Origin of the sequence: Deinococcus actinosclerus (assembly GCF_001507665.1) — a bacterium.
GTDB lineage: Bacteria > Deinococcota > Deinococci > Deinococcales > Deinococcaceae > Deinococcus > Deinococcus actinosclerus.
Genome location: NZ_CP013910.1, coordinates 1,778,124 through 1,833,326 on the forward strand (window position 1 = coordinate 1,778,124; position 55,203 = coordinate 1,833,326).

Annotated in this window: 55 protein-coding genes and 1 tRNA gene (2 of these 56 running past the window's edge); 29 read left to right on the forward strand and 27 right to left on the reverse strand. The window is 70.7% G+C overall.

The window, feature by feature from the left end; translation table 11 throughout:
* Both AUC44_RS08675 and rpsP read left to right on the forward strand, forming a co-directional pair.
* A protein-coding gene (locus AUC44_RS08675) for a murein hydrolase activator EnvC family protein (protein WP_062158265.1) crosses the window boundary here: on the forward strand, positions 1-600 show its 3' portion. 864 nt of this gene lie to the left of the window's left edge; the window shows 600 of its 1,464 coding nt (coding positions 865-1,464); the start codon falls outside the window, past its left edge; it ends in the stop codon at positions 598-600.
* A 151-nt stretch (positions 601-751) separates the two neighbouring features.
* A complete protein-coding gene (rpsP, locus tag AUC44_RS08680) occupies positions 752-1,000 on the forward strand; it encodes a 30S ribosomal protein S16 (protein WP_046842495.1) in 249 nt (82 codons plus the stop codon).
* Positions 1,001-1,248: 248 nt separating this feature from the next.
* Here rpsP and AUC44_RS08685 read toward each other — a convergent pair whose 3' ends face one another.
* From AUC44_RS08685 to ligA, 5 genes are all read right to left on the reverse strand, one after another.
* Positions 1,249-1,704 carry a divergent PAP2 family protein gene (locus AUC44_RS08685; RefSeq protein ID WP_062158266.1) on the reverse strand — a complete coding sequence of 152 codons (456 nt, stop codon included), beginning with the start codon at positions 1,702-1,704 and terminating at the stop codon, positions 1,249-1,251.
* Positions 1,688-2,470 carry a bifunctional 5,10-methylenetetrahydrofolate dehydrogenase/5,10-methenyltetrahydrofolate cyclohydrolase gene (locus AUC44_RS08690; protein ID WP_335338660.1) on the reverse strand — a complete coding sequence of 261 codons (783 nt, stop codon included), beginning with the start codon at positions 2,468-2,470 and terminating at the stop codon, positions 1,688-1,690. Before AUC44_RS08690 ends, AUC44_RS08685 begins: the two co-directional genes overlap by 17 nt.
* 109 nt (positions 2,471-2,579) lie before the next feature.
* Positions 2,580-3,080 carry a transcription antitermination factor NusB gene (gene nusB / locus AUC44_RS08695; RefSeq protein WP_062158267.1) on the reverse strand — a complete coding sequence of 167 codons (501 nt, stop codon included), beginning with the start codon at positions 3,078-3,080 and terminating at the stop codon, positions 2,580-2,582.
* The gene (locus AUC44_RS08700; protein WP_062159761.1) at positions 3,077-3,427 is read right to left on the reverse strand and encodes an Asp23/Gls24 family envelope stress response protein; all 351 of its coding nucleotides are present in this window, start codon (positions 3,425-3,427) and stop codon (positions 3,077-3,079) included. Before AUC44_RS08700 ends, nusB begins: the two co-directional genes overlap by 4 nt.
* A 68-nt stretch (positions 3,428-3,495) precedes the next feature.
* On the reverse strand, positions 3,496-5,517 hold the full coding sequence (gene ligA, locus AUC44_RS08705) for an NAD-dependent DNA ligase LigA (RefSeq protein WP_062158268.1): 2,022 nt from the start codon (positions 5,515-5,517) through the stop codon (positions 3,496-3,498).
* Positions 5,518-5,768: 251 nt separating this feature from the next.
* Between ligA and AUC44_RS08710 the strand changes: the two genes are divergently transcribed.
* The gene (locus tag AUC44_RS08710) at positions 5,769-6,866 is read left to right on the forward strand and encodes a BMP family lipoprotein (protein ID WP_062158269.1); all 1,098 of its coding nucleotides are present in this window, start codon (positions 5,769-5,771) and stop codon (positions 6,864-6,866) included.
* Between the two features lie 208 nt (positions 6,867-7,074).
* Here the strand turns inward: AUC44_RS08710 and AUC44_RS08715 are convergent, their stop codons facing one another.
* Both AUC44_RS08715 and AUC44_RS08720 read right to left on the reverse strand, forming a co-directional pair.
* Positions 7,075-8,175, reverse strand: a complete 1,101-nt coding sequence (locus tag AUC44_RS08715; RefSeq protein ID WP_062158270.1) for a protease complex subunit PrcB family protein — start codon at positions 8,173-8,175, stop codon at positions 7,075-7,077.
* A 74-nt stretch (positions 8,176-8,249) separates the two neighbouring features.
* Entirely contained in the window at positions 8,250-9,944 is a 1,695-nt protein-coding gene (locus tag AUC44_RS08720) for a DNA repair protein RecN (protein ID WP_062158271.1), read from the reverse strand.
* A 210-nt stretch (positions 9,945-10,154) separates the two neighbouring features.
* On the opposite strand from AUC44_RS08720, the gene AUC44_RS08725 reads away from it, so the two are divergent.
* Both AUC44_RS08725 and pckA read left to right on the forward strand, forming a co-directional pair.
* The gene (locus tag AUC44_RS08725; RefSeq protein ID WP_157445251.1) at positions 10,155-11,315 is read left to right on the forward strand and encodes an alginate biosynthesis protein AlgP; all 1,161 of its coding nucleotides are present in this window, start codon (positions 10,155-10,157) and stop codon (positions 11,313-11,315) included.
* A 364-nt stretch (positions 11,316-11,679) separates the two neighbouring features.
* Positions 11,680-13,269 (forward strand): phosphoenolpyruvate carboxykinase (ATP), encoded by a 1,590-nt coding sequence (pckA, locus tag AUC44_RS08730; protein WP_062158273.1) that lies wholly within the window; start codon positions 11,680-11,682, stop codon positions 13,267-13,269.
* Between the two features lie 61 nt (positions 13,270-13,330).
* On the opposite strand, the gene AUC44_RS08735 is transcribed toward pckA, so the two are convergent.
* The 3 genes from AUC44_RS08735 to lepB form a co-directional block, all read right to left on the reverse strand.
* Positions 13,331-13,684: a hypothetical protein gene (locus tag AUC44_RS08735; RefSeq protein ID WP_231724395.1), complete on the reverse strand. Its 354-nt coding sequence runs from the start codon at positions 13,682-13,684 to the stop codon at positions 13,331-13,333.
* 33 nt (positions 13,685-13,717) lie between these two features.
* Positions 13,718-13,855 (reverse strand): hypothetical protein, encoded by a 138-nt coding sequence (locus AUC44_RS17065; protein ID WP_231724396.1) that lies wholly within the window; start codon positions 13,853-13,855, stop codon positions 13,718-13,720.
* A gap of 83 nt (positions 13,856-13,938) precedes the next feature.
* Complete coding sequence (gene lepB, locus AUC44_RS08740; RefSeq protein WP_062158274.1) at positions 13,939-14,523, reverse strand: signal peptidase I; 585 nt, start codon at positions 14,521-14,523, stop codon at positions 13,939-13,941.
* Between the two features lie 195 nt (positions 14,524-14,718).
* Here lepB and AUC44_RS08745 point away from each other — a divergent pair, with 195 nt between their 5' ends.
* The 7 genes from AUC44_RS08745 (at position 14,719) to AUC44_RS08775 (ending at position 22,232) form a co-directional block, all read left to right on the forward strand.
* Positions 14,719-15,063, forward strand: a complete 345-nt coding sequence (locus tag AUC44_RS08745) for an FKBP-type peptidyl-prolyl cis-trans isomerase (RefSeq protein ID WP_062158275.1) — start codon at positions 14,719-14,721, stop codon at positions 15,061-15,063.
* A gap of 127 nt (positions 15,064-15,190) precedes the next feature.
* Positions 15,191-15,949 (forward strand): DeoR/GlpR family DNA-binding transcription regulator, encoded by a 759-nt coding sequence (locus AUC44_RS08750; RefSeq protein ID WP_062158276.1) that lies wholly within the window; start codon positions 15,191-15,193, stop codon positions 15,947-15,949.
* 72 nt (positions 15,950-16,021) lie between these two features.
* The gene (locus AUC44_RS08755) at positions 16,022-18,076 is read left to right on the forward strand and encodes a beta-galactosidase (RefSeq protein ID WP_062158277.1); all 2,055 of its coding nucleotides are present in this window, start codon (positions 16,022-16,024) and stop codon (positions 18,074-18,076) included.
* Positions 18,054-19,565 (forward strand): glycoside hydrolase family 36 protein, encoded by a 1,512-nt coding sequence (locus AUC44_RS08760; RefSeq protein WP_062158278.1) that lies wholly within the window; start codon positions 18,054-18,056, stop codon positions 19,563-19,565. The genes AUC44_RS08755 and AUC44_RS08760 overlap by 23 nt, the downstream gene beginning before the upstream one ends.
* A complete protein-coding gene (gene galT, locus AUC44_RS08765; protein WP_062158279.1) occupies positions 19,562-20,710 on the forward strand; it encodes a galactose-1-phosphate uridylyltransferase in 1,149 nt (382 codons plus the stop codon). Before AUC44_RS08760 ends, galT begins: the two co-directional genes overlap by 4 nt.
* Entirely contained in the window at positions 20,707-21,750 is a 1,044-nt protein-coding gene (gene galK / locus AUC44_RS08770) for a galactokinase (protein ID WP_062158280.1), read from the forward strand. The genes galT and galK overlap by 4 nt, the downstream gene beginning before the upstream one ends.
* A 59-nt stretch (positions 21,751-21,809) precedes the next feature.
* Complete coding sequence (locus AUC44_RS08775; protein ID WP_062158281.1) at positions 21,810-22,232, forward strand: GNAT family N-acetyltransferase; 423 nt, start codon at positions 21,810-21,812, stop codon at positions 22,230-22,232.
* 3 nt (positions 22,233-22,235) lie between these two features.
* Here the strand turns inward: AUC44_RS08775 and AUC44_RS08780 are convergent, their stop codons facing one another.
* The 4 genes from AUC44_RS08780 to AUC44_RS08795 form a co-directional block, all read right to left on the reverse strand.
* On the reverse strand, positions 22,236-22,460 hold the full coding sequence (locus AUC44_RS08780; RefSeq protein ID WP_062158282.1) for a hypothetical protein: 225 nt from the start codon (positions 22,458-22,460) through the stop codon (positions 22,236-22,238).
* Positions 22,461-22,700: 240 nt separating this feature from the next.
* Positions 22,701-23,102, reverse strand: coding sequence for a DUF4259 domain-containing protein (locus AUC44_RS08785; RefSeq protein WP_062158283.1), 402 nt, complete (start codon positions 23,100-23,102; stop codon positions 22,701-22,703).
* Positions 23,099-24,322 carry a flavodoxin-dependent (E)-4-hydroxy-3-methylbut-2-enyl-diphosphate synthase gene (ispG, locus tag AUC44_RS08790; protein ID WP_062158284.1) on the reverse strand — a complete coding sequence of 408 codons (1,224 nt, stop codon included), beginning with the start codon at positions 24,320-24,322 and terminating at the stop codon, positions 23,099-23,101. The genes AUC44_RS08785 and ispG overlap by 4 nt, the downstream gene beginning before the upstream one ends.
* 46 nt (positions 24,323-24,368) lie before the next feature.
* Positions 24,369-24,938 (reverse strand): TetR/AcrR family transcriptional regulator, encoded by a 570-nt coding sequence (locus AUC44_RS08795; protein ID WP_231724397.1) that lies wholly within the window; start codon positions 24,936-24,938, stop codon positions 24,369-24,371.
* Between the two features lie 124 nt (positions 24,939-25,062).
* On the opposite strand from AUC44_RS08795, the gene AUC44_RS08800 reads away from it, so the two are divergent.
* Positions 25,063-25,806, forward strand: a complete 744-nt coding sequence (locus tag AUC44_RS08800; protein WP_062158286.1) for an MBL fold metallo-hydrolase — start codon at positions 25,063-25,065, stop codon at positions 25,804-25,806.
* Positions 25,807-25,919: 113 nt separating this feature from the next.
* Positions 25,920-26,252, forward strand: coding sequence for a hypothetical protein (locus AUC44_RS08805; RefSeq protein WP_062158287.1), 333 nt, complete (start codon positions 25,920-25,922; stop codon positions 26,250-26,252).
* Between the two features lie 260 nt (positions 26,253-26,512).
* Here the strand turns inward: AUC44_RS08805 and AUC44_RS08810 are convergent.
* Positions 26,513-26,587: transfer RNA gene (locus tag AUC44_RS08810), tRNA-Val, on the reverse strand.
* Positions 26,588-26,799: 212 nt separating this feature from the next.
* Here AUC44_RS08810 and rimP point away from each other — a divergent pair.
* The 4 genes from rimP (at position 26,800) to infB (ending at position 30,667) form a co-directional block, all read left to right on the forward strand.
* On the forward strand, positions 26,800-27,258 hold the full coding sequence (gene rimP, locus AUC44_RS08815) for a ribosome maturation factor RimP (RefSeq protein WP_062158288.1): 459 nt from the start codon (positions 26,800-26,802) through the stop codon (positions 27,256-27,258).
* A gap of 56 nt (positions 27,259-27,314) precedes the next feature.
* Complete coding sequence (gene nusA, locus AUC44_RS08820) at positions 27,315-28,499, forward strand: transcription termination factor NusA (RefSeq protein ID WP_062158289.1); 1,185 nt, start codon at positions 27,315-27,317, stop codon at positions 28,497-28,499.
* Between the two features lie 65 nt (positions 28,500-28,564).
* Positions 28,565-28,792, forward strand: coding sequence for a DUF448 domain-containing protein (locus AUC44_RS08825; RefSeq protein ID WP_231724584.1), 228 nt, complete (start codon positions 28,565-28,567; stop codon positions 28,790-28,792).
* Between the two features lie 30 nt (positions 28,793-28,822).
* Complete coding sequence (gene infB, locus AUC44_RS08830; RefSeq protein ID WP_062159762.1) at positions 28,823-30,667, forward strand: translation initiation factor IF-2; 1,845 nt, start codon at positions 28,823-28,825, stop codon at positions 30,665-30,667.
* 108 nt (positions 30,668-30,775) lie between these two features.
* Here the strand turns inward: infB and AUC44_RS08835 are convergent, their stop codons facing one another.
* Positions 30,776-31,363 carry a hypothetical protein gene (locus tag AUC44_RS08835; RefSeq protein ID WP_062158291.1) on the reverse strand — a complete coding sequence of 196 codons (588 nt, stop codon included), beginning with the start codon at positions 31,361-31,363 and terminating at the stop codon, positions 30,776-30,778.
* A gap of 139 nt (positions 31,364-31,502) precedes the next feature.
* Here AUC44_RS08835 and AUC44_RS08840 point away from each other — a divergent pair, with 139 nt between their 5' ends.
* From AUC44_RS08840 to argC, 3 genes are all read left to right on the forward strand, one after another.
* Entirely contained in the window at positions 31,503-31,844 is a 342-nt protein-coding gene (locus tag AUC44_RS08840; RefSeq protein WP_062158292.1) for a hypothetical protein, read from the forward strand.
* 55 nt (positions 31,845-31,899) lie between these two features.
* Positions 31,900-34,188, forward strand: coding sequence for a protein translocase subunit SecD (gene secD, locus AUC44_RS08845; protein ID WP_062158293.1), 2,289 nt, complete (start codon positions 31,900-31,902; stop codon positions 34,186-34,188).
* Between the two features lie 126 nt (positions 34,189-34,314).
* Positions 34,315-35,358 (forward strand): N-acetyl-gamma-glutamyl-phosphate reductase, encoded by a 1,044-nt coding sequence (gene argC, locus AUC44_RS08850; protein WP_417926372.1) that lies wholly within the window; start codon positions 34,315-34,317, stop codon positions 35,356-35,358.
* A 57-nt stretch (positions 35,359-35,415) separates the two neighbouring features.
* Here argC and AUC44_RS08855 read toward each other — a convergent pair whose 3' ends face one another.
* The 8 genes from AUC44_RS08855 to AUC44_RS08890 all read right to left on the reverse strand — a co-directional run bounded on the left by AUC44_RS08855 (position 35,416) and on the right by AUC44_RS08890 (position 44,171).
* The gene (locus AUC44_RS08855; protein ID WP_062158294.1) at positions 35,416-36,258 is read right to left on the reverse strand and encodes a DegV family protein; all 843 of its coding nucleotides are present in this window, start codon (positions 36,256-36,258) and stop codon (positions 35,416-35,418) included.
* A 131-nt stretch (positions 36,259-36,389) separates the two neighbouring features.
* Positions 36,390-38,618: a DNA helicase RecQ gene (gene recQ / locus AUC44_RS08860; RefSeq protein WP_062158295.1), complete on the reverse strand. Its 2,229-nt coding sequence runs from the start codon at positions 38,616-38,618 to the stop codon at positions 36,390-36,392.
* A 48-nt stretch (positions 38,619-38,666) separates the two neighbouring features.
* Positions 38,667-39,557, reverse strand: coding sequence for a hypothetical protein (locus AUC44_RS08865; RefSeq protein WP_062158296.1), 891 nt, complete (start codon positions 39,555-39,557; stop codon positions 38,667-38,669).
* Positions 39,558-39,604: 47 nt separating this feature from the next.
* Positions 39,605-40,114: a GNAT family N-acetyltransferase gene (locus tag AUC44_RS08870; RefSeq protein WP_062158297.1), complete on the reverse strand. Its 510-nt coding sequence runs from the start codon at positions 40,112-40,114 to the stop codon at positions 39,605-39,607.
* An 83-nt stretch (positions 40,115-40,197) separates the two neighbouring features.
* Positions 40,198-41,322, reverse strand: a complete 1,125-nt coding sequence (locus tag AUC44_RS08875; protein WP_062158298.1) for a polyamine ABC transporter substrate-binding protein — start codon at positions 41,320-41,322, stop codon at positions 40,198-40,200.
* Entirely contained in the window at positions 41,319-42,128 is an 810-nt protein-coding gene (locus tag AUC44_RS08880; RefSeq protein ID WP_062158299.1) for an ABC transporter permease, read from the reverse strand. Before AUC44_RS08880 ends, AUC44_RS08875 begins: the two co-directional genes overlap by 4 nt.
* A complete protein-coding gene (locus tag AUC44_RS08885) occupies positions 42,125-42,952 on the reverse strand; it encodes an ABC transporter permease (protein WP_062158300.1) in 828 nt (275 codons plus the stop codon). Before AUC44_RS08885 ends, AUC44_RS08880 begins: the two co-directional genes overlap by 4 nt.
* 88 nt (positions 42,953-43,040) lie before the next feature.
* Positions 43,041-44,171 (reverse strand): ABC transporter ATP-binding protein, encoded by a 1,131-nt coding sequence (locus AUC44_RS08890; protein WP_231724398.1) that lies wholly within the window; start codon positions 44,169-44,171, stop codon positions 43,041-43,043.
* A gap of 143 nt (positions 44,172-44,314) precedes the next feature.
* On the opposite strand from AUC44_RS08890, the gene AUC44_RS08895 reads away from it, so the two are divergent.
* From AUC44_RS08895 to AUC44_RS08905, 3 genes are all read left to right on the forward strand, one after another.
* Positions 44,315-44,878 (forward strand): hypothetical protein, encoded by a 564-nt coding sequence (locus AUC44_RS08895; RefSeq protein WP_062158301.1) that lies wholly within the window; start codon positions 44,315-44,317, stop codon positions 44,876-44,878.
* Positions 44,879-45,067: 189 nt separating this feature from the next.
* A complete protein-coding gene (locus AUC44_RS08900) occupies positions 45,068-46,054 on the forward strand; it encodes a peptidoglycan-binding domain-containing protein (protein WP_082689008.1) in 987 nt (328 codons plus the stop codon).
* Between the two features lie 208 nt (positions 46,055-46,262).
* A complete protein-coding gene (locus tag AUC44_RS08905; RefSeq protein ID WP_062158302.1) occupies positions 46,263-47,333 on the forward strand; it encodes a peptidoglycan recognition protein family protein in 1,071 nt (356 codons plus the stop codon).
* Positions 47,334-47,354: 21 nt separating this feature from the next.
* Here the strand turns inward: AUC44_RS08905 and AUC44_RS08910 are convergent, their stop codons facing one another.
* Both AUC44_RS08910 and map read right to left on the reverse strand, forming a co-directional pair.
* Positions 47,355-47,870, reverse strand: coding sequence for a pentapeptide repeat-containing protein (locus AUC44_RS08910; protein ID WP_082689009.1), 516 nt, complete (start codon positions 47,868-47,870; stop codon positions 47,355-47,357).
* Between the two features lie 142 nt (positions 47,871-48,012).
* Positions 48,013-48,774 carry a type I methionyl aminopeptidase gene (map, locus tag AUC44_RS08915; protein WP_062158304.1) on the reverse strand — a complete coding sequence of 254 codons (762 nt, stop codon included), beginning with the start codon at positions 48,772-48,774 and terminating at the stop codon, positions 48,013-48,015.
* A 130-nt stretch (positions 48,775-48,904) separates the two neighbouring features.
* On the opposite strand from map, the gene AUC44_RS08920 reads away from it, so the two are divergent.
* The 3 genes from AUC44_RS08920 to AUC44_RS08930 all read left to right on the forward strand — a co-directional run bounded on the left by AUC44_RS08920 (position 48,905) and on the right by AUC44_RS08930 (position 50,858).
* Entirely contained in the window at positions 48,905-49,765 is an 861-nt protein-coding gene (locus AUC44_RS08920; protein WP_062158305.1) for a M55 family metallopeptidase, read from the forward strand.
* A gap of 77 nt (positions 49,766-49,842) precedes the next feature.
* Positions 49,843-50,352, forward strand: a complete 510-nt coding sequence (locus AUC44_RS08925) for a DUF3592 domain-containing protein (protein ID WP_062158306.1) — start codon at positions 49,843-49,845, stop codon at positions 50,350-50,352.
* Positions 50,353-50,414: 62 nt separating this feature from the next.
* Positions 50,415-50,858 carry a hypothetical protein gene (locus AUC44_RS08930; protein WP_062158307.1) on the forward strand — a complete coding sequence of 148 codons (444 nt, stop codon included), beginning with the start codon at positions 50,415-50,417 and terminating at the stop codon, positions 50,856-50,858.
* A gap of 60 nt (positions 50,859-50,918) precedes the next feature.
* Here the strand turns inward: AUC44_RS08930 and AUC44_RS08935 are convergent, their stop codons facing one another.
* Complete coding sequence (locus tag AUC44_RS08935) at positions 50,919-51,125, reverse strand: hypothetical protein (RefSeq protein ID WP_062158308.1); 207 nt, start codon at positions 51,123-51,125, stop codon at positions 50,919-50,921.
* Positions 51,126-51,343: 218 nt separating this feature from the next.
* Here AUC44_RS08935 and pulA point away from each other — a divergent pair, with 218 nt between their 5' ends.
* Both pulA and AUC44_RS08945 read left to right on the forward strand, forming a co-directional pair.
* Positions 51,344-55,048, forward strand: coding sequence for a pullulanase-type alpha-1,6-glucosidase (gene pulA / locus AUC44_RS08940; RefSeq protein ID WP_062158309.1), 3,705 nt, complete (start codon positions 51,344-51,346; stop codon positions 55,046-55,048).
* 84 nt (positions 55,049-55,132) lie between these two features.
* Positions 55,133-55,203, forward strand: partial view of a hypothetical protein gene (locus tag AUC44_RS08945; protein WP_062158310.1) — the beginning only. 235 nt of this gene lie beyond the right edge of the window; 71 of the gene's 306 nt are visible here — the first part of the coding sequence; its start codon is at positions 55,133-55,135; its stop codon lies beyond the right edge, outside the window.

Sequence of the window (55,203 nt, forward strand, 5' to 3'; positions counted from 1 at the left end):
CGGGCCCGGCAGGAGGCGCTGCGGCTGGCGCGCCTGCGGGAAGCCCAGGCCGCCGCTGCCGCCCGGCAGGCGCAGCAGGCCCGCGCCGCCCAGCTCCGGCAGGCGCAGCAGGCGCGGGCCGCGCAGCTCCAGCGCGATCAGCAGGCCCGCGCCGCGCAGCTGGAGCGTGAGCAGCAGGCCCTGCGCGACCGGCAGGTGCAGGTGCAGGCCGCGCAGGTGCAGGTCGAGCAGCAGCTCGCGCCCCTGCCGGCCGTGACCGGCCCGGTGGGATTCCCGCTGCCCGGCGGGCGCGTGGCGGCGCCGTTCGGGGCCAACGGTACGCCCTGGGTGGTCCTGACCGGCGCCGACCGGGCCGTCGCCGCCGCCGAGGGCAATGTCCTGGCCGTGTCGTACTACGCCTCACTGGGCTGGGTCGTCCTGATCGACCACGGCAGCAGCGTCAGCGCGTACCTGGGCCTGCGTGATCCCCTCGTCAGTGTCGGGAGCCGCGTCGGGCGGGGCACGCCGGTCGGGGCGGTGGGCGGCAGCTCGATCATCGGGCCCGGCAACATGGCCTTCCAGCTGCGCCAGGGCGGGCAGCCGGTCGCGCCGGGCTTCTGAGAGGGAGAAGAGCGGCCCCGCGCCCCTTGATGCGCGGCTGGCCGGTCTGATACTCTTCTTCGGTGCGCTTACCGGTTGGCTGCTGACGGGCGCATTTCCCCGTGATCCTAGCGGGAGCTTTACCCTCAAATACCTCAGTTGGAGAACTACCATGGTCAAGATTCGCCTGTCCCGCTTCGGTTCCACCCACAACCCCCACTACCGCATCGTCGTTGCCGACGCGCGCCGTCCCCGTGACGGTGGGTACATCGAGAACCTGGGCCACTACGACCCCCGCAAGACCACCGAGAACTACCTCAAGGTGAACGTGGAGCGCGCCCAGTACTGGCTCGCCAACGGCGCCCAGCCCACCCAGACCGCCCGCCGCCTGCTCAAGAGCCAGGGCGTCAAGGTTTCCTGAGTTCCACGCCACGGCACGTGAAGCCCCCCACACGGGGGCTTTTTCGTTGTCACACCGGGCAGGAGAGACGCGCGCCGCCCGCAGTGGATGCCGGGCGGCGCGGTCTGATACGGATTCCGGCTGCTTCGCTGACAATCCGGAACTTCACCGGAGTGCCAGCTCCTCGTCGGGAACCCGTTTCTCTCCTCCTCGCATCTGCCCGGATTGAACGGCCCTGTCAGCCGTTCAACCGAAGTCCATATGAACTCTCAGCGGCTGAAGGCGATGAACCCGGCGGCGACGCCCAGCAGGGTCCCGACGAGCACCTCCAGGTAGGTGTGGCCCAGCAGCACGCGCAGGGGCAGGGGCGCGAAGCCCTCGCGGACGACCGCGCGGAGTTCCTCGACGAGGTCGTTCAGCAGCCGGGCCTGCTGGCCGCTGCTGTGGCGCACGCCGGTCGCGTCGTACATGACGATCAGGGCGAACACGGCGCTCGCCGCGAACAGCGGGCTCCCCAGCCCCTCGGTGATGCCGACCCCGGTGGTCAGCGCGGCGACCATCGCGGAGTGGCTGCTGGGCATGCCGCCCGTTTCCATGAACGCCCCGGGCCGCCAGCGGCGTTCGATCAGCAGGATCAGGAACACCTTCAGCAGCTGCGCGGAGGTGCTGCTCAGCACGGCCACCCACAGCCAGCGGTTGCTCAGCAGGTCAGCGAACGTGTTCACCGGGCCCCTCTGGCATGAGCGCGTGCTGGCGTTCGGCGGCGATGACGGTGTTCATCAGGAGCTGCGCGACCGTCATGGGCCCCACGCCGCCGGGCACGGGCGTCAGGGCGCCCGCCACCTGCGCCACGTCGGGGTGGACGTCGCCGGTCAGTCGCCCCCTGCCGTCCGCGGTGGGGACGCGGTTGATGCCGACGTCCACGACGGTCGCGCCGGGCCGGACCATGTCCGGCGTGATCAGGTGCGCCTGCCCGGCAGCGACGATCAGCACGTCCGCCTCTCGGGTCACGGCGCCCAGGTCGGGCGTGGCGCGGTGGGCCAGGGTGACGGTGGCGTCGGCGTTCAGCAGCAGCCCCGCGACCGGGCGGCCCACCAGGGCGCTGCGGCCCACCACGACCGCCCGCTGGCCGCGCACGGACACGCCGTGGTGCGCCAGCAGCGCCATGATCCCGGCCGGCGTGCAGGGCCGCAGGCCCTCGTGGCCGTTCCACAGCGCGCCGGTGTTCGCGGGGTGCAGGCCGTCCACGTCCTTGGCGGGGTCCACGGCCCGCAGCACTGGCTCAGGGTCCAGGTGCGCGGGCAGGGGCAACTGCACCAGGACGCCGTCCACGTCCGGGTCGGCGCTCAGCGCCGCGACCAGGGCCAGCAGCTCGGCCTGCGGGGTCGCTTCTGGCAGGGCGTGGACGTGGCTGCTCAGGCCGACCTCGGCGGCCTTCTTCGCCTTCCCGCGCACGTACGAGACGCTGGCGGGGTCCTCCCCCACCCGCACCAGGGCCAGGTGGGGGGGCGCGGCAGGCGCGCGGCGCGGCGGCGGGCCTCGTCGAGCAGCGCGGCGGCAGCGGGCGGCCCGCTGAGCACCTGCGCGGCAGGCCGCTCGGTCACTCCTGCGGCTCCTCGCGGGCGGGCGTGGGGGCGGCCTGCTCGTTCAGGCTGCGGCTCAGGCCGGCCAGCACGCCGTTCACGAAGCGGCCGGAGTCGTCCCCACCGAACTTGCGGGCGATGCGCACGGCGCTCTCGATCACGGGCGGGTGGGGTTCGGGGGTGTACATCATCTCGAAGGTCGCCAGGCGCAGGACGTTCAGGTCGGTCTGGGCCATCTGGTCGAAGCTCCAGCCGCGGATGGTGCGGCGCAGCGTGGCGTCCACGTCGGGGCGGGCCGAGCCGATGCCCTGCACGAGTTCCTGCGCGAAGGCCAGCGCCTCGTCGCTCAGCGCGGGGTAGGTGTCGTCGCCGCTGCGCATGCTGCCCTCGGCGCGGGTGAAGACGCTCTGCATGGGGAGGTTGCCCCGGTCGGCCTCGAACAGCACGCGGAACGCGAATTCGCGCGCGGCGCGGCGGGTACCGACGGGCGCGGCGGCCTTCTCACGGCGGCGGGTCACGCCTGACCGCCCTTGGGCACGCACACGTTCTGCACGGTGACGTTCACGGCGCGCACGCGCAGCCCGGTCATGAGTTCGATGTTCTCGCGCACGGCCTGCTGGACCTTCTCGGCGGTGCCGGTCAGGCTGCGGCCGAACTCGATGTTCAGGCCGACGTCCACGGTGACGTCCTGGCCCTCGCGGGTGACCTTCAGCGCGCGGGGCTTGCGGCCGGGCGTCTGGGTGCGCAGCACCTCGCCGACCTTCAGGGGCGTGGCGGCGACCTCGGTGCCCTCGATGCCGTCCAGGGTGGTGGCGGCGATGTCCATCAGGACGTTCTTGCTGATCTCGACTTCGGGTGTTGCCATGCTGGTCTTGCCTCCGGGTCGCGCGGGATGGACGCGCGACAATACCGCCCAGTGTACCTGCTGGGCCTTCAGTTGGTCACGCCGCGCGCGGCGAGCAGCTCGTCCAGGGCCGCCTCGTCCAGCACGGTCACGCCGAGTTCCTGCGCGCGGGCCAGTTTGCTGCCCGCCTCCTCGCCCGCGATCAGGTAGCTGGTCTTCTTCGTGACGCTGCCCGTGACGCGCCCTCCGGCCTGTTCGAGCTGCGCCTTGATGGCCTCCCTCGGGCGGCCCAGCGTGCCGGTGATCACGAAGTTCAGGCCCTGGAGCTGTTCGCCGCGCGTGACCTGTTCCTCCTGCGGGTTCACGCCGTGGTCGCGCAGGCGGGCGATCAGGCCCCGCATGCTGGGGTCGGCCAGGGACGCGGTGACGCTCTGGGCGATCACGCCGCCCAGGCCGGGGACGTGCTCGATCTGCTCGGGCGTGGCCGAGAGCAGCGCGTCCAGCGTGCCGAAGGCGCGGGCGAGCGCCTGGGCGTTGCGTTCCCCGACGTGGTTCATGCCCAGCGCGTTCACGAGGCGCCACAGCGGCCTGCTCCGGCTGGCGTCGAGCTGCGCCAGGATGTTCTGCGCCTTCTTCTCGCCGCCGCGTTCCAGCGCGGCGAGCTGCTCGGCGTTCAGGCCGTACAGGTCGGCGGCGTCGCGCACGAGTCCGGTCTCGATGAGCTGCGCGACCAGTTTCTCGCCGATGCCGCGCACGTCCATCGCGCCGCGCGACACGAAGTACCGGATGCGCTCGAAGGCCTGCGAGGGGCAGGCGGGGTTCGGGCAGTAGGTGTTCGCGTCGCCCTCGGCGCGCGTGACTTCGTGCCCGCACTCGGGGCAGTGGGTGGGGAACTCGAAGGGCAGAGCGCCGTCCGGGCGCCTCTCGGTCAGGACGCGCATGATCTGTGGGATCACGCCGCCGGACTTGCGCACCACGACCGTGTCCCCGATCCGCAGGTCGAGGTCGCGGATGAAGTCCTCGTTGTGCAGGGTGGCGCGGCTGACGGTGCTGCCCTCGATCAGGCGCGGCGCGAGGTGCGCCAGCGGCGCGAGCTTCCCGGTGCGGCCCACGTTCACGGTGATCGCCTCCAGGGTCGTCTCGACCTCCTCGACCGGGAACTTGTACGCGATGGCCCACCGCGGCGCGCGGCTGGTGAAGCCCGCCTCCTCCTGGGCGCGCAGGTCGTCCAGTTTCAGGACGGTGCCGTCCGCGTCGAACTTGAAGGCGCTGCGCGCGGCGGTCATGCGGGCGTGGTAGTCGGCGGCGGCGGCCAGCCCGCGCAGGGTCTCGCTGTGGGCGCTGGTGGGAAAACCCTGGCCCGCCAGCCACGCCAGCACCTCGCTCTGCGTGCGGGCGGGCACGCCGTCGCGTTTGCCCAGCGCGTACAGGATGGCCTTCAGGTTGCGGCTGCGCGTCACCTCCGGGTCCTTCTGCCGCAGCGCGCCGGCCGCGCCGTTGCGGGGATTCTTCAGCAGCGGCGTGCCGAGTTCCTCGGCCTGCGCGTTGAACGCCGCGAAGTCCGCGCGGCTCATGTACACCTCGCCGCGCACCTCCAGTTCCCCGCTCAGGCCGGGCAGCGTGGTGGGAATGCCCGGAACGGTGAGCACCTGCGCGGTGACGATCTCGCCGGTCACGCCGTTGCCGCGCGTGGCCGCCCACTGCAACTCGCCGTCCAGGTAGTAGAGGTTCACGCTCAGGCCGTCGATCTTCAGTTCGCCCGTGAACGTGAAGTCGTCGCTGTCGGCCGGGAGGCCCAGCGCGCGCGCCAGCTTCTCCTGCCAGTCGCGCAGTTCCGCGTCGTCGAAGGCGTTGTCCAGGCTGGTCATGGGCGTGGGGTGGTTCACCGGCTGGAAGGCGGCGGCGGGCGCGCCCCCCACCGTCTGCGCCGGGCTGTCGGCCCCGGCCTGCGCCGCCCAGTCGGGGTGCGCCGCTTCCAGGTCCCGCAGCTCACGGGCCAGGGCGTCGTAGGCGTCGTCGGGGATGCTGGGCGCGTCCTGCTCGTAGTAGGCGCGGTTGTGGGCGGCCACCTCGGCCCGCAGGGCCAGGTAACGGTCAAACTCGGGCGTCATGGCCGGTAGCGTACCATTCAGCTTCAATTCAGCCTGGAACAGTACGCTGGCAGCGACCCGAACCGACACCGCACCGGACCCTGGACCGGCCGGCTGCTCAGCGAAAGGCTAAAGGTTCACCCAAACCCGCTTTCATCCGCTCGCTGCATCCGATCTGTCCCCCACCGTGCGCCGGGGGTCTAGACACCCACCAAAATCCGTATACTCTATTCAAGCAATCCACGCACCATATTCCTCTGGAGGAACATCACATGAAGAAGATCCTGACCCTGGCCCTCGCCATGACCGCCACTGCCGCCTCCGCCCAGGCCCTGCGCGTCGGCATCGCCTACGACGCCGGCGGCAAGTTCGACAAGAGCTTCAACCAGAGCGCCTACGAAGGCACCCAGCGCGCCGTGAAGAACCTGGGCGTGCAGTCCAAGGACTTCGAACCCAGCGACCCCAGCCAGACCGTGCAGGGCATCCGCCAGTTCGCCAACGACGGCTTCGACCTGACCATCGGCGTGGGTTTCGCCAACAACGCCAGCATCAGCCAGGTCGCCAAGGAGAACCCTGACCTGTTCTTCGGCCTGATCGACGACGTCTCTGCCGAGAAGAACGTCGCCAGCCTGGTCTTCCAGGAAGAGCAGGGCAGCTACCTCGTCGGCTACCTGGCCGCGATGAACAGCGCCACCGGTGTCGTCGGCTTCGTCGGCGGCATGGACATCCCCCTGATCCACAAGTTCGAGGCGGGCTTCGCGGCCGGCGCCAAGGCCGCCAACGCCAAGGTCAAGGTCATCGCGCAGTACGTCGGCACCACCCCTGACGCCTGGAACAACCCCGGCAAGGCCAAGGAAATCGCGGGCAGCATGCGCGCCAAGGGTGCGGACATCATCTTCGCCGCCGCTGGTGCGTCCGGCAACGGCGTGATCGACTACATCAAGCAGACCCAGTGCATCAAGGCCGCCAACCTCCCCAGCGGCGTGAAGTTCAACTCCAACAACTTCGCCAACGTGAAGAAGAGCGCCGCCTACACCAAGGCCTGCGCCGGCAACACCCGCCCCATGTTCTTCATCGGCGTGGACAGCAACCAGAACTACCTCGGCGACTTCGACAAGAACCCCGCCACCATGAACCACGGCCTGACCAGCATGCTCAAGCGTGTGGACAACGCCGTGTACGCCCTGATCCAGGACGTCAAGAACAACAAGTTCAAGGGTGGCGAGCGCCGCTTCGGTCTGAAGGACGCGGGCGTCGGCTACGCCGTCGACCAGTACAACAAGGCCCTGATCAGCAGCGCCCAGGTCGCCAAGGTCGAGGCCGTCAAGGCCAAGATCATCAGCGGCGCCATCAAGGTGCCCACCAAGTAATCCTCACCTCTCACCGAAACGGCCTCCCTGTGGGGCCGTTTCTGCATTTGCCGCAGGCCCCGCTGCGTCTGTGCGGGGCGGCCTTCCGGGCGACGCTCCCCCGGAGGGCCGAGCTGCCTTGCCAGGCCATCGGCCTCCTGACCCGCACGGAACAGGAGCGGTCCCGCCTGATCGGCTGACCGCTCCCCGCTGAAGGCTGAGGTGAGACTCAGCGCACCTGGCCGCCACCGGTGACGGTGGGCAGCGGCTGACCGTCCTCGTCCACGACGTTGACGGTCGTGAAGGTGCCGGGGACACTCACGATGGCCCAGGGGCTGGTGATGACCTGCGCGAGGATCGCGCCGGGTGCTGGCGCCGTCAGGCGCACGCGGAGGGTCAGCTGGGTCCCGCTGCTGCTGGCGCCGATGACCTGCACGCCGTACCCGCCGGTGGGCCGCTGCCCCAGGAACACGCCGATCAGGCTGCGGCCGGTGACGCTGGGCGGCGTGGGCACACTGCTCTGGCGCCCGTAGGCGCGGGCGTAGAGGCTACTGGCCGCGCTGGCGGTGGTGGCGACCTGCACGCCCGCTTCGGTGGTGGTGGCGTTGGTGCCGGTGGCGATCTGGGTGACGGTCACGTTGCCTCCCGGGGCCGGAGTGGTGGGGGTCGGGGTGGTGGGGGTGCCGGGCAGGGGGCGGGGCGGCTGCACCTGCGCGCTGGGCACGTTGCTCAGGATGTACAGGTCGCTGCGCAGGTGCTCCTGCGGGGCGGGTTCCACACTCAGGGTGGGGGCCGGCTGGTTCGCCAGGACCGCCACGGCCAGCGGGCCCTGGGGCCGCAGGGTGTCGGCCAGGACGCGGGCCTCGTCGTCCGTGAGCTGTCCGGCTCCCTTCAGGCCGTCCACGCGCGTCCCGGTGACCTGACCGCTCGTGCCGCTCAGCCGCGTCCAGCTCTGGCCGTCGGTGTAGTAGATGGCGCTGAGCTGCGCGCCGCTGCCGGGCGTGACGGTGAAGCCCGCGCCCTGGCGGGTGACGGTCAGCTGCGCGGGGATGCCGGCGGTGGGCTCGCGGTACGTGGCCTTGCCGTTCACGCTGAGGCTGCCGGGCGTGGCGATGGGATCGCTGACCTGGGCGCGCAGGTCGGCGCTCTGGCTGCCCAGCTTCACGCTGCTTGCGCTGCCCTGGAGGGTGCCGTACACCCACACGACCCGTTCCTGCGCGCCGCCGTACAGGACGGCCTCGTGAACTTTGAGGTTGCCGGGGCCGGTCATGGAGCAGCCGCTGAGGAGGCCCGCGCCGAGCAGGGCGGCGGCCAGGAGGGTTCTGTTCATGGGCCTCAGCTTATGAGGAGTGGCTGACGGTGGACTGAAAATCGCCTTTCAGAAACCCTGACGCTTGACGGCGTTCAGGCGCTCCCGGCGAGCAGTTCGCGGGCGTGGGTCAGGGCGGCGTCGCTGGTGTTCCCGCTGAGCATCCGGGCGATCTCCTCCAGCCGCTCGTCGGGGGTGAGGAGACGCACGCGGCTGACCGTGCGGCCGTCCTCGACACTCTTCTCGACCTTGTAGTGGTGGTCGGCGCGCGCGGCGATCTGCGCGAGGTGGGTCACGACGAGCACCTGCCGCGCAGCGGCCAGGGCGCGCAGCTGATCCGCCACGGCGTGCGCGGCGCTGCCGCCGATCCCGGCGTCCACCTCGTCGAAGACCACGGCGGGCGTGTCGGCGCCCAGCACGGTGCTGATCGCCAGCATCACGCGGCTGAGTTCCCCACCCGACGCGACGTCGGCCAGGGGCGCCAGATCCTCGCCGGGGTTGGCGTTGAAGTGCAGCGTCACGTCACTCAGGCCGTGCGGGCCGGGTTCGCTCAGCGCACCCAGGTGGAACGCGAGCCGGGCGTGCGGCATGCCCAGCTGCCGGATGACGGCCAGCAGCTCGTCCGCGAGGGGCGCGGCGCGCTCACGCCGGGCCGCGTCGAGCCGCTCCCCGGCAGCCTGCACCCGCGCGCGCAGGGCCTCCACCTCGGCGTCCAGGGTACCGGCGTCCTGCTCGTCACGGGTGAGGTCCGCCAGTTCCACCTCGACCTGCGCGTGGAACTCCAGCACGTCCTCCAGCGACGGGCCGTACTTGGCGCGCAGCTTGCCCAGCGCGCCCAGGCGGGCCTCGACCCGCGCGAGTTCCTCGGGGTCCGGCGCCTGATCCTCCGCGACGCCGCGCAGCTCTCCCACGACCGCCTGGATGCTCGCGACCGCCTCGCGCAGTTCTCCCTGCAGCTGGGCGGAGGTGTCGTCGAAGCGCACCCCGGCGTTCAGGGCGCGGACGGCCTCGTTCAGGAAGCCCAGGGCGTTCTCGTCCCCGTCGCTCAGGAGGTGCAGCGCCCCGGCGGCACTCTGGGCGATGGTGTCGAGGTTCGCCAGCCGGGTCAGGTCGGTCTGGAGGGGCTCCTCCTCGCCGAGCTGCGGGCCGACCTCCGCGATCTCGCGCGCCTGGAACTGCAGCAGGTCGAGCTGCCGGGCGCGTTCGCGTTCGGTGGCGCGCAACCGCTCCAGACGGGAGCGGGCCTCCTGCCAGTCGCGGTAGGCCAGGCCGTACTCGGCGTGCTGCGCGTCCACCTGCCGGTCGAGCAGGGCGCGCTGGTTGGCGGGCGTGAGCAGGCTGACCGCCGAGTGCTGCCAGTGGATGGTCAGGCGGCGCTGCGCCCACTCCTGCAACTCGCGCAGGCTGACCACCTCGCCGTCCAGGCGGGCGGTGCTGCGGCCGTGAGCGGTCACGCGGCGGCTGGCGATCTCGTCGCCCCAGTGGCCGGTGACGAGCAGGTCGTCCTCGCCGCTGCGGATCAGGTCGGTGTTGGCGCGGCTGCCCAGCAGCAGGCCCAGGGCGTCCACGATGATGCTCTTGCCCGCGCCGGTCTCGCCGGTGAACACGCTCAGCCCCGCCTGGAAGGTCAGGTCCAGCGTGCGGATGGTGGCGAGACTGCGCACTTCCAGTCGGCCCAGGGGCAGCCCGCCGGTCACGGGGGCGGGCGCGGCGGCCGCTGAAGCGGACGCCGCCGGGCGGGGCTTCGGAGCGGACGGCCGGGAGTCGGGGCGCGGGGCCTTGCGGGTCACGTCCCGGAGTGTAGCGCGCCCCCCCGCCGCCCAAGGGTGCAGCGGACGCCAGTTGCCAGGGCGACCTGCTGGCAGGCGGAACATGAATGAGGCGTTACGTTCCCCCCATGCAGGGGGCGTGGGTTGCCTTCCAGAATAGGCCGCATGACCCCGCCGCGCCCACCGACACCCTGCGACGCAGGGGCGTGACGCGGGGAAAAAGGAGTTCTCATGACGAATGAAGCCAATGGCGGCGTGAGCAAACGCAGCCTGCTGATGCTGGGCGCCCTGGCGGCCCTGGCCACCAACCGCGACGCCCGCCGCGCCCTGGTGGACGGCACCCGCAACGCCTGGACCGGCACCCAGGACACCCTGAGCGGCACCGTGAAGCCCGCCCTGCTGACCGCCGCCTCCCAGGCGAGCCACCTGGCCCAGGACGCGGCGCGCACCGGCGTGCAGACAGTGGCCCACACGGCCTCGACCCTGAAGGAGGAGGCGGCGCCGCGCGCCAGTGCCCTTCTTGAGGGCGTACTGAGTGCCGCCAGTGGACTGGCCGGTCAGGCCCAGGAGGTCGCCACCCGCGCCGCCCACGCCGGGGGCGAGCAGGCGCGCGTGCTCGGTCATGAGGCCTCAAAGCTGGCCGCCGATGCCGGGCAGACCCTGCAGTCGCAGGCGGCGCGTGGCGTCCAGCGGGCCGAGAAGGCCACCCGGCCGGCCCGCCGCGCGGCGGCGCTGACCCTGTCCGACGCGCAGGGCGCCGCCTCTGGGCTGCTTTCCAACGTGCAGGATCAGGTCAGCAGCACCCTGCGTGACGTGGTGGACGGCGCCGAGGCGCGCCGCCGCCGCGTGGAGCGCACCCTGCGCCAGGCCCGCCGCGACGCCGAGCGTGAGCTGCGCAGCGGCAAGAAACAGCTCAGCAGCGGGCAGCTGGAACGCGCCGTGAGCCGCAAGCTGGCGCCGCTGGAAAAGCAGCTCGGCCGTGAACTGAAGGTCATCGAGAAGCAGGTGCGCCGCGCCCGCAAGGACGACCGCAGCAGTGGCGGTGGCGCGGCCGCGACCCTGGTGCTGCTGGGGACCGGCGCGGTGGTGCTGGCCCGCGTGCCCGCCGCGCGTCAGGCGATCCTGTCCGCCGTGGAGAAGGTCAGCCCCGAGGCCGCGCAGGGCCTGCATCAGGCGGGGCGCAACGCCCGCAATCTGATCGGCACGATGTGGCTCGAACGCATCGAGGAGCCGCAGGCGACGCCTGCCCCAGGCGCGGCGAAGGCCACGCAGGCCGCGACGACGGGTGCGGCGGCAGCGGGCGCGGTGGCGCCGGACGCTCCGGCAGCCGCCAAGACGGCGGCGCAGGACAGTGCGGCGAAGCCCGAGGGTCAGGCCAAGCAGACGAACTGAGTTTTCTCCACCTGATCGGTGCCTTCTCATGACGGGAGGGCACTTTTTCGTGGTGCGTCAGCACCGGGGAGCGGGGGGGGTGTCCAGCCATTCTGTTCGGCCCTTGAACAAAAGCCGGGGGCAGTGACCTTGCACCCGGTAATGGATGTGTACACCCCCATGGACACTGAGATGTGGCGTTCCGGTGGGCATTGCCGCATGCAAGGTCGTCCGCCGGAGGGGGACGCGCGAAGCTGTTGTCCCCCCAAGCGTGACACCACAAAGGTTGGACTGGAACCGCTTCACGGGGGACAATTTCTCCGTAACATCGAACACCAATTCACCCCGGCACGCCCCGCGAGGCGGCGCTGCACCCGGAGGACCCATGAGCCTGACCGCGACCAACCCGCTGGCCGACCTCGGCATCAAGACCGCCACCATCCACCTCAACCCCGGCGTGGACGCCCTGTACGCCGACGCCATCCGGCTCGGCGAGGGCGTGCAGGCCGCCTGCGGCCCCCTCACCGTCCGCACCAACAAGACCGGCCGCAGCCCCAAGGACCGCTTCATCGTGGAAGACGACCTGACCCGCGATCAGGTGTGGTGGGGCGGCTTCAACACCCCGATCAGCCCGGTCGTGTTCGACCGCCTGCTCGACAAGATGACCCGCTACGCCGAGGGGAAGGAACTGTTCGTGCAGCAGGTGTACGCCGGCACCGACCCCCGCTACCGCATCGGCTGCCGCATGGTCACCGAGATGGCCTACCACTCGCTGTTCATCCACAACATGTTCGTCCGCCCCACGCCCGAGGAACTCGCGGACTTCCACGAGGACTGGACGGTGCTGAACATCCCGTCCTTCAGGGCGGACCCCGCCGTGGACGGCGTGCGCAGCGACACGTTCATCATCGTGAACTTCACGCGGAAGATGATCATCGCGGGCGGCACCCAGTACGCCGGTGAGAACAAGAAGGGCATCTTCGGCGTGCTGAACTACCTGCTGCCCGAAGCGGGCGTCATGCCCATGCACTGCTCCGCGAACGTCGGCGAGGGCGGCGACGTGGCGCTGTTCTTCGGGCTGAGCGGCACCGGCAAGACCACCCTGAGCGCCGACCCCAGCCGCAAACTGATCGGCGACGACGAGCACGGCTGGACCGACAGCGGCGTGTTCAACTTCGAGGGCGGCTGCTACGCCAAGGTCATCAACCTGAACGCCGAGGCCGAACCCGCCATCCACCGCACCACCCGCACCTACGGCACCGTGCTGGAGAACGTGGTGCTGGACGCGCAGGGCGAGCCCGACCTGAACGACGGCTCGCTGACCGAGAACACCCGCAGCGCCTACCCCATCGACCAGATCGACAACGTGCAGCCCGGGTCCATCGCGGGCCACCCGAAGAACGTGGTGTTCCTGACCGCCGACGCGTACGGCGTGCTGCCGCCCATCAGCCGCCTGAGCGCCGAACAGACCATGTACCAGTTCATCAGCGGCTTCACCGCCAAGATCCCCGGCACGGAAGACGGCGTGACCGAACCCAGCCCCACCTTCAGCACCTGCTTCGGCGCGCCCTTCATGCCCCGCCACCCGGGCGAGTACGCCCGCCTGCTGGCGCAGAAGGTGCAGGAGAGCGGCGCGCGCGTGTGGCTGGTGAACACCGGCTGGAGCGGCGGCATGTACGGTCAGGGCAAGCGCATGAGCATCGCCCACACCCGCGCCATGATCAACGCGGCGCTGTCCGGCGCGCTGGACGACGTGACGTTCGAGAAGGAACCCTTCTTCGACCTGGAAATCCCCACCCAGGTGCCCGGCGTGCCCGCCGGCGTCCTGAACCCGCGCGACGCCTGGGCGGACAAGGCCGCCTACGACCAGACGGCCCGCAAACTGGCCCGCATGTTCCGCGAGAACTTCAAACGCTTCGAGGACGGCGTGGACGCGGCCGTCACGAACAGCATGCCCAACTCCGACGCGAACTGACCCACCGCACGAGAGGCGGCCCCCCGATGGATGGGGGGCCGCCTCTGTTCAGATTGGGCGTTTACTTGAACTTGACGCTGGCGAGCACCTTGTCGAAGGTGCCGCTGGCCGCCGCGAACCGCGCGGGCGTGTCGGTCAGCTGGAACGAGTACAGGTTCTTCGCGCCGACGCCGTACCACACGCGCATCTTCAGCTGGCCCTTGGGGTGCGTGAGGGTGTAGCTGCGCTCCACGCCGCTCAGGGCGCCGACCTTCAGGGTGCGGCTGGCCGTCTGCTTCACCGCGGCGCCCGTGCCCTTGATGCCGGCCTCGAACTTCTTGAATTCCCCCTCGGGGGTGGGCTTGCCGCCGGCCTTGTCCACGAACAGCAGGCGCATCAGTGTGGCGGGCGGGGCCTTGGCGGACACGAGCGACACGCCGCTGGTGCCGTCCTTGAAGTCCGCGCCCAGTCAGCCCTTGGGCAGGCTGACGGTGAAGGGGAGTTTCGGATCGCTGAAGCCCACGAGCGTCTGGGCCTGGGTGGTGCCGCTCAGCGTCAGGGCGCCAGCGAGGAGCGTGGGGAGGGTCATGGAACGGACACACTTCATGAGAGGCACCGTACCGCCCGAGTGTGAGCGTCCCCCCTTCCCCACGTGAACGGGTCCTGGCGCTCGGTCAGCGCGGGATCAGTTCAGCGCGGGAGCAGGCCCGGGCGGGGCCACAGGCGCAGGTCGGCGGGCCCGGCGGCGTCGCGCAGGTCCACCGGGCCGTACACCCGGCTGTCCAGGCTCTCGCCGATGCGGCGGTTGTCGCCCATCACCCAGACCTTTCCGGCCGGGACGCGCAGGGCGGGCTGATCGTCCACGAACCCCTCGCTGGCGTAGCTCTCGGCGAGGGTGCGCCCGTTCACGACCACCCGTCCGTCCCGGATGGCGACCGTGTCGCCGGGCAGGGCCAGGACGCGCTTGACGTTGTACTGGCGGTGCCGCACGCCGTACAGCGTTTCAAAGGCGTACGGGCTGCCGGCGGGCGCCTTGAAGATCAGCAGGTCACCCCGGCGCGGGTAGGGCCCCCCCAGGCCCCAGGCGCGCAGCCAGCGGGGGTACTTCAGGAGCACCAGCATGTCCCCGCTCTCCAGCGTGGGGTTCATGGAGTCGCCGTCCACGCGGGCGAGCGTGAATCCGAAGGTGGTGAGGAGGTAGGCGGCGGCGGCGCTGAGCAGCCAGGGCCGCCAGCCCGGCGGGGCCGACTGCGGAGAGGGCTGCGGGTCACGCACGAGTTCAGAGGGTAGCGCACCTGACCCCCGGGCCGTGCCCCTGGACACGCGGCGCCGCCCGAGAGGCCCAGTACCCCCGGTCTCCCTGGATTTCCTTGACGCTTCGCCCATCACCTGTCACCCACTCTTAGATGTCTTTAGGGTCACTTCAGGTTGGGTAGCGCGCCGGCGCCCGCAACCGTTACCCTGTCGCGCATGACCGCTGACGGGAAGACGGAAGGACTGAAGATCGACAAGTACCACGAGGGCACGGGCGCGCAGGCGCAGGCGGGCAAGATGGTGCGCGTGCATTACACCGGCACGCTGGAAAACGGGCAGAAGTTCGACAGCAGCCGCGACCGCGGCGAGCCGATCGAGTTCCCGCTGGGCGTCGGGTACGTCATCCAGGGCTGGGACCAGGGCATCGCGCAGCTGCGCGTGGGCGACAAGGCCAGACTCACCATCCCCTCGCACCTGGGGTACGGCTCGGCGGGCGTGCCCGGTGTGATTCCCGGTGGCGCGACCCTGATCTTCGACGTGGAGCTGATGGACGTCCGCTGAGCGGCACGCCCTGCGAACAGCCCCGGCCTGCGCGGTCGGGGTTTTTTCTTGCTCAGGCCAGCCCCCCTCTTGCCCACGCTTCATAACTTCCGTAAACTTCGAAAGACATGAAAGACCCGGGGCCGACATGATCGAGGGCCGACGCAGCGAGATCGTCGCGCTGGTCCGCCAGCACGGCGAGCTGAGCGTCACGGAACTCTCCGGGCTGCTGGGCGTCTCGGAGGTCACGGTGCGCAGCGACCTGAACGCCCTGGCGCAGGCCGGGCACGTGCGGCGCACGCGCGGGCGGGTCAGCCTGCCCCTGGACCTGCGGCGCGAGGCCCCGCTGGAGACCAGCATGCGCGAGTTCGCAGCGGCCAAGCGGCGCATCGGGCAGGCGGCGGCCGCCCTGGTCCGCAGTGGCGACACCGTGTTCCTGGACGTGGGCAGCACCACCTCCGAGGTGGCGCGGGCGCTGTCCCCGTCCCTGCAGGACGTGACGGTCGTGACGAACGGCCTGAACATCGCCCTGCTGCTCGAGCGTCTGCCCGGCGTGCGGGTCATCGTGACCGGCGGGACGCTGCGGCCCCTCCAGCACTCGCTGGTCAGTCCGTACGCGCTGGACGTGCTGCGCCACATTCACGCCGACCGCCTGTTCCTGGGCTGCAACGGCGTGCACGCCGCGTCGGGCGTGACGAACGCGAACCACGAGGAGGCCGAGGTCAAGCGCCTGATGGCCGAGCAGGCGCGCGAGGTGGTGGTCGTGGCTGATCACCGCAAGCTGGGCGTGGTCAGCCGGGCCTTCATCACGCCGCTGGAGCGCGTCACGACCCTGATCACCGACCGCGCCGCGACCGCTCCCCCGCCGGACGTCCTGGCACTCGTGAAGGACGTGCGCGCCGTGTAGCGCCCTGCCCTGCTGCGCCCTGCCGCGCCGGAAACCGGTTACCGACTCCTCTCTCCCACCCGAGGCCCCCCCATGACCAACCCCGACCCCGCCACCCCCGACTTCCTGATGCTGGGCACCTGCGATTACCCCGAGCATGTGCCCTCCGACCGCTGGGCGCCGTACGCGCGGCAGCAGGCGGAGCTGGGCCTGCGCTTCGTGCGGGTCGCGGAGTTCGCCTGGAGCCGCCTGGAACCCCGCCCCGGCGAGTTCGACTGGGCGTGGCTGGACGACGCCATCGCCGCGTACGCCGCAGAAGGTTTGCGGGTCGTGATGTGCACGCCGACGCCCACGCCGCCCGCGTGGCTGATCCGCGCGCACCCGGAGATCCTGGCGTTCGACGACCAGGGCCGCGTGCGGGAGTTCGGGTCGCGCCGCCACTACGATTTCGCGTCCCCCGTGTTCCGCGAGCACTCGCGCCGCATCACCCGTGCGGTCGCCGAGCGGTACGGGGCGCACCCGGCGGTGGTGGGCTGGCAGACCGACAACGAGTTCGGCTGCCACGGCACCAGCCGCAGTTACGGCGGCGCGAGCGAGGCAGCGTTCCCCGGGTGGCTCCAGGCCCGTTACGGCACGCTGGAGGCGCTGAACGAGGCGTGGGGCAACGTGTTCTGGAGCATGGAGTACACCGACTGGGCGCAGGTGAAGTCCCCGGCCCTGACCGTGACCGAACCGAACCCGTCGCACGTGCTGGACTACCACCGTTTCGCGTCGGACCTGATCGCGTCGTTCCAGGCCGAGCAGGTGGAGCTCCTGCGCGAGCTGTCGCCGGGGCGGTTCGTGACGCACAACTTCATGATCTTCGAGTCGGGCTTCGACCATTACGACGTGGCGCGCGGCCTGGACTTCGCCACCTGGGACAACTACCCGACCGGGATGCTGGAATTCTTCGCGCCGCCCGGCGTGGGCGAAGACCTGAAAACCCACTACGCCCGCACCGGGCACCCGGACCTCGTGGCGTTCAACCATGACGTGTACCGCAGCCTGATGCTCGGCAAGGACGGGCTGGGCCGCGACGGGGCGGGCACCCCGAACGGCTTCTGGGTCATGGAGCAGCAGTGCGGGCAGGTGAACTGGGCGCCATACAACCCGCTGCCCGCTGGCGGCGCTGTGGCGCTGTGGACGGCGCAGGCGTGGGCGCACGGCGCGGACGTCGTGAGTTACTTCCGCTGGCGGGCCGCGACGATGGCGCAGGAGGTCATGCACTCCGGGCTGCTGCGCCACGACGAGACGCCCGACCGGGGCTTCGCGGAGGTCGCCGGGCTGGACCTCACGCAGTTCCCGGTGGGGCCGGTCCCGGCGCGCGTGGCGCTGCTGCACGACTACGAGAGCCTGTGGATCTTCGATCAGCAGCGGCACGCGGCGGGCCTGAGCTACTGGGCGCAGACGGTCACGTACTACATGGCGCTGCGCTCGCTGGGCGTGGACGTGCAGATCACCCACCCGGACGTGGATCTCAGCGGCTACGCGGCGGTGGTCGCCCCGGCGATCACGCTGGTCCCCGCTGACCGGGCGGCGCGCTGGGAGGCGGCGGCGCGGGGCGGCGTGCCGTTCGTGTTCGGGCCGCGCACGGCGTTCCGCACGCCGGGCGGCGCGATGTGGCCGGATGGGCAGTTCGGCCCGCTGTCGGGCCTGACGGGCGCGCGCCTCTTGCAGTACGACAGCCTGCGCCCCGGCATGACCCAGGGCGTGACCGGCGCGTTCGGGAACGTGGACGCGAGCCTGTGGGCCGAGAGTTACCGCGTGACCGGCGCGCAGACCCTCGCCACGTACGCGGGCGGGCCGCTGGACGGGCAGAGCGCCGTGATCCGCCACGGGCACGCGACCGTGATCGGCGCGCACAGCCTGGACCTGATCCGTGGGGTGCTGCGCGAGGTGCTGGGCGGCGCGGGTGTGCCGCTGCTGGACCTGCCGGAGGGGGTGCGCGTGTCGCGCCGCGCGGACCGGACGCTGGTGCAGAACTGGCATCCGCATGCGGTGACGTGGGGCGGGCTGGAACTGGGGCCGGTGAGTTCAGTGGTGCTGGGCGGCGACTGGACGCCCACGGAGGGGAAAGGAGTGCAGGGTGAAGGAGTCGACGGTGAATAGGTGGACGGTGAACGAGGCCCCGCAGGGCCTGCGGGTGTTGATCAGTGGCTTCCAGTCGTGGAGCGAGGCGGAGCTGCGCCCGCTGACGGACGTTCAACCCTGCCCGGGGCAGGGCTGGCGGGTGGAGCAGGGGCACGATCCGGGTTTCCCACCCAGCGGCGAGCCCGGGGTGTGGCGCAGCCATACCGTGCTGGCGCTGGTCCGCGCGGACGGCAGCGGCTGGGTCGGCAGTGTGGGGGACGCCACGCGCACCTTCGCGCAGTGGGAGACCCGCACCGGCACCGCTGACGTGACCGTGACCTGCACCCTGGAAGGCCCCGAGGTCCCGGTCACCTGGGAGGAGACCGGGGACGTGATCGCCACGCTGGAGGCCCGCGCCGCCGAGCTGGGCGCAGCGATGGGCGCGCGGACGCCCGCCCCGCTGCGGGTGTGGTGCTCGTGGTACTCGTACTACCGCGAGGTGACGCTGGACGCCATGCTGGAGAACGCCCGGCTGGCCCGCGAGCATGGGCTGGACTTCGACGTGTTCCAGCTCGACGACGGTTTCCAGACGTTCCTTGGCGACTGGGACGACCCCAGCAGCCACTTCGGCGGGCACGCCCGCGAGCTGCCCGCGCGCCTCGCGGAGCTGGGCTTCACGGCGGGCCTGTGGCTGGCGCCCTTCCTGGTACAGCCGCAGAGCCGCCTGTTCCGCGACCACCCCGAGTGGCTGCTGCGCGGCGAGGACGGCGCGCCCCTGGCCTTCGGGAACAACTGGGGCGGCCCGTACCACGCGCTCGACACCACCCACCCCGGCGCGCTGGCGTGGATCCGCGAGCTGGGCCGCACGGTGCGCGGCTGGGGGTACACGTACCTGAAGATCGACTTCCTGTACGGCGCGACGCAGCCCGGCGTGCGTCACGACCCTGCGGTCGGGCGGGCCGAGGCGTACCGCATGGGCCTCCAGGCGTTCCGGGACGGCGTGGGCGAGGACGCCTTCATCCTGGCGTGCGGCGCGCCGCTGGCACAGAGCATCGGGCTGGTGGACGCCATGCGCACCGGCCCCGACGTGGCGCCGCTGTGGGACGAGGAGTCCCGCCGCGTGTGGCTGGGGGACGCGACCGGTCCCAGCGCCCGCAACGCTCTGCACACCGCGCTGAGCCGCTGGTACCAGCACGCGTGGTACCAGCCGGACCCGGACGTGGCGATCTGCCGCCGCGAACTGAGCCTCCTCAGCGCCACCGAGCGGGACGCCATCGCGGGCATGCTGGACGTCATCGGGGGCCTGCGGGCCAGCAGCGACCCGGTCAGCCTGCTGGACGAGGAGGGGCTGGCCCTGCTGCGCCGCTGCCTGACGGTCAGTACCCCGGACCGCCCGGCGACGCTCGCGGCGTCACACGGGGACGCGGTGACGCACTTCACGCGCGGTACCTTCAACCTGACCGACCGCGCGCAGGACGGCCTTCCCGCGCACGGGTACCGGCCCCGCACCGGGAAGGAGCAGCCATGACCACCGACCTCTCCTCCACCCCCCTGCCCGGCGACGCCCTGGCGGCCAGCGGGTACCACACCGCCGACTTCGAGAAGCCCGACGGGCGCAGCCTCACCCTGTACGGCCTGGGGCCCATCCGCGTGGACAGCGAGATTCCCAGCCCCAGCCCCGACCCCGTGGACGCCCGGCCCCTCATGCGCTGGCATCCGGTGCGGGGCGAGTGGGTCATGTACGCCGCGCACCGCATGGGCCGCACGTTCCTGCCCCCGCCGGAGTACAACCCGCTGGCGCCCACCCGCGACCCCGAGCACCCCACCGAACTGCCGCGCGGCGAGTACGACATCGCGGTGTTCGACAACCGCTTCCCCAGCCTGACCCTCTCGGCCCCCGACCCGGAGCCCGGCCCGGCCGGGACACGCGCTGGCGTCGGCAAGTGCGAGGTCGTGGTGTTCAGCCAGAGTGTCCAGGGCCGCCTGTGCGACCTGACGGACGAGCAGATCAGCCTGCTGCTGGCCGTCTGGGCGGACCGCACCACCCGCCTCGCGGAGACCGGGCAGATCAACGCGGTGCTGCCCTTCGAGAACCGGGGCGTGGAGGTCGGCGTGACCCTGCACCACCCCCACGGGCAGATCTACGCCTACGATCACGTCCCGCCGGTCGCCGCGCGGGCCGCCGCGCAGATGGACGCGTACGTCGCCGAGCACGGCCGCCCCTGGCTGGAGGACTTCATCCAGGAGGAACGCGCCGCTGAAGACCGCATCGTCCGCGACGACGGCGCGGCGCTAAGTGTCGTGCCGCCGTTTGCGCGCTACACCTTCGAGACGTGGGTGCTGCCCACCCGGCCCGTCAGCCTCCTGAGCGACCTGACCGACGCCGAGCGGCACAGCATGGCGCGGGTGCTGCGCGACGCGCTGCGCCGCCTGGACGGCCTGTTCGGCGTGCGGATGCCGTACCTGCTGACCGTGCATCAGGCGCCGCTGGACACGCCCCGCCCGGCGTTCCCGCTGCACATCGAGATCTACCCGTACCTGCGCGCCCCGGGCCGCCTGAAGTTCCTGGCGGGCACCGAGCAGGGCGCCGGGGAATTCGCGAACGACAAGTTCCCGGAGGTCGCCGCCGCCGAGCTGCGCGCCGTGCCGGACACCGCAGGAGACGGACTGTGACCCCCACGAGTTACGAACAGGTCTTCGGCGCCGCGCCGCAGGCGACCGCCCTGGCCCCGGGCCGCGTGAACCTCCTCGGTGAACACACCGACTACCAGGGGGGCTTCGTGCTGCCCACCGCCATCCCGCAGCAGGCGGCCGTCTCGCTGGGCCGCAACGGCACGCAGGAGCACGTCCTGTACTCCGCGAACCTGGATCAGACCATCCGTGTGCCCGTGGGCGAGGTCGGCCCCGGTTTCGCGCCGTACCTGACTGGCTGCTTCGCCCTGAGCGGCGTGCAGGAGGGCCTGAACGCCTTCGTGACCAGTGACGTGCCCAGCGGCGGCCTGAGCAGCAGCGCCGCGCTGGAGGTCGCCACGCTGCGCGCCCTGCGGGACCTGCTGCCCCTGGAGCTGGACGACGTGGCCCTCGCGCTGCGCGGCGTGCAGGTCGAGCACGAGTTCGTGGGCGTCATGTGCGGCGTGATGGACCAGATGGCGAGCTCCCTGGCGAACACCCGCACCATGCTCCTGATCGACACCCGCAGCCTGGACCGCCACGCCATCCCCTTCCCCGCCGGGGCGGAGGTGCTGGTGCTCGATTCCGGCGTGCCGCGCCGCCTCGCGGAGAGCGGGTACAACGAACGCCGCGCGCAGGTCGAGGAGGCCGCCCGCCTGCTCGGTGCGCCGCAGCTGCGCGACGTGACCGACCCCGCCGCCCTCGAGACGCTGCCGCCCGTCCTGCGGGAGCGCGCCCGGCACGTCGTCACCGAGAACGCCCGCGTGCTGGCCGCGCTGGAACCCGGTGTGGACGCCGCCCGCTTCGGGCAGCTCATGAATGGCAGCCACGCCAGTCTCCGGGACGACTACGCCGTCAGCCACGAACGGGTGGACGAACTCGTCGCGCTCCTCCAGGCGCACCCGGACGTGTACGGCGCCCGCATGACCGGCGCGGGCTTCGGCGGGGCGGTCGTCGCGCTCGTCCGCCAGGGGCACGCCACCGCCGCCGCGCAGGCGGTCCTGGCGGGGTACAGCGAGCGGGGCTCCCAGGTCGTCCCGTAAACGACCCGTACGCCAGTGTGCCGATGTCCCACAGGTGGGCAGACGGCACACTGGCGGTCGTGACTCAACCCGGCCCTTCCCTCACGACGTCCCTGGACGGCCTCACGCCTGAGCAGTTGCGTGGCTTCTTCGTGGACTGGCCCAACCCGCCCACGCCCGACACGTTCCTGCGGCTGCTGCGCGGATCGTACCGGGTCGTGCTGGCCCTGCATGACGGGCAGGTCGTCGGCTTCGTGCAGGCGATCAGCGACGGGGTGCTCACCGCGTACATTCCACTGCTGGAGGTGCTGCCCGAATGGCAGGGCCGGGGCGTGGGCCGCGCCCTGATGACCCGCCTGCGGGACGAACTGCGGCACCTGTACGCCGTGGACCTGGGCTGCGACGACGACCTCGTCCCGTTCTACGAGCGGCTGGGGATGCGGCGCGGCAACCTGATGTTCACCCGGTCCTACGAGCGGCAGAACGGCTCTCTGCCGGAGTGACCCTCACCAGTACCGGAACAGCAGGTCGCCGCGTGTCCAGCCCAGGTGCCGCGCCCCTCTCGACGCGCCGGGTGGCAGGCAGTCCAAGTCGGCGCGGTCCGGTGTACCGTTCAGCCACGCGGCGTCCGGCACCACCCAGCCGCGCGCCTGCCACCACACGGTCAGGCCCGGTGGGTTCAGGTAGGGCGCGAAGGCCCGCTCCGGGTGCACGGCGTCCGCGAAGGCCACGCAGAACTGACGGTGTATGCCAGAAGCCGGACCTCTCCCCCATCCGCCGCCGGTCGGAGAGTCTGCCCCCGCACCTCGGTCATGGGGTCGAGGTGAAGCCTGCCGACGAGCGTCCAGCCGAGTTCGCGGGCGCAGCGGTGCAGGTCGGCCGTCAGGCGCGCCGGGGCGCGCTCGTCCGCGCGGGTCAGGTCGCCCCGCAGCCAGGGCAGCACGCCCGGGTCCACGCTCAGCCCTGCACTCTTAGCTGAGGGCGGCGCGCAGCCGCTGGATGTCCTCGCGCCACGCGTCGGCGTCCTCGCTGTCCTCCCAGAGGTCCGGGAGTTCGCTGCCGGGCCCGAGGACGCGTTCCAGGGCTTCCATGGCGTGCCCTCGCAGGTGGGCCAGTTCGGCGGCGTCCGCGTTCTGCACCCAGGCGCGCAGGGCGGCGTCGGTCAGGGCACTGGTGTCGCCGGTCAGGACGGCGGCGAGGGTCTCGGCGGCCGCGACGGCGCGGTGGCCTTCCTCGGCTTCCAGGTAGTCGTTGTCGGGGTCCAGCGCGACGTCGAAGGCTTCCGCCAGGGCGTACGCGCCGTCCTGCACGATCTCGGCGGCGTACCCGGCGGCCGCCTCGTTCTGGAAGGGGCCGACGCCCCAGGCGCTCATGCGGGGGCCTCGCTGCGCCCGTAGCGCTGCTCGACGTAGTTCTCCAGCAGGTCCTGGAAGTCCTCGGCGATGCGGGGGCCTTTCAGGGTGGTCAGGAGTTTGCCGTCCTGGTAGACGGGCGCGCGGGGATCCTCGCCGGTGCCGGGCAGGGAGATGCCGATGTTGGCGTGTTTACTCTCGCCGGGGCCGTTCACGATGCAGCCCATGACGGCCACCTGCATGTCCTCCACGCCGGGGTACTTGGCCTTCCAGTCGGGCATGGTGTCGCGGATGTAGTCCTGGATCTTCTGCGCGAGTTCCTGGAAGAATGTGCTGGTGGTGCGGCCGCAGCCGGGGCAGGAGGTGACCTGCGGGAGGAACTGGCGGATGCCGAGGCTCTGGAGGATCTGCTGGGCGACCTCGACCTCCAGTTTGCGGCTGGCGCCGGGTTCCGGGGTGAGGCTCACGCGGATGGTGTCCCCGATGCCTTCTATCAGCAGGGGCGCGAGGGCGGCGCTGCTGGCGACGATGCCCTTCATGCCCATGCCCGCCTCGGTCAGGCCGAGGTGCAGGGGGTAGTCGCACAGCGGGGCGAGCTGGCGGTACACCTGCCAGAGTTCCGGGGCGGAGCTGACCTTCACGCTGATCAGGATCTTGTCGTGCGGCAGGCCGAGTTCCTCGGCGTAGGCGGCGCTTTCCAGGGCGGAAACGACCATCGCGTCGATCATGACATCCGTGCCGGTCTTGGGTGCACCGGCGGCGGTGTTCTCGTCCATCAGTCGGGCGAGGACCTGCTGGTCGAGGCTGCCCCAGTTCACGCCGATGCGCACGGGTTTGCCGAACTCCTTGGCGACCTCGATCATGGTGGCGAAGTTCGCGTCGTGGTGCTGCCCGGCGCCGACGTTGCCGGGGTTGATGCGGTACTTGGCGAGCAGGCGGGCGGTTTCGGGAAATTCGCGCAGGAGGATGTGGCCGTTGTAGTGGAAGTCCCCGACGATGGGCACCTCGATCCCGACCTCTTTCAGGCGGGCAATGATGTCGGGGATGGCGGCGGCGGCCTCGCGGGTGTTGACGGTGACGCGCACGATCTCGCTGCCCGCCCGGACGAGCTGCGCGATCTGGATGGCGGTGGCTTCGGCGTTGGCGGTGTCGGTGTTCGTCATGGACTGCACGACGACCGGGTGGGCGCTGCCCACCATGACCCCCCCGACGTTGACGCTGACGGTCTGGCGACGCTTCATGCCGCCCAGTGTACGCGGCGGCGTGCGGGACCGGCTGGAAGCAGGATTACGCCTGAGCGGCGCGTGCCATGCGGTCCAGGATGGCGTTCAGGCCGATGTCCAGGCCGCCTTGCGGGCCGCTGGCGCCGTACAGGCCGCTGCGCTGGAGGCTGGCCGCGCCGTGCAGGAACGTCCAGTAGGCGACGGCGTGCCCGGTGTCGTCGGGGTTCCCGGTCAGCGCGCCGACGTGGGTCAGCAGGGCGTTCCAGAGGTGCTTGCCGGCGCTGGTCTTGATGCCCGGGGCCTGTCCGGGGCGGGGGGTCATGAGGAGGTCGTAGGTGTGGGGGCGGGTGCGGGCAAAGTCCAGGTAGGCCTGGGCGACGGCGTTCAGGGCGTCGCGGGGGCCGAGCGTTCCGGCGGCGGCGCCCAGGTCGAGGCGCAGGGCGTCGGCGGCGTGTTCGGCCAGCTCGCCGAGCAGGGCGTCGCGGCTGTCGAAATGGCGGTACAGGCTGCCGGGGCGCACGCCGAGGGCGTCGGCGAGGGGCCGCATGGCAAGGGCGTCGGGTCCGCCCTGGTCGAGCAGGATGTGGGCGGCCCGGGTGATGCCCTCACGGGTGAGCTTGGCGGGGTACGGCATGGTGAACAGTGTACGTCTTGACGCCCGTGAGGCGAAGGTGTACGGTGTTCACCATCAAGGCGAACGGCGTTCACTTGCTGACCAGCCCCCGCCACACGCCTCTCCCCCATGCCGGAGGTTCCCCATGCCCCGTCCGCCCATCCGCCTCACGCAGTTCGGCCTGATCAACGCGTACCTCGTACCGGAAACTGACGGGCTGACCCTGATCGACGCCGGCCTCAGCGGCATGGACCGCCGCGTGAACCGCGCCGCCGCCCGGCTGGGCCTGCCCCTGCGCCGCGTGGCACTCACCCACGCGCACAGCGATCACGTCGGCGCCATCGACACCCTGATGGCCCGGTGGCCCGGGCTGGAACTTCTGGTCGGTGCGGCCGACCAGCCGCTGCTCGCCGAACAGGGCGTGGCCGCCCCGCCCACCCGGCTGCTGCGCGGCGGCGACCGCGTGGGCTCCCTGACGGTGATCGACACGCCCGGCCATTCCCCCGGGCACGTCGCGTACCTCGACGAGCGTGACGGCACGCTGTACAGCGGCGACACCTTCGTGAACGTGCCAGGCCTGCGGGTTGCCAGCGTCCTGAACGCGATCTTCCCGCTGCCGACCTTCGGCACGCACGACCCGGCCGCTACCACCCGCAGTGCCCGCACCCTGCTGAACGTCCCGGCCCGCGTGCTCGCCACCGGACACGGGTCCGCCATGCGGGACCCACAGGACGCCATGCGCCGCGCCGTACGGGACGCCGAATCCGGCCGCATGCCGGGCGCCGTCACCCGGACCGTCTCGGGCTGGATCGGCCGCCTGACCGGCATGACCACCCGCGCGGCCGTCGCCGGGAAGACCCTCGCGGCCCACCCGGACAGCCAGACCTGACCTGCCCCCCCGGCCCGGGTCCGCGCTCATCAATCCTGAGGCGATCCGTCATCTCCTGCGCCTCTGCATCCCCGCCTACGCTTGCCCTGCCGCGCGCCTGCCACGGTGGGACCATGACGACGAAAGCGGTGGACCTCAGCATTCCGAAGCAGGTGCAGCACAACGCCGAGCGTGGCCTGAAACTGCGCGACGAACACGGCTTCGGCGGGACCGAGGTCGGGGAGCACATGGCCGAGCAACTCGCCGCGGGCGGCACCCTGACCGAGCAGGAGGTCCGGCACGTCGCGCAGTACTTCCCCCGCCACGCTCACGACAACCTGAAGCAGACCGGCAAGGACGGCGAGAAGCCCTCGCGCGGGTACATCGCGTGGCTGCTGTGGGGTGGCGACGAGGGCCGCCGCTGGAGCGAGCAGGTCGTGGCACAGCTCGATCAGCACGACGCCTGACCGGCCGAGCCAGGAAGGGCCGGTGCCGGCGCGGCCCGCATGTCCGACCACACGCGGGACTGAACCCTCTGGCGGTAAGGGGCGCGGCCCACACCTGCCACAGTGGCGTCCCCCGGAGGACACCGGGGGATATCGTCCTGGCCGACTTGACCACAGCCGGGGGGCGTCACAGACCGGTAGAGAGGTACACGGGAGGTACAAAGGACGCTCCAGCGGCAGTCCTCACAAGAAAAATGCCCGCACTGGGCGGGCATCCGGGGTGGTGGGCGGTGAGGGATTTGAACCCCCGACCTATCGCTTGTAAGGCGAGAGCTCTACCGCTGAGCTAACCGCCCGCGCGGCCTGACACTGTAGGTGATCAGGGGCGGCCAGCGCAAGAGGGGCGCCCCCCTGGCGCGGCCCCGCGCGCGGCGTTTGTGACGGCTGGCGTGTGATTTCGGCCGGGTGGGGTATACTGGGCGGGTAATTCCTCGAACGGGGGGTGGGCGGTTCGCTCACCTTTTTTCGTGGAGGGGGTGGTTTTAGGCTGCTGGTCAGCCGACACAATATGAATAACAATGACAACAACAACTTAATGCAACTCGCGAGCGGTGCGCTGGAGCCCCTGGGCTTCGAGGTGCTGGAAGTGCAGGTGCAGAACATGGGCGGCCAGCCGATCGTGCTGGTGCGCATTGACCGCCTCGACGAGCAACCGGTCACGGTGGACGATCTGGCGCGCGCCAGCCGCGCGGCGGAAGCCGAATTCGACCGGGTCGACCCGATCGCCGGGGAGTACCGTCTGGAGTTCGAGTCCCCGGGTGGGAAGCGGCCGCTGCTGCGCGCGCGGCACTTCGAGCGCATGCTGGGCCTGAAGGTCCGCGTGCGCGGCGACGGGCACTCGTTCACTGCGCCCCTGACCAGTGTGGACGGCGACCGCGTGACGTTCACCGTGAACGGCGAGCCGGTCACCCTGACGGCCGGGACGTTCCAGGCGAACCTCGCCGAGTTCCCCGACCGTCACCGGTAACCCCCTTTGAGAACCGATTCAAGGGTGCCGGTGACGCACCCAGAAGGAAGCGTGAGATGACCCAGCCGGAATTCAACTTTGCCGACGCGCTGCGTGAAGTGGCGCAGGCCCGCAACATCAACGAGATGCAGCTGATCGAGGCGTTCGAGCAGTCCCTCGCCCAGGCGTACACCCGCAACGTGGAACCCGAGAAGCGCATCGAGGTGCACCTCGACCCGCAGAGCGGCGAGCTGGAAGTGCTCATCGTGCGCGAGGTCGTCGAGAAGGTCGAGGATGAGCACCTGCAGATCTCCCTGGCCGACGCGCTGGAACTCGATCCCGGCGTGGAGGTCGGCATGGAGATGGAGTTCCCCGTCGACCGCGAGAAGTTCAGCCGCATCGCCCTGCAGGCCGCCAAGCAGACCCTGACGCAGAAGATGCGCGAAACTGAGCGTAACGTGGTCTTCAACGAGTACAAGGACCGCGAGGGCCAGGTGCTCACCGCGCAGGTGGTGCGCAGCGACAACAAGGGCAACTGGTTCGTGGAACTCGGTGCCGGCGAGGCGATCCTGCCGCCCCGCGAGCAGATCCCCGGCGAGAAGCTCACGCCGGGCAACCGCGTGAAGATCTATCTGAAGGAAGTCCGCAAGACGCCCAAGGGCCCCACGATCCTCGCGAGCCGCGCCGACGAGCGGCTGCTCGACTACCTCCTGAAGCAGGAGATTCCCGAGGTCGCCAACGGCATCGTGGAGGTCAAGGCCATCGCCCGTGAAGCCGGTCAGCGCAGCAAGGTCGCCGTCTTCTCCCACAACAGCAACGTCGACCCGATCGGCGCGTGCATCGGGCACCGCGGCAACCGCATCCAGGCCGTCACCGGCGAACTGGGCCGCGAGCGCGTGGACGTGATCCTCTGGGACGCGAACACCCGCGACTTCATCCGCAACGCCCTCTCGCCCGCCAAGGTGGGCCTGATCGAGGCGCAGCCCGACCGCCGCGAGGCGACCGTGACCGTCACCCCCGACCAGCTGTCCCTGGCGATCGGCAAGGGCGGGCAGAACGTCCGTCTGGCCGCCAAGCTGACCGGCTTCAAGATCGACCTGCGCGAAACCGCCGCGATCAGCGACCTGGACGCCGCGATGCAGCAGGCCATGCAGGACGAGCAGGACGGCCGCGACGCGGGCAGCGCCCAGTCGGCGTTCGACGCGCTGTTCAAGGACAGCAAGTCGGTCGCGACCGCCAGCCCGGACGACGAGCAGGAGTAACCCTTGACCGCCGCCCCCCCCCCACCCCCACGCCGAAGACCGGGCACGTGCCCGAGCGGACGTGCGTGGCCTGCCGTCGCCGCCGCGCGCAGGGCGAGTTCCTTCGCCTGAGCCGGGACGCGGACGGCCGCTGGCGGGTGAAGGAGGGGCCGCGCACGGGCCGCGGCGCGTACGTGTGCGCCGACAGCCCGGCGTGCTGGGCGGAGAAGCGGCTGCGCCGCGCGTTCGGAGCGCAGGCTCCGGTCGTCTCGCAGACGCTCCTGAACCGATCCACTGATTTACCCCGCGCGTAAAGACCGGCGCGGGTCTCACCGGAGGTGAGCATGTCGAAAGTTCGTATTTACACCCTCGCCAAGGACCTTGGCGTCGAAAACGCGAAGATGCTGGAAATCCTCGACGGGCTCGGCGTGTCCTACAAGAGCGTCAGCAGCACCATCGAGGAAGACACCGTCGAACTGATCAAGGAGATCCTGGCCGCCGAGGCCGAGGGCGGCGCACCCGCCCAGACCGACGCCGACACGACCCCTGCGGCTGCGCCCACCGAGGCGCCCGCCCAGACCACCGTCCAGACCGCTCCTCAGGCGACCGAAGCGGCGGCCCAGACCGGCGCCGCCCCGGTGGCCGACCAGACCGAGGCACCCGTGAGCACCGAGAAGGAAATTCCGCACCGCGCGCCGGTCGTGACCATCATGGGTCACGTCGACCACGGCAAGACCAGCCTGCTGGACTACATCCGCAAGACGAAAGTCGCCGCCAAGGAAGCCGGGGGCATCACCCAGCACGTCGGCGCGTTCGAGGCGAAGACCAGCAAGGGCAAGATCGTGTTCATCGACACGCCCGGCCACGAGGCCTTCACCACCATCCGCGCGCGCGGCGCGAACGTCGCCGACATCGCGATCATCGTGATCGCCGCCGACGACAGCCTCATGCCGCAGACCCGCGAGGCCATCGCGCACGCGCAGGCCGCCAAGGTCCCCATGATCGTCGCGATCAACAAGGTCGACCTGCCCCAGGCCGACCCTGAACGCGTCAAGACCGACCTGACCCAGCTGAACCTCGTGCCCGAAGAGTACGGCGGTGACCTAGTCGTCGTGCCCGTATCCGCCAAGACCGGCGAGGGCGTCGAGGACCTGCTGGAGTACATCAGCCTGACCGCCGAGATCGAGGACCTGCGCGCCGACCCGAAGGGCACCTTCAGCGGCGTGGTCATCGAGGGCAAGGTGGACAAGCAGGCGGGCGTCCTGGCGACCGTCATGGTGCAGGAGGGCACGCTGCACGTCAGCGACTTCCTGGTCGTGGGTGAGAACTACGGCAAGATCAAGGCCATGACCGACAGCAACGGCGCGCGCATCAAGGAAGCGGGCCCGAGCACCCCGGTGCAGATCCTGGGCTTCAGCGAGGTCCCCAGCAGCGGCGAGAAGGTCATCAGCGCCAAGAACGAGCACGCCGCCCGTGAAGTCGTCGCCGGCCGCGCCGACGTCCGCCGCGACGAGGAAGACGCCCGTGACCGCCGCAAGGGCCAGCGCAGCCTGGAAGACCTCCTGGGGCCGCTGGGCACCGTCCGCACCGTGAACCTGATCCTGCGCGCCGACACGCAGGGCAGCGTGGAAGCCATCCAGGGCATCCTGGCCCGCAAGGAAAAGGACGACGTCAAGATCAACGTGATGCTCGCCGGGATCGGCGCGCCCACCGAGGGTGACGTGCTGCTGGCCTCCACGGCCGAGGCGACCATCCTGTGCTTCAGCGTCACCGCGTCCGGCGGCGTGAAGAAGGTCGCGGACACCAAGGGCGTGGACATCAAGTCCTTCCGAATCATCTACGAACTCATCGACGAGGTGGACCGCCTGATCAAGGGGAACCTCGAACCCGTGTTCGAGGAGCGGTACCTGGGCCGCGCCGAGGTCCGCATGGTCATCCGTCACCCCAAGAGCGGCAACATCGCCGGGTCGTACGTCACCGACGGCAGCCTGAAACGCAACGCGAAGGCGAAGGTCACGCGCGGCAAGCAGGTCGTGTACGAGGGCACCATCGTGGGCCTCAAGCGCTTCAAGGACGACGTCCGCGAAGTGCAGACCGGCTACGAGTGCGGCATCAACGTGGACTGGAACGACGTGATGGAAGGCGACATCATCGAAGCCAGCGAGATGGTCGAAGTCGAGCAGAACTAAACTTCACCGCCAGAGCCGGAACCTCCGCGTGGGGTTCCGGCTTTCTGGTGCACCGGGGGCAACGACCACCCCCCGCCACGGGGACGGGGGGCCGGGGACGTTCCGGGTTTACTTGCCGGCGGGGGCCGTGGGAGCGCCGCCCTGCGCGGGGGCGGTACCCTGCGGACCCTGGTTGTCCTGGCCGCGCGGACCGCCGGGGCCCATGGGGCCGTCGTGGGGACCGTGCCCGCCACGCCCGGGGCCGCCGGGGCCGCGACCGCCGAAGGCGAAGGGGTTTTCCGTGAGGTGCTGCTTCATGTCGGCGGCGCGGTCGGCGGGGATGTCCCCGGCCTTCACAGCGGCGTCGATGGTCGCCGTGCCGGCCTTCACGGCGGCCGCCTTGAGTTTCTCGGGCGTGGTGCCGAGCTGCTGGGCGAGGTTCTTCAGGAACGTGTCGGCGTAGTTGGTGCCGCTGCCCATGGGGCGCGGGCCGGGCTGCCCGGGACGCTGACCGGGCTGGGGGGGCGTGGGCTGGCCCTGTTGGGTCTGGCCCTGCTGGCTGCTGCGCTGGCCGGGCTGGGCAGGCTGCACGCGCTGCGGGGCCTGGGCGGTGACACTGGTCGTGCTCGTGGCCGTGCCGGTGCTCTGCTGGGCCAGAACGGCGCCGACGGTCAGGGGCAGCGCGGCGAAGGCGATCAGGGGAAGGCGGGTTTTCATCGGGGCACACTCCTGGACTGAGGGTTTGGAATGGAAGGGGCTGTGGGGACGTCCGGACGTCGACCACGCGGGCAGTGTGCCGGTCTGGTGTTAAGGGGCGGCTAATGGAGATTGGGCCCTTCTGCTATGCTGGGTCGCCTTGAGATTCCCGCGTTCCTTCCGACTGGCGTGGCCGCGTACGCTGCTGAGCCTGCCGGGCCTGTTCCCCCTGCTGCCGCTGCTGGCGGTGCTGCTGGGGCAGCCCTGGAACGTGCCGGACCCGGGCCGCTGGGCGGCGGGGAATGTCGCCCCGGCCCTGCCGGAGCTGCGGCCCGCGCCGCCGCCCGGGTCGCCCGTGCCGCTGCTGGCGGGCGACGCCCCCCGGCCGGTGGCGCTGCCGCCCGCGCAGGCCCGGTTCACGCTGGCGCTGCCGGTGTGGGCCGAGCCACGTGTGCGACCGGCCCTGAGTGTGCTGGGGCGGCGGCAGTCGGACGGCGGGTGAGACTCGCGGCCGCCCGCCGACCCTGAATCTCTGCAATGAACTGGAGTTGTGAATCGTGACGTACGGAAACAAAGGTAAGAAGACCGGCCGCCCTGCCCCGCGCAGCGCGCCGAGCGCGAGTAAACCGAATCTCTGGACCGGACTGCTGCTGCTGCTGACGCTGCTGGCGTCCGTGGCGTACATCTGGCGGCCCTGGGAGCACAAGGACAACGTCTGGAGCCTGTGGAACGACAAGTTCCAGTTCATGACGCTGGGCCTGGACCTCAAGGGCGGCCTGCGCATCGAGCTGGCCCCGGAGACGGGCACCGCCACGAAGGACGAACTCGACCGCGTGAAGACGGTCATCGAGAACCGCATCAACGCGCTGGGCGTGGCCGAACCGACCGTGACGGTCGCGGGGGGCCGCCGCGTGGTCGTGGAGATCCCGGGGGCGACGCCTGCCGTGCAGGACCGCGCGCGCGAGATCATCAAGCAGACGGCGCGCCTGGAGTTCCGGATCGTGCAGGCGAACGCGCAGCCCGATCAGGCCCTGGCGCAGAAGAATCCCCGCAGCGGCGGGTACACGCTGGCGCAGCTGGGCCCGGTCGAGGCGACCGGTGAGGTCATCCAGAACGCGCAGGCCACGACCGATCAGCAGTCCGGCCGCTGGGTCGTGACCTTCCAGAACACCGACGCGGGCTCCGCGAAGTTCGGGGAGTTCACCGGCAAGAACGTCGGCAAGCTGATGGCGGTCGTGCTGGACGATCAGATCCAGAGCGTGGCGACCATCCAGAGCCGCCTGAACCGGGACGTGCAGATCACTGGGAACTTCAGCGCCGAGGAAGCCAACCAGCTGGCGCTGGTGCTCAAGTCGGGCGCGCTGCCCATCAAGATCAAGACGGAAGCCGAGCAGGCCATCGGGCCGAGCCTGGGTGCGGACGCGATCCGCAGCGGCGCGGTCGCCTCGCTGGTGGGCATCGGACTGGTGTTCATCATGCTGTTCGGGTACTACGGCTTCTGGTTCGGTCTGGTGGGCGCGCTGGGCCTGCTGTTCTCCAGCATCGTGATCCTGGGGATGCTGGCGGGCTTCGGCGCCACGCTGACCCTGCCGGGCATCGCGGGTCTGGTCCTGACGATCGGCGCGGCCGTGGACGGCAACGTGATCTCCTTCGAGCGCATCAAGGAGGAACTGTTCAAGGGCAAGGGCATCAAGAACGCCATCCGCGCCGGGTACGACCACTCGACGGCGGCGATCCTGGACGTGAACGCCTCGCACCTGCTGTCGGCACTGGCGCTGTACAACTACTCGACCGGGGCCGTGAAGGGCTTCGCGGTGACGCTGATCATCGGGGTCATCGCCTCGACCTTCTCGAACCTGGTGTTCGCGAAGTGGTTCATCCAGTGGCTCTCGCAGCGCAAGCCCAACATGAGCGCGCCGCAGTGGATCAAGGAGACGCACATCGACTTCATCAAGCCCGCGCCGATCATCACGACGCTCAGCGTGCTGCTGGCGATCGCGGGTGGCGTGACGGTGCTCACCAAGGGGCTGAACTACGGCGTGGACTTCTCCTCGGGGACGACCATCACCGCGAAGACGAGTGCGGCCACCACCACCGAGCAGGTGCGTGAGGCCGTGACGGGCGCCGGGGTCGAGAAGGCGAACGGGCAGAGCACCGTGATCCTGCGCAACGTGGTGACCGGGCAGGAGGGCGCCTCGTACACCATCAAGGTGCCGGAACTGACGCCCGAGGAGCGGGTGGCCGTGCAGGCCGCCGTGCAGAAGCTGCCGCAGGGCAGCGTGCAGGCCACCGAGACGGTCGGGCCGGCCGTGGGGCAGGAACTGACGCAGAAGACCATCTACGCGGTGCTGCTGGGCCTGGGGCTGATCCTGGTGTACGTGGGCTTCCGCTTCGACTTCATCATGGGGGCCGGTTCGATCCTGGCCGCCGTGCACGACGTGCTGATCGCCATGGGGCTGTTCGCGCTGCTGAACCTGGAGTTCACGGTGGCGACCGTGGCGGCGCTGCTGACCCTGATCGGCTACTCGCTGAACGACTCGATCATCGTGTCCGACCGGATCCGCGAGAACCTCAAGGAGATGCGCGGCAGGTCGTACCGCGAGATCGTGAACATGGCGATCAACCAGACGCTGTCGCGCACGATCATGACCTCGGTCAGCACCATGCTGCCGCTGCTGAGCCTGCTGATCTTCGGCGGGCCGGTGCTGCGCGACTTCAGCCTCGTGCTGCTGGTGGGCATCCTGATCGGGACGTACTCGAGCATCTACATCGTGGCGCCGCTGGTGGTGTACTTCGAGGAGTGGCGCGACCGCCGCAAGGCCGGGGGACAGGCCGCCAAGGCGTAATCCGGTCCTGTGGCGGTGGCGGCGTGGAGCGATCCCGCCGCCACCTTTCATTTGATACTTTCAATGCATCCAGACGTATCACTCGACAGGCAATGGCGGGACGGGGTATGCTGCCCGGCGATGAGCATGCACGACCAGAAGACCGTCGCCATTGTGGGCGGCAGCGGCTACGCCGGCGGGGAATTCCTGCGCCTCGCCCTGAACCACCCCCACCTGAACGTCACGCAGGTCACCAGCGAACGCAACGCGGGCACCCCCGTCAGCATGGTGCACCCCAACCTGCGCGGCCGCACCAACCTGAAATTCCGCAAAGCAGCGGAGCTGGACGAGGCCGACATCATCGTCCTGGCCCTCCCGCACGGCAGCGCCGCGAAGAAGATCGCCGAGTACGAGGCCAGGGGCAAGGTCATCGTGGACCTCTCGGCGGACTTCCGCCTGAAAGACCCCGAGGTCTACCGCGCCACCTACGGCGAGGACCACCCCACCCCCGAGAAACTGGGCGAATGGGTGTACGGCAACCCGGAACTGCACCGCGAGGACCTGCGCGGCGCGACCCGCATCGCCTGCGCCGGGTGCTTCGCCACCAGCGTGATCCTGGCCCTGTACCCCCTGCTGAAACTGGGCGTGCTGCTCCCCAAGGACATCATCGCGACCGGTCTGGTCGGCAGCAGCGCGGCCGGAGCCAGCGCCAGTGACAGCAGCCACCACCCCGAGCGGGCCGGGAGCCTGCGGGTGTACAAGCCCGTCGGGCACCGCCACACCGCCGAGGCGCAGCAGGAACTCCCCGGGCACTTCCCGCTGCACCTGACCGCGATCAGCACCCCGCGCGTGCGCGGCATCCTGACCACCGCGCAGGCCTGGATTCCCGACGGCTACAGTGACCGCGACGTCTGGAGCGCCTACCGCGAGGTGTACGGCGCCGAGCCCTTCATCCGGATCGTGAAGGTCGCCAAGGGCATCCACCGCTACCCGGACCCCATGCTGCTTGACGGCACGAACTACTGCGACATCGGCTTCGAGATGGATCAGGACACCGGGCGCGTGGTCCTGATGTCCGCCATCGACAACCTGGTCAAGGGCACCGCCGGGCACGCCATCCAGAGCCTGAACATCGCCCTGGACTGGCCCGAGACGACCGGCCTGGAGTTCGCGGGGCTGCACCCCGCCTGACCGGCCCAGGGCGGCGGCCACGCCCGAGGGGATGGCCGCCGCCCTGCGGCGCAGACTTCAGCCGATCGGAATGGCGTTGAAGCCGTACGTGCCGGGCCCGACGTGCGCGCCGATCACGGGGCCCATGAGCTGCACGCGGCCCCGCTGCACGTTCAGGCCGCTGCCCACCATCGCGGTGCGCAGGGCGCTGATACGCGCCGTGTCCCGCCCGGCGTGCATGATCGTGACGCTCAGCGGGGTGTTCCCGAAGCGCTCCTTGAGGCTGCCGAGCATGTCGCCTGCCGCCTGATCCACCTTGGCGCGGCGGGTGGCTTTCAGCTCGCCCCGCTCGAAGGTCAGGATCGGGCGCACGCCCAGCATGCCGCCCAGGAAGGCCTGCGCGCGGCTGACGCGGCCGCTGCGGCGCAGGTAGTCCAGCGTGGCGACCGACAGTTCGGCGTACATGCTGTTGCGGGCCTCCAGCACGGCGCGCGTGACCTGATGCAGTTCCCGGCCCGCCGTGACCTGATCGCGGGCCACGATCGCCAGTTCCGCCAGCGGCCCGGAGGCCACCTCGGTGTCGATCACCTGAATGCGCCCCGCCTCGCCCAGCTGGGTGGCCGCCTGCTGGGCATGGCGCACGGTCTCGGAGAGCTTCCCGGAGATGTGCAGGCTGATCACGGCGTCGTGCGAGGCGAGCAGCTCCCGGTAGCGTTCCGTGAAGGCGGCGACCGACACCGGGGTGGTGCTGGCGCTTCCACCGGCCCGCATGTGGTCGTAGACGGCGTCCGGATCAATTTCCTGCCAGTCGAGCAGGGTGCGCTGCTGCAGGCTGACCTGCAGCGGAATGATGTTGATTCCCAGCTGCTTTGCACTGTCAGGGTGCAGATCACAGGTGGAATCGGTCAGAACAGCAATCATTCCCTCTATCTATTCTTTCAGCATCAAACTGTCTGTGAGGTTCCGCGCTTCATGGGGTCACACCCGTCAATTGAACCGTCGAACCGCCCCTCATAAAGAATTCTGTGACAGTTCCCATGCACACGCCCCCCTCAGTCAGGGGTCAGGGCGTCGCGGATGGTGGCGAGCACCCGCGCGCCGTAGGTCTCGATGCGTTTCGGCCCGAAGCCCGGGATGCCGTGCAGATCCGCCTCGCTGCGCGGCTGGCGCTGCGCGAGGGCGTCCAGGGCCGCGTTCGGGAAGATCAGAAAAGCACTCAGGCCGGTCTCCTGCGTCAGGGTGCGCCTCACCTCGCGTAGCGCCGCCTCCACCCGCCCGGTCTGCGCCGGGTCGGGCTGCGGCTGGCCCAGCAGGGCCGGGGCCGGGTCGGCAGGTTCCTGCGGGCAGGCGCGCAGGGCACCCAGCACGGCGGCATTGTCACGCGCCCCGCGTTCCTGGGGCGTGACCGTCCGGGCAGGCGCGGCGGGCCGCCCGTCCAGGCTGTCACGCACGATCTGCACCACCTCGTCCCCGAAATCCGCGAGTTTACGCTGCCCGACCCCGCTGACGGTGCCCAGGCTGGCGTGACTGGTCGGTTTGAGTTCCGTGACGCCCTTGAGGGTCGCGTCGGTGAAGATCACGTACGGCGGCACGCCCAGGCTGCGGGCGCGGTCGAGGCGCCACGCGCGCAGCGCCTCGAACAGCGGCTGATCCTCGGTGGCCACCGGGGCGCGGCCCACGCGGGGCTGCTTCTCGGCCCGGCGGGAGGCGCGCGGCATCAGGGTGTCGGCGCGCAGGGTCAGGGTGGTCTCGCCCTTCAGAAGGGAGCGGGCCTTGCCGGTGGCGCTCAGGCCATGGTGTTCCCCGGCGGCCAGGAAACCCAGGCTGACGAGCTGGCGCAGCACGCCCCGCCACGTTTTCTCGTCGTGCGCCGCGCCCACCCCGAAGGTGGGCAGGGTGTGGTGGTTCATGCTGACGACCTTCTCGGTGGCGCGGCCCAGCAGCACGTCCGTCAGGTGCGCCGCGCCGAAGCGGTTGCCGGTACGGATCGCGGCGGACAGCGCCATCTGCGCCTCGCGGGTCATGTCGCGCACCTGCGGGGGGTTCAGGCAGGTGTCGCAGTTCCCGCAGGGGCCGTGATACTCCTCGCCGAAGTACGCCAGCAGCACCTCGCGGCGGCAGGCGGCGGTCTCGCAGAAGGTCAGCAGGGCGTCGAGCTTCCCGGCCTCCACCCGCTTGACCTCCTCGGGCGCGTCGCTGGAGGCCAGCATGCGGCGCACGTTCACCACGTCCGCGAGGCCGTAGACCATCCAGGCGGTGCTGGGCAGCCCGTCGCGTCCGGCGCGGCCCGTCTCCTGGTAGTAGCCTTCCATGCTCTTGGGCAGGTCCAGGTGGGCCACGAACCGCACATTAGGCTTGTCGATGCCCATGCCGAAGGCGACGGTGGCGACCACGACCAGCCCCTCCTCGTTCAGGAAGCGGTCCTGCGCGTGGGTGCGTTCGCGCGGCGGCAGCCCCGCGTGGTACGCGACGGCGTCCAAGCCCTGCGCCTGAAGCCAGCGGGCCGTCTCCTCGACGGACTTGCGCGACAGGCAGTACACGATCCCCGCGTCCCCGGCGTGCTCGGCGCGGATGAAGTCCAGCAGCTGGGTCTTGGGGCTGTCCTTCTGCCCCACCCGGTATTGGATGTTCGGCCGGTCGAAGGACGACACGAACTGCGGCGCGCCGCCCAGGTCCAGCACGCGCAGGATGTCGGCGCGGGTGCGGTCGTCGGCGGTGGCGGTCAGGGCCATGCGCGGAACCTCGGGGAAGCGTTCGGGCAGAACGGTCAGGCCCTGGTACTCGGGGCGGAAGTCGTGCCCCCACTGCGAGACGCAGTGCGCCTCATCCACCGCGAACAGGGCGACCGGGGCGCGGTCCAGCAGGTCCAGCGTACGGGGCAGCAGCAGGCGCTCCGGGGCGACGTACAGCAGGTCCAGCTCCCCGGCCAGCAGGGCGGCCTCGACCTCGCGCACGCCGTCCAGGGACAGGGTGGAGTTCAGGTACGCGGCGCGCACGCCCAGGCCGCGCAGGGTATCCACCTGATCCTTCATGAGGGCGATCAGCGGCGAGACCACGATCCCCACGCCGGGGCGCAGCAGGCTGGGGACCTGATAGCACAGGCTCTTGCCGCCGCCGGTGGGCATCAGGACCATGGCGTTGCCGCCCTGCGCGACCGTCTGCACGATCTGCGCCTGCACGCCCCGGAACGCGCCGTACCCCCAGACGCGCTTGAGGAGGTCGAGGGCGGGGGTCAGGACGGCGGGATCGGGGGCAGCGTGGTCACGGGCGGGCACAGACATCGCCCCCCAGCATAGCGCGTTACGTGCTGGGCGTAACGAGGGAAGTGGTCACTTCACCTTGTCGGCCGCCGGGACCATCACCGGGACGCGCAGGTCCTGCTCGGCCTTCGCGAACCGCTCTCGCAGGAACCGCCCGTGTGTCACCAGCGCCTGCCCACCCGATTTCAGCGAACCCGCGATGATGTCCTGCACGCCATCGAGCAGGAGTTCCAGCTGCTCGGTCAGCAGCGCCGCGCCGGTCTTGCCACCCTCGATCACGCCGGTATCCGCCAGGGACCGCGGCAGCTTCAGGTACGCCTGCACCGCCTCAGGGGCGTACTCCTCACGGATCGCGCGGGCCACGAAGAACCCCTCAGTGCCCTCCAGCCCCTGATCCCGCAGCAGGGTCAGCGCCTCCTGCGTCCGCAGGTTCAGCGCCACAAGCTGCGCGCGCGCCTGGGCCGGCAGCCGCGCGTCCGCGAGGTACGCGGCCAGCGGCCCCTCCCCCACCGCCGGGGTCGCCGGCGCGGGCGCGGGCGTGCCACCGGCCTGGGCGGACAGTTCCGCCGGGCGCTCCTCACGCGCCGCCTGCGCCCGCCGCCCACGCGCCGGGCCGCCCGACGCCAGCCAGCCCAGCGCCATGAAGAACAGCGGGAAGATCAGCCACGACGCCCCCAGCCCGATCATCAGGACCGCTCCCCCCAGCGCGGCCAGCAGGCCCCCACGCGCCGAGCCCCAACGGCCAAAGGCCCGCGACCCGAAGTACCCGATGAGCATGCCCGCCACCGGATGCGGCAGCCACCCGGCGCCCAGCACGGTCAGGAGCACCACGGGGATCAGCGCGCGCAGCACCACCGGCGCCTCACGGCCTTTCGGGCCGAACACCGACTGCGCGAAGAACGCGATGGCGAACGCCGCCGCGACATGCACCATCCAGGCCAGCGGCCCCAGGTCGATCATGCCCCCAGCGTACACCCGCGCCCAGGCCGCTGCGCCCGCCAGAACGCCTACGCGCCCAGCGGCAGTTGCAGGAACACCAGGTCCAGCCAGCGGCCGAACTTGTGCCCCACCTCCCGGAAATGCGCGACCCGTTCGAACCCCAGCCGCTCATGAAAGGCGAGGCTCCCGGCATTCCCGGCGTCCACCCCGCCGACCAGCGAGTGCAGGCCGCGCGCGCGGGCCTCCGCGATCAGGGGGAGCATCAGGGCGCGCCCCACGCCCCGCCCCCGCAGGCCGTCCCGGACGTACACGCTGTGCTCGGCCGTGAAGCGGTAGCCGGGTTTGGCGCGGAACGGCCCGAAGGTCGCCCAGCCCACCACCTCCTCCCCGGTGACGGCCACCCAGACCGGCCAGCCGCGCGCGGCCTTCTCGTCGAACCAGTCCTGCCGGGAGGCCAGTGTGACGGGCTCCAGGTCGTACGAGGCCGTCGTGTGAAGGACCGCGTGGTTGTAAATGTCGGTGATGGCCGGCAGGTCTGCGCGGGTGGCGGCCCGGACGATGACGGGGACAGGGGTCATGCGCGCACGCTAGGCGAGGCCCACCCCTGGCGCAAGGGCAACGCGCCGCCCCTATCAGAGGCGGCGCGCCAATTCAGGGCGGGTCAACGACTCTTGAGTTCCGTCCAGATGCGGTCGTACAGCCGCTGCGGGCGCCCCGCTGGCAGTTCGCCGATGAAGTCCAGGCGGCCGTCGGTGAGCCACGCGGCGGGCGGGTTCAGCGCGGGGATGTCCTTCAGGAAGTCGTCCAGGTACGGGCGGGCGGCGGCGTTCGGCGTGGCGTAGTAGGTGTAGTTGCTCAGCTGCGCGCCGTTCTCCGCGTCCAGGATGAAATCGATGAAGCGGTGGGCCAGTTCGGGGTTGGGGCTGCGTTTCAGGACGACCAGGGTGTCCATGCTGATGGTCGTGCCCTGCCGGGGCAGCAGCACCTGCACGTTCTCGTCCTCCTCGGTGGCGATCAGCAGATCACCCACGTAGATCTGCCCCAGGTCCACGGTCTTCGCCAGCAGTTTGTTGCGGGTGCCGGGGCCGCCGTCGAAACCCTGGAAGCCCTTCTTCGCCACCACGCGGCGCAGCAGGTCGCGCGCGGCGCGCAGCTGCTCGACACGGGTGGTGTTCGCGCTGAACCCCAGGTACTTCAGGGCCGCGCCGATCACCTCGCGCGGATCGTCAAGCAGCACGAACGAGTGGCGGTCGTCCGGGCCGAAGATCTCCGCCCAGGTGTCCTGCGGGACGTAGCGCTGCCGGTTATAGGCCAGTCCGGTCGCGGCGTACTGGTACGGCACGGAATAGACGTTGCCCGGGTCGTAGTCGGCGTTCAGGAAACCGGGGGCGATGTTCTTCAGGTTCGGCAATTCAGACTTGTTCAGAGGCTGGAGCAGTCCGGCGCGCACCATGGTCTGCACGACGTAGTTGCTGGGCACCGCGAGGTCGTACTGCGCCCCGCCGCCCTGCAGCTTGGCGAGCATGGCCTCGTTGCTCTCGAAGGTGTCGAGCACGACCCGCACGCCGTTCGCCTTCTCGAAGGCCTTCACCAGATCGGGGTCGATGTACTCCGACCAGATGAACACCCGCAGCGTCTTCCCGTCGCCGCGCGGGACGGGGGTCGCCTGACCCTCCTGTCCTGCCTGATTCGCCGGGCCCGGCTGGGCCTGCGCGGGTTTCTGCACGCGGTAACAGCCGGTCAGGAGGAGCAGCCCCGCACCGGCCAGCAGCGCGGCCCGCTTCACGCGCCTCTCCGGGGGCGCAGCAGCGCGTTCGCCGCGACGATCGCCACGACCGTCACGAGCACCAGCAGCGCGCTCAGGGCGTTGATGTCGGGCGTCACGCCGCGCTTCACGTTCGTGTAGATCAGCACGGGCAGCGTGCTGAAGCCCGACCCGCTCGTGAAGTACGTGACCACGAAATCATCCAGGGACAGCGTGAACGCCAGCAGCGCCCCCGCCAGCACGCCCGGCATCGCCAGCGGCAGCACCACCCGCCGGAACGACTCCCAGCCGCTGGCGCCCAGGTCGCGGGCGGCCTCCTCCAGCTCCGGGCCGTACCCGGCCAGCCGCGAGCGGACCGTCAGGGCCACGTAACTGATCTGGAAGGTCACGTGCGCCAGCAGCACCGTCCAGAAGCCGTTGTCGAAGGTCCACCCGGCGCGTTCCAGGCCCTGCCGGACGAACGAGTAGAACATCAGCAGGCTGACGCCCATCACCACGTCCGGCACCACGATGGGCAGGACGAGCAGCCCCGTCAGCGCCGTGCGGAAGCGCAGCGTGTACCGCCACAGGCCCAGGCCCACCAGCGTCCCCAGCACGGTGCTGACCAGCGTGCTGAGCAGGGCGATCTCCAGCGTGTGCGCCAGCGCCTCGCGCACGTCCGCGCGGGCGAACAGCACCCCGTACCACTTCGTCGTGAAGCCCGCCCAGGTCGCCCCGAAGCGCGAATCGTTGAAAGAGAACACCACCAGCACAATGATCGGCAGGTACAGGAACGCGTACACCAGCCACGCCCACGCACTCAGCGCCGGATGCGTCCGCCGGATCATACGAGTTCCTCCAGGCCCTTCTGCCCGGCCACGCGGGCGTACGCCCACAGGCCCAGCAACACGGCGCCCATCAGGAGGAAGCTCAGGGCGCTGCCGTACGGCCAGTCGCCCGCCTGCCCGAACTGGTTCTGGATGAGGTTCCCCACCAGGGCCGTCTTCGCGCCGCCCAGGATGTCACTGACGACGAAGGTGCCCAGCGCGGGAATGAACGTCAGGAGGATGCCCGCCACCAGCCCCGGCAGGGTCTGCGGGAACACGGCGCTCAGGAACGCCCGCACCGGGGGTGCACCCAGGTCCTCGGCGGCTTCCAGCAGTCGCCAGTCGATCTTCTCGACGCTGGCGTACACCGGCAGCACGAAGAACGGCACGAACGCGTACACCATGCCCAGCAGCGTGGCCGTCAGGCTGGGCACCAGATCAAACGGGCGCAGAATCAGGATCCAGGCGTACACGCGGATCAGGAAGTTCGTCCAGAACGGGATGATCAGCAGCAGCAGCAGGAGGTTCTTGCGGCGGGCGTCCTGCCGCGCGATGTAGAACGCCAGTGGGTAGCCCATCAACGCGCACAACAGGGTACTCAGGGCCGCCACCCAGACGCTGCGCCACAGCACGCGTACGTTGTCCCCCGTCCACTCCTGGAACAGCGCGTCGTACCCGAACACCCGCTGCCAGGACTCCAGCGTCCACGGCGCGCCCACCTGCGCCAGGTCCGTGCGCGTCAGGAACGAGTAGCCCAGCATCACCAGGGCCGGCACGATCAGGAACACGCCCAGCCACAGCACCCCCGGCCCCAGCGTGGCAAAGAAGCGCCGGACCGTCAGCACACGGCACCTGCGGTGGCGTGATAAGGGGTGTGGCGTTGGTGCGAGGAGCGCGCTCCAGCAACGGTCCTCATACGACGTTCAACCTTTCTCACGCTTCTTCCAGCACGACGAGGTTGTCGGGCGGCAGGTACAGGGCGACCTGTTCGTCGTAGTCGAAGTCCTCGTCCGCGCCGATGTCGGCGTTCAGCTGGAACGCGACGAGTTGCTGCCCGCCGGCCTGGAGGAGGTACTGGTTCTCGGCGCCGGTGTACACGATGTCGTCCACGCGGGCGCGGATCTCATTGCCCACGGCCAGGTCGTCGCGTTCCATCCTCAGTTTCTCGGGGCGGACGGACAGCGTGACGCTCTGGCCGGGGCGCAGGCCCGCGCCGTGGGTGGTGCGCAGCGGGCCGTGCTCGGTCTGCACGGTCGCCTCGTGGCCGTCCACGGTCAGAACGGTGCCCTCAATCAGGTTGCTGCTGCCCAGGAAGTTCGCCACGAACGCCGTCCTCGGGCGCTCGTACAGCTCCTCGGCGCGGCCCAGCTGCTCCACGCGGCCCCGGTTCATCACGGCGATGCGGTCACTCATGACCAGCGCCTCCTCCTGGTCGTGCGTGACGAACACGAAGGTCATGCCTAGGCTCTCCTGGAGGTTGGCGAGTTCCACCTGCAACTCCTTGCGCAGCTTCAGGTCCAGCGCGGAGAGCGGTTCGTCCAGCAGCAGCACCTGCGGTTCGTTCACGATGGCGCGGGCCAGCGCCACCCGCTGCCGCTGCCCGCCCGAGAGCTGATCCGGGCGGCGCGCGGCGAAATCCGCGATGCGCACGCGCTCCAGGGCCGTCATGACCCTCTCACGGACCTGCGCGGCGGGCACGCCCTTCATGCGCAGCCCGAAGGCCACATTGTCCTGCACGGTCATGTGCGGGAACAGCGCGTAACTCTGGAACACCGTGTTCACGTCCCGCCGGTGAGGCGGCACGCCCGTCATGTCCTGCCCGCCGATCAGGACCGCGCCCGCGTCCGGACTCTCGAAACCCGCCAGGATGCGCAGCAGCGTCGTCTTCCCGCAGCCGGACGGGCCCAGCAGGCTGAAGAACTCGCCGCGGCGGATGTCGAGGTCGATGTCGTCCAGCACGCGCGTCTCCGCGCCGCCCGGCGAGCGGAAGCTCTTGCGCACGCCGCGCACGCTGACGGCCGCGTCGGCCGCGAGATCACGTGGGCGTTTTCCCTTGAAGGTCACGCCGCTGATGGCGTCACCCCGGTCCAGTACACAGTCATCCCCCGATTGTAGAGGCCTTGCCCGGCAGGTCCGCCTTTCGGGGGACGAGGCCCTCATGCGCGGCGGATACAGTGCCCGCATCTGCCCTCCCGGAGGTGACCCCCATGGACCTTGAAGCCATCGTCGTGCCCGCCCTGCTCTTCGGCAGCGTGTTCGGTTTCCCGCTGCTGCGCCGCCAGATGATCCACCGTCACGAACTCGAACGCGAGGCGCTGCGCCGCGGCCTGCTCCCCACCCGCGTCACGCAGGAGCGCCAGGCCCTACCCGCACCTCTCTCCCAGGCTGGTGCCGGGGACGACGCGCCCGCCCTCGCGCTGCGCCTGCCCGAACCGCACCGGCTGTTCGCGCTGGCCCTGCTGTGCCGCCTGGAGGACACGCCCCCGCCCGCCGAGGAGCGCTCGCGGACGCTGCTCTGGCAGATCCGGCTGGAGTACCTGCCGGAGACCCTGCGCGCCTACCTGCACCTGACGCCCGCCGGACGCGAGCAACTGCGCACCCAGGGCCGCGACCCCGAGGGCCTGCTGCGCGAGCAGCTGGAGCGCCTGAACGAGGGCCTGGACGACCTGCTGCGCCACGACCACGCCGCCGCCGACCGGCTGCTCACGCAGGGGCACTTCCTGCGCGACCGCTTCGGCGCGCCGCACACGGACCTGCTCAGGTCGCGCTGAACCGACCCTCTCCCCTGCCCCCGAGCCTGCGCCGGGGGCTCTTCGCTGCGCCCGACTGGTGCGCACCACCTTGCCGCCGCCGGGCGGGCTGGACACGCTACAGTCGGGGTCACGCGTCAATTCAACTCCTGCGGGTGCCCACCCTGGCATCCGGGGCCCTTTCCCCACGCGTGTTCCGGAGGTTCATCCATGCGCTTTCGTCTTCCCCTCCTCCTGACGGTCCTCCTGGCGGGCTGCGCCGCGCCGAGTACCCCGACCTCGCTGTCACCTGCGCCCACGCTGGGCGCGCAGTCCGTGCTGACCTGGCAGGCGCTGCGGCAGGGCGACAGTGGCCGCGACGTGGTCACCCTGCAGTACCTGCTGCGCCACCGCGGCTACACCCTGAGCGTGGACGGCGCGTTCGGCGCCGGGACGGACAGCGCCGTGCGGTCCTTCCAGGGTTCAAACGGCCTGACGGTGGACGGCATCGTGGGCGGCAACACCTGGGAGAAACTGATCGTGACCGTCCGCCAGGGCGACAACAGCAACGCGGTGCGCGCCGTGCAGGACCAGCTGCGCAGCGGGTACGGGTACACCGGCGTGACCGTGGACGGCGCGTTCGGCGCGGGCACCGACAGCGCCGTGCGGGACTTCCAGGGCAAGCGCGGCCTGAGCGCGGACGGCGTGGTGGGCCTGAACACCTGGAACGCCCTGGTGACCGGGGCCAGCACCGGCGGGTCGGGCACCGCCGCCAGCCTCGCGCAGAGCATCCTGAACACCAGCCGCGTGACGCTGGGCACCAGCAGCAGCACCGTCAGCGGCAGCCCCCGCCAGAACCTGCTGGACACCGCCGCCGGGAAGGCCGCCACGCGCGGCTGCGCCAGCAACGCCAACTGCGGCCTGACCGTGTACCTGAAAAAGAGCATGTTGCAGGGCATGTCCGACCTGTCGCGCAGCAACAGCTTCTACGTGACCTCCATTGCGGGCGGCGTGCACTCCACGTACTCGGATCACTACGCGGGGCTGGCGTTCGATATCGGCATCTGGAACGGCGTGAGCCTGAGCAGCCCGAACAGCTCGCACACGGCGGCGCGCAACGCCTGCATCGCGGCGGGCAGCGACCCCGGGCAGACCTTCGACGCGTACCACGACCCGACCGGCGGGCACAGCAACCACGTCCACTGCGCGTGGAACTGACCATGACGACACCGCTGAATCCCGGTCAGGCCGCAGTCCCCGTCACCCTCCCCACACCGCGCCCCGCGCCAGCCACTGCGTCAGCGGAAATCAGCCGGTCCCTGACGGGCAGCGCGGCTCCCCGGACGCCCGGCCACGCGATCCGCACGGCGTCCGCCCGGCCCCGGCGGCGCTCCCCGTACGCCACCTTCGCGCCCCGGAGGAAACGATGAATGTGCAGCGGCGTGACGTCCTGCGGCTGGGGCTGCTGGCGAGTGCCAGTGCCGTCCTGGCGAGCTGCGGCGTGCCCCTGACGCGCGTGCCGGACCGGCTGAACGCGCTGGCAGTCGCCGCGCCGGGCATCTCGGGCTGCGCGGCGTGGCTGGCGCAACCGGCAAAATCGCCCATCGTACTGCTCGCGGCGCGGCCCACCCGCATCCTGGTGCATCACACGGCCAGCGCGAACACCACTGATCTGTCGCAGGCGCAGGCGTTCAGCCTGGCCCGGAGCATCCAGCAGAGTCACTTCTCACGCGGGTGGATCGACACCGGGCAGCAGTTTACGGTCAGCCGGGGCGGATACGTCCTGGAGGGCCGGCACCGCAGCCTGGAAGCCGCGCAGGGCGGCGCGCAGCACGTGCAGGGCGCCCACTGCGACGGGCAGAACGACGTGGCGGTGGGTATCGAGAACGAGGGCACGTACATGACGGTCTCGCCGCCCGCCGGGCAGTACGGCGCGCTGGTGGGCCTGTGCGCGTGGCTGTGCCAGCAGTACGGCATTCCCGCCACGGAACTGTACGGGCACCGGGACTTCAACAACACCGACTGCCCCGGCGACGTGCTGTACGCGAAACTGCCGCAGCTGCGCGCGGACGTGGCGGCGCGGCTGGGCGTGCAGGTGCGCATCTGGCCCACCACGAAGACCGGCATGACCGGTGAGCGGGTGCGCAGCGCGCAGCGGCTGCTGATCGCCGCCGGGCAGACCCTGACGGCGGACGGCAGCTACGGCGGCGGCACGGCCAGCGCGGTCAGCGCGTTCCAGTCGGGGGCGGGCCTCACGCCGGACGGCCTGATCGGGTCGGCCACCTGGGAACGCCTGATCCGCACGGTTCGCCAGGGCGACAGCGGCCCGGCGGTGCAGGCGTCGCAGGGGCAGCTCGCGGCGCGCGGGTACGCGGTCACGGTGGACGGCGCGTTCGGGCCCGCCACCGAGAACGCCGTGAAATCCTTCCAGACGAGCAAAGGACTCACGGCGGACGGCATCGTCGGGCCGAACACCTGGCTGGCGCTGGAAAGCTGAGCGGGGCGGAGGCCCGGCGGCCTACGCCTCGCCGGGCAGTTCCTCGATCTGCACGCCCAGCAGGTGAGCGAGGTCGAGCACCTGCGCGGCCTCCACCGTGACGCCCTGGAGGTCGGCGGCCCCGGCGCGCAGGCCACCCAGGGCGCTGCCGCGCAGGTCCGCGCCGTCCAGCTGCGCACCCCGCAGGTCGGTGCGGTGCAGGCGGCAGTCCCGCAGGACTGCGCCGGGCAGGTTCGCTTCCATGAAGCTGGCCTCGCTGAGGTCGCAGCCGTTCAGGTGCAGATGCGCAGCGTCGGCGCGCTGCCAGACGCTCAGGGGGGCGTGGACGCGGGTCAGGCGCACGTGCCGCAGCCGCACGCCAGCGGCCTGGAGGCCCAGCAGGCGCGAGCCCGTGACCTCCACGCGGTCCAGGCTCACGTCCGTCCAGCGCGCGCCGCTGAGGTCGCAGTCCTCGAAGCGCACGTCCAGCAGGCGCACGCGCTCCCACACGCTGCCGGTCAGGTTCACGCGCCGGAACACGCACCCGGCGAAAGTCACGCTGTGCAGCGCGGCCAGGGCAGGCCAGTCGCCCCCCTCGAACAGCGCGCCTCGCAGGGTCGCTTCGTCTTCGATCTGGTCGGGGCTGGGCGCGCGGACGCCGCCACGCGGGAATTTCGGGGGGTCGGCGCGGGGGGGCGGCTCACACGGTCAGGATCTCATGGCCTTTCGCGGTCACGACGACAGTGTGCTCGAACTGCGCGCTGGGGCTGCCGTCGGCGGTGACGACCGTCCAGCCGTCGGCCAGCAGGCGCGTCTCGGGGCGGCCCAGGTTGACCATGGGTTCAATCGTGAAGACCATGCCCGGCTGGAGTTTCAGGCCGGTGTAGCGCGCGCCGTAGTGCAGGATGGTGGGTTCCTCGTGCAGGCGCTTGCCGATGCCATGCCCGGTGTACTCGCGCACCACGCCGTAGCCACGGCCCTCGGCGAGGCTCTGGATGGCGTGCCCGATGTCGCCCAGGCGCGCGCCGGGTTTCACGAGGTCCAGCGCGTCCTTCAGGGACTCGCGGGTGGTGTCCACGAGGCCCTGCACCTCCGCGCTGACCTGCCCGACCGTGTACGTGGTGCAGGCGTCGCCGTAGTAGCCGTCCAGCAACACGCCGATGTCCACGCCGATGATGTCGCCGTCCTTCAGTTCGCGGGCGTCGGGGATGCCGTGGCAGATGACCTCGTTCACGCTGGCGCAGATCGTGCCGGGGAAGGGGTTGTTCTTGGGGCCGTAGCCGACGTACGCGGGAATCGCTCCGGCCTTGCGGATGTGCTCCTCGGCCAGTCGGTCGAGTTCCTTGAGGGTCACGCCGGGTTTCACGAACGGCGCGAGGACGCGGAAGGTGTCGGCGACGAGCGCGCCCGCGCGGCGCATGATCTCGATTTCACGGGCGGATTTCAGGGGCACGCGGCTCATAACGAATGAGGCTAACACGCCCGCGCCGCAGCGGGGCGGCCGCGCGTCACGGTGTGTACGGATTCACGGGCGGGTGGACGGCACCACCTGCCCCGCGCCCGGCAGGCCCGGCTGGCGTAGGCTGCCAGCCATGACCGAGCGGCGAGTGGTGATCAGTGTGGACATGGAGGGCGTGACCGGAGTCTCGAGCTGGGTGCAGGTCAGCCCCCCGGAATTCGGCGGGCTGGTGAGCGGCGCGGAGTACGAACGCGCCCGCGAACGCATGACGCTGGAGGCGGCGGCCGCCGCGCAGGGCGCGCTGGACGCCGGGGCGACCGACGTGCTCGTGAACGACAGTCACGACACCATGCGCAACCTGATCCCGGAACTGCTGCCCGACGGGGTGCGCTTCACGAGCGGCAACGACAAGCCGCTGAGCATGGTGCAGGGCGTGCAGGAGCCCGGGGTGGTGGGGCTGCTGTTCGTGGGGTACCACGCGCGGGCCGGAAGTGTGCGCGGGCCGCTAGCGCACACCTGGAACGGTTTCGTGCGGGACGTGGTCGTGAACGGCGTGAGTACCGGCGAGTACGGCCTGAACGCCCTGCTGGCCGGGCATTACGGCGTGCCCGTGCTGTTCGCGTCCGGGGACGACGTGGCCATGAGCGAGATCACGGCGGAACTGGGGCCCGGGGTGGTCACGGTGCCCGTGAAGGAGGGCCTGAGTGCCTTCGCGGCGGCGCACCTGCACCCGCGCGAGGCGCAGCGCCGCATCCGGGACGGGGCGCGCCGGGCAGTGGAGGCGGCGGGCGACGCGGCGCCCTACGTGACCCGCTGGCCCGCGCACGCGCAGGTGAGTTTCAACCATCAGGCCCGCGCGGACGCCGGTGAGCGCGTGCCCGGCGTGACCCGCGTGGACGCCGTCACGGTCGGCTGGCACAGCCCGGACGCGTACCATCTGTTCCAGACGTTCCGCATGCTCGCCAAGGTCGCCGAGGTCCGGCTGGACGGCTGACGGCCGCGGCGCTTTCATGAAGGCGTCCGGACCCAACCCGGACCGGGCCCGCAGGAAGGACGGCGACACTGCGGGACATGCCCCGTCCCCCGCGCCGTCCCCGCCCTGGCTATCCGGCCGTGCCCCTGCTCCTGCTGCTCGTCGGGGCGGCCCTGCTGGGCTCCGGGGTGTGGCAGTCGGGGCAATCCCTGCGGGCGGCGCGCTGGCCGGTGGCGACCGGCACGGTCACGCGGGCGCAGGCCGTGCCGGGGGGCCGTTTCGCAGACCGGCGCGGCTGGCGGCCCGAGGTGAACTACACCTACCGCGCCAGTGGGCAGATGTACAGCGGCGAGCGACTGAACTTCTTCCGGCTGAACACCACGTCCCTGCGGGGCGCGCGGCGGGTGCTGGCGCAGTACCCGGTGGGGCAATCGGTGGCCGTGCACTACGATCCCCGGCAGCCGTCCCGGAGTGTGCTGCAGGTGGGCCTGGGCCTGTCCTGGCCGCTGTGGCTGCTGGGCGCGGCCTCGCTGGTGCTGGGCGGCGCGGTCCTGTGGGCCGGACGCGGCGGCGAACGGTGGGGCGGGCAGACGTGGCTGCCCAAGTGAGAGACCAGCCCGCACTGGAAGTCCCGTCACGTTCTCACCGGCCCGGCTGCTACCCTGCGCGCATGATCCGGTTCCTTCCCCTGCTGGCCGCCCTGACCCTCTGTGCGCCTGCCTCCGCTGCCGTGGCGTGGGCCGGGGCGGACGCCACGACGGGCGGCTTCGGCGTGCACGCGGGCGCGGCGCTGCTGCCCATCCCGTTCGTCGGCACGGTGGGCCTCGAGGGCAGCGCCGAGCGGCCCTGGCGCGTCACGGACACCTCGGCGAACCGGGTGGCGCTGGGCCTGACGCTGCGGGACCTGAACATTCCCCTGTCGAAGGTGGACGCGTTCGCCACGCTGGGCGGGCAGGCCCTGCTGCCCTCCAGCGGTGGCACCACCGCCTACGCCCTGTACGGCGAGGCGGGCCTGCGCGGTCCGGTGTTCGGTCCGGCGGGCTGGCGCGCCTTCGTGCGCGGCACGAGTGCCGGGACCTTCGGGGCCGGACTGGGACTGGAACTGCGCTTCTGACGAGACAAACAAGGGAGGCGGCGCGCCAGTCCATACGGCGCGCCGCCTCCGCTTGTGGGGTTATCCGTCGTTGGTGTTGTCGTTCTCGGGGTCCATCTGGCGGTTGGGTTCGCCGTGTTCCACGCCGATGTCGGGGTTGCCGGGGCTGTCCTGCACCACGCCACGGTCGTCGTAGTCGGCGGGAATGTGGCGCAGGCTCTCGGCGTCACTGTGGTCGTGCTGGGGTTCGTCGCGGGTTTCGTCGCTGGTGTGTCCGGTGCCGGTCATGGGGCACAGCGTAGGGGCGTGCAGGTCGGGCTGCGTGTGGGGTGGGTCAAGGGGGCTTGATCCGGCGTGGAACGCTTCCAGAAGGAGAGGCACGGACCGTGTCGGCCCCTGGTGAGAAATTGAGCGTCCTGCCCGATATTTTCAGCCCAGCCGGACCGGAGGTCGTGACCTCGACCTCACCCCCGTTCCGGTGTGGAAGCGCTACAATTTCCATACCAATGAAAAGACTGGCGACCCTCCTGACGGTCGCGCTGTCTGCTTCGGCAGCGGCGCAAACAACCCTGCCTGCCGACACCGCGCGCGTGCACTACCAGCGCGCGGACGTCGCCTACGCGGGCTGGGGCCTGCACGTGTGGGAAGACACCACCGCCCAGGTCGCCTGGGACAAACCCCTCGCCCAGAGCGGGAAGGACGACTTCGGCACCTACTTCGACATTCCCCTGAAACCGGGCGCGCAGAAGCTGGGCTTCATCGTGCACAAGGGCGACACCAAGGACGCCGACAGGGACCTGTGGTTCGACCTGAGCCGCGGCCGCGAACTGTTCCTGAAGTCCGGCAGCCTGAACGTCGCGTACGCGAAGGCCGGGCCGTTCACGGTGGACGCCAGCCAGGCGCCCGTCGCGCAGGCCGCTGCGCCCGCAGCCACCGCGCCCGCCGCGACGCCGGCAGCCAGCAGCAGCGCGCAGCCCATCCCCAAGAACGTCCTGCGCGTGCGCTACGTGCGCCCGGACGGCAAGTATGACGGCTGGGGCCTGCACGCCTGGGAGGACACCACCGCCCAGGTCGAGTGGAGCAAGCCCCTGACGCCCACGGGTGCGGACGCGGGCGGCGCGTACTGGGACGTGCCGCTGAAAGACGGCGCAGCGAAGATCGGCTTCCTCGTGCACCGGGGCGACGAGAAGGACCCGGGCGCCGACATGTTCGCCGACCTGAGCAAGGGCAACGAGGTGACCGTCACGAGCGGCAAGGCCGACTTCGCGTACGGCGCGCCCGCCGTGCTCAGTGACCCGCCCGTCCCGGCGGGCGTGGCGCGCATCAACTACTACCGCCCGGACGGCAAGTACGACGGCTGGGGCCTGCACGCCTGGGAGGACACGACCGCCCAGGTCGAGTGGAGTAAGCCCCTGACGCCCACGGGCACGAATTCGTTCGGCGTGTACTGGGACGTCCCCATGAAGACGGACTGGAAGAAACTGGGGTTCATTGTGCATAACGGCGACAACAAGGATCCGGGTGCGGATCAGGTGCTGACGAGTGAGATGGGCAATCAGGCGTGGATCGTGAGCGGGAACGCGGCCGTGAACACCACCCGCCCCGATACGAGCGTGCGCACAGTGGGCGACCTGACGCGCCAGCAGGCGGTCATGCTGTCGCGCGACCTGATCGCCGTGAAGCCGGAGTTCGTGCAGCCGGGCGCGCTGCTGACCCTGCACGCCGCGCGCGCCGGCGGCCTGAATCTGACGGCGGCGGGCGTGGACGGCGGCGACACCCTGACGCTGGAGGAGGTTGAGGGGGGCCTGAGCGCCGCCCTGAAGGCGAAGGCGCCGTACCTGAGCAGCTACGCGCTGCTGCGCGTGCGCGCCGAGGACACCGCCCGCCTCGGGACCGCGTTGCAGGGGCAGGTGGCGGTGAGCAGCGTCATGCCGGACGGCACGGTGCTGGGCGCGACCGGCGTGCAGACCGCATGGGCGCTGGACGACCTCTACGCGTACGACGGCGCGCTGGGCGCGCAGTGGCAGGGCAACATCCCGACGCTGCGCCTGTGGGCGCCCACCGCGCAGGACGTCAAATTACGCCTGACCGTGCCCGGCGGGCAGGAGACGGTGGTGCCCATGACCCGCGACGCGAAGGGCGTCTGGACGGTCAAGGGCGCGCAGACCTGGCGCGGCGCCGCCTACCGCTACGAGGTGAAGGTGTACGCGCCCAGCACCGGCAAGGTCGAAACGAACCTCGTGACCGACCCGTACTCGGTGGCGCTGACGCGAAACAGCACCCGCTCGGTGCTGCTGGACCTGAACGACCCGGCCACCAAACCGCAGGCCTGGGACGCCCTGAAGAAACCGGCGCTGCGTTCGGCGGGCGACCTGAGCTTCTACGAACTGCACCTGCGCGACTTCAGCGCCGCCGACAGCACCGTCCCGGCGGCGCAGCGCGGCACGTACCTCGCGTTCACGCTGCCCGGCAGTGACGGCGTGAAGCACCTGAAGGCCCTGGCCGACGCGGGCCTGAAGGCCGTGCACCTGCTGCCCACCTTCGACATCGCCACGATCAGCGAGGACAAGGCCGCGTGGAAGTCCCCCGGCGACCTCACGAAGTTCGCGCCGAACAGCGACGAGCAGCAGAAGGCCATCGGCGCCGTGAAGGATCAGGACGCGTACAACTGGGGCTACGACCCGTACCACTACATGGTGCCCGAGGGCAGCTACGCCGTGAACCCCGACCAGCGCACCCTGGAGTACCGCCGCATGGTCGCCGCGCTGAACGGCATGGGCCTGCGCGTCGTGCAGGACGTGGTGTTCAACCACACCGCCGCCAGCGGGCAGGCGGACCGCAGCGTCCTGGACCGCATCGTGCCCGGCTACTACCACCGCCTGAACGCGAACGGCGGCGTGGAGAACAGCACCTGCTGCTCGAACACCGCCACCGAGCACGTCATGATGCGCAAACTCATGGTGGACACGCTGGTCCTGATGGCCAGGGCGTACAAGGTGGACGGCTTCCGCTTCGACCTGATGGGGCACCACATGGTCGCCGACATGCAGGCCGCCCGCAAGGCGCTTGACGCCCTGACCGTGCAAAAAGACGGCGTGGACGGCAAGAGCATCTACCTCTACGGCGAGGGCTGGGACTTCGGCGAGGTGCAGGGCGGTGGGCGCGGCACGAACGCCACGCAGCTGAACCTGTTCGGGCAGGGCATCGGGACCTTCAACGACCGCCTGCGTGACGCGGTGCGCGGCGGCAGCCCCTTCGGCGGCCTACAGGAGCAGGGCTTCGCGACCGGGATGTTCGTGCTGCCCAACGGGCAACCCGCGAACACGAACAGGGCCAAGGCCCTGAGCCTCGCCGATCAGGTGCGAGTCGGCCTGACCGGGAACCTGCGCGACTACCGCTTCACCGACGCGACCGGCAAAGCCGTGAAGGGCGCCGAGGTGAACTACAACGGCGCGCCCACCGGGTACGCGGCCAGCCCCCGCGAGGCGATCACGTACGTCAGCGCGCACGACAACCAGACGCTATTCGACGCGGTCCTCCTGAAAGCGCCCCTGAGTGCCACCTCCGCGCAGCGCACCCGCATGCAGAACCTCGCCAACAGCGTCGTGCTGCTCGGGCAGGGCCTGCCGTTCAGCTACGCCGGGGACGAGATTCTGCGCTCCAAGAGCTTCGACACCGACAGCTACAACAGCGGCGACTGGTTCAACACCCTGGACTTCACCGGCAAGGGCAACGGCTTCGGCAAGGGCCTGCCGCCCGCCGAGAAGAACGAGGCGAACTGGAACCTGTACCGCGGCCTGCTGGGCAACCCGGCGCTGAAACCGTCGGCAGCCGACATTCAGCGGGCCTTCGACCACTACCGCGAGATGCTGCGCGTGCGGTACTCCAGCACGCTGTTCCGCATGGACACCGCCGCGCAGGTGGGGCAGGGCCTGACGTTCCTGAACGTGGGCCCGGCGCAGCAGCCCGGCGTGATCGCCATGAAACTCAGCGGCGCCGTGAGCCCCACCAACCCCTACCGGAACGTCGTGGTGGTGTTCAACGCGACCGGCCAGAGCGTGACCCTCAGCGACGCGGCCCTCGCGGGCCTGAACCTCAGCCTGCACCCCGCACTGGCGGCGGGCACCGACGCGACCGTCAAGGGCAGTCGCGCCACCGGGAACAGTGTGACGGTGCCCGCGCTGACCACCGCCGTGTTCGTCGGGAAGTAAGTTACCTTCAGCAGGAGGGCCGCTGCGTGAACAACGCGGCGGCCCCCTCCGTTTCATCCCCTCGCGTACACTGGACGTCCACTCATGCAGACCATCGAGAACCAGACCTTCACCAAGAAACGCATCGAACTGGACGGCACCCAGTTCCAGAACTG

Bases quoted from the DNA above. Each gene is read 5' to 3' on its own strand.
- rpsP (WP_046842495.1), top strand. From the start codon at position 752: ATGGTCAAGATTCGCCTGTCCCGCTTCGGTTCCACCCACAACCCCCAC.
- AUC44_RS08700 (WP_062159761.1), bottom strand. From the start codon at position 3,427: ATGGCAACACCCGAAGTCGAGATCAGCAAGAACGTCCTGATGGACATC.
- ligA (WP_062158268.1), bottom strand. From the start codon at position 5,517: ATGACGCCCGAGTTTGACCGTTACCTGGCCCTGCGGGCCGAGGTGGCC.
- AUC44_RS08710 (WP_062158269.1), top strand. From the start codon at position 5,769: ATGAAGAAGATCCTGACCCTGGCCCTCGCCATGACCGCCACTGCCGCC.
- AUC44_RS08715 (WP_062158270.1), bottom strand. From the start codon at position 8,175: ATGAACAGAACCCTCCTGGCCGCCGCCCTGCTCGGCGCGGGCCTCCTC.
- AUC44_RS08725 (WP_157445251.1), top strand. From the start codon at position 10,155: ATGACGAATGAAGCCAATGGCGGCGTGAGCAAACGCAGCCTGCTGATG.
- pckA (WP_062158273.1), top strand. From the start codon at position 11,680: ATGAGCCTGACCGCGACCAACCCGCTGGCCGACCTCGGCATCAAGACC.
- AUC44_RS17065 (WP_231724396.1), bottom strand. From the start codon at position 13,855: ATGAAGTGTGTCCGTTCCATGACCCTCCCCACGCTCCTCGCTGGCGCC.
- AUC44_RS08745 (WP_062158275.1), top strand. From the start codon at position 14,719: ATGACCGCTGACGGGAAGACGGAAGGACTGAAGATCGACAAGTACCAC.
- AUC44_RS08750 (WP_062158276.1), top strand. From the start codon at position 15,191: ATGATCGAGGGCCGACGCAGCGAGATCGTCGCGCTGGTCCGCCAGCAC.
- AUC44_RS08755 (WP_062158277.1), top strand. From the start codon at position 16,022: ATGACCAACCCCGACCCCGCCACCCCCGACTTCCTGATGCTGGGCACC.
- galT (WP_062158279.1), top strand. From the start codon at position 19,562: ATGACCACCGACCTCTCCTCCACCCCCCTGCCCGGCGACGCCCTGGCG.
- AUC44_RS08785 (WP_062158283.1), bottom strand. From the start codon at position 23,102: ATGAGCGCCTGGGGCGTCGGCCCCTTCCAGAACGAGGCGGCCGCCGGG.
- ispG (WP_062158284.1), bottom strand. From the start codon at position 24,322: ATGAAGCGTCGCCAGACCGTCAGCGTCAACGTCGGGGGGGTCATGGTG.
- AUC44_RS08795 (WP_231724397.1), bottom strand. From the start codon at position 24,938: ATGCCGTACCCCGCCAAGCTCACCCGTGAGGGCATCACCCGGGCCGCC.
- AUC44_RS08800 (WP_062158286.1), top strand. From the start codon at position 25,063: ATGCCCCGTCCGCCCATCCGCCTCACGCAGTTCGGCCTGATCAACGCG.
- AUC44_RS08805 (WP_062158287.1), top strand. From the start codon at position 25,920: ATGACGACGAAAGCGGTGGACCTCAGCATTCCGAAGCAGGTGCAGCAC.
- rimP (WP_062158288.1), top strand. From the start codon at position 26,800: ATGAATAACAATGACAACAACAACTTAATGCAACTCGCGAGCGGTGCG.
- nusA (WP_062158289.1), top strand. From the start codon at position 27,315: ATGACCCAGCCGGAATTCAACTTTGCCGACGCGCTGCGTGAAGTGGCG.
- infB (WP_062159762.1), top strand. From the start codon at position 28,823: ATGTCGAAAGTTCGTATTTACACCCTCGCCAAGGACCTTGGCGTCGAA.
- AUC44_RS08835 (WP_062158291.1), bottom strand. From the start codon at position 31,363: ATGAAAACCCGCCTTCCCCTGATCGCCTTCGCCGCGCTGCCCCTGACC.
- argC (WP_417926372.1), top strand. From the start codon at position 34,315: ATGCACGACCAGAAGACCGTCGCCATTGTGGGCGGCAGCGGCTACGCC.
- AUC44_RS08855 (WP_062158294.1), bottom strand. From the start codon at position 36,258: ATGATTGCTGTTCTGACCGATTCCACCTGTGATCTGCACCCTGACAGT.
- recQ (WP_062158295.1), bottom strand. From the start codon at position 38,618: ATGTCTGTGCCCGCCCGTGACCACGCTGCCCCCGATCCCGCCGTCCTG.
- AUC44_RS08865 (WP_062158296.1), bottom strand. From the start codon at position 39,557: ATGATCGACCTGGGGCCGCTGGCCTGGATGGTGCATGTCGCGGCGGCG.
- AUC44_RS08870 (WP_062158297.1), bottom strand. From the start codon at position 40,114: ATGACCCCTGTCCCCGTCATCGTCCGGGCCGCCACCCGCGCAGACCTG.
- AUC44_RS08880 (WP_062158299.1), bottom strand. From the start codon at position 42,128: ATGATCCGGCGGACGCATCCGGCGCTGAGTGCGTGGGCGTGGCTGGTG.
- AUC44_RS08895 (WP_062158301.1), top strand. From the start codon at position 44,315: ATGGACCTTGAAGCCATCGTCGTGCCCGCCCTGCTCTTCGGCAGCGTG.
- AUC44_RS08900 (WP_082689008.1), top strand. From the start codon at position 45,068: ATGCGCTTTCGTCTTCCCCTCCTCCTGACGGTCCTCCTGGCGGGCTGC.
- AUC44_RS08905 (WP_062158302.1), top strand. From the start codon at position 46,263: ATGAATGTGCAGCGGCGTGACGTCCTGCGGCTGGGGCTGCTGGCGAGT.
- map (WP_062158304.1), bottom strand. From the start codon at position 48,774: ATGAGCCGCGTGCCCCTGAAATCCGCCCGTGAAATCGAGATCATGCGC.
- AUC44_RS08920 (WP_062158305.1), top strand. From the start codon at position 48,905: ATGACCGAGCGGCGAGTGGTGATCAGTGTGGACATGGAGGGCGTGACC.
- AUC44_RS08925 (WP_062158306.1), top strand. From the start codon at position 49,843: ATGCCCCGTCCCCCGCGCCGTCCCCGCCCTGGCTATCCGGCCGTGCCC.
- AUC44_RS08930 (WP_062158307.1), top strand. From the start codon at position 50,415: ATGATCCGGTTCCTTCCCCTGCTGGCCGCCCTGACCCTCTGTGCGCCT.
- AUC44_RS08935 (WP_062158308.1), bottom strand. From the start codon at position 51,125: ATGACCGGCACCGGACACACCAGCGACGAAACCCGCGACGAACCCCAG.
- pulA (WP_062158309.1), top strand. From the start codon at position 51,344: ATGAAAAGACTGGCGACCCTCCTGACGGTCGCGCTGTCTGCTTCGGCA.